Raw genomic sequence first — 57671 nt, forward strand, 5'->3', positions numbered from 1 at the left:
GGCAACATCTTCTATTTCCGCCCCGGCCACGAGACCTATCCGACCTATCACGACGCCACCGTCCAGAAGGTGCTGATCAACGGCGTCAAGTGGGCGTATAACCCGCAAGCTGCGTTAACTGGTATTACCGACGCTCCAAATGTGCCTGTAGAAAAGGCGCTGGAGCCGATCGTCGAACGCGGCCCGAAATTGCACCAGGCCGGCGAAGCCGGTTACCGCTGAGGAGCATCCATGCGACTACTCGTTCTTGGCACCGGCGTGATGGCGAAAAACCAGCTCACCCACTTCAGCAAAATCGACGGCGTGACTGTTGTCGGCGCCGTCGATACCGATCCCGACCGGCTTTCCGCCTTCGCCGACAAGTTCGGCATCGAAAGGCGGTTTCTGTCGCTGGACGAGGCGATCGACTGGGGCGAATTCGATGCGGCGACGAACATTACGCCCGATCGCATCCATCACCCAACCACGCTGGCGCTGATCGCTTCCGGCAAACATGTGTTCTGCGAGAAACCGCTGGCGGAAAACTATCCGAAGGCGCTGGAGATGACGGAAGCGGCCGAAAAAGCCGGCGTCATCAACATGGTCAACCTCACCTATCGCAATGTCGCGCCGCTGCAGCGCGCCCGTGAGATGGTGCTCGCCGGCGAACTCGGCACGATCAAGCATGTCGAGGCCTCCTACCTGCAGAGCTGGCTCGTCTCGCGTGCCTGGGGCGACTGGCGCACGGAATCGACCTGGCTGTGGCGGCTTTCCACCGGCCACGGCTCGAATGGCGTGCTCGGCGATGTCGGCATCCACATCCTCGATTTCGCCGCCTATGGCGCCGCGACCGACATCGACCATGTCTTTGCGCGGCTGAAGACCTTCAACAAGGCGCCCGGCGGCCAGATCGGCGAATATATGCTCGACGCCAATGACAGCTTCACCATGTCGGTCGATTTCGCCAACGGCGCGCTCGGCGTCATCCATGCCAGCCGCTGGGCGACGGGCCATCTGAACGAGCTGAAGCTGCGCATCTATGGCGAAAAGGGCAGCCTCGAGGTCATTCATCGCCCCGGCGGTTCCGAATTGCGCGGCTGCCTCGGCGAGGATGCCGAGACCGCCACCTGGAGGGAGATCGAGGTGACGCCGGTGCCGACCAACTACCAGCGGTTCGCCGAGGCGGTGGCAAGCGGCATCCAGCCGGATCCCAATTTCCGCCACGCCGCCAACCTGCAGAAGGTACTCGACCTCGCCATGGTGACCGAGCGTGAGCGACGCGAGCTGAAGGTCTGATGCTGCTGGAGAAAGAGCCGGAGGGGCAGGGACAAGCCGTATGAAAAGCCTTCTCACAAGCTGGCCGCTTTGGGCGCTTCTTTCTGCCGGCTTTGCGGCGCTCACCGCGATTTTCGCCAAGGTCGGCGTCGAGAACGTGAATTCCGACTCCTTCATTCGCACCATCGTCATCCTGCTGGCGGCGGGCGTGATGATCTATGTGACCGGCAATTGGCAGGAGCCATCCTCGGTGTCGAGCAGGAGCTGGTTCTTCCTGGTGCTTTCGGGCCTTGCCACCGGCGCATCCTGGATTTGCTATTTCCGGGCTCTGAAGCTCGGCGATGCTGCCCGTGTTGCGCCGATCGACAAGCTGTCCGTCGTCTTCGTGTCCGTCTTTGCGGTGCTTTTCCTCGGAGAACGCCTGACGCTGCCGAACTGGCTCGGCGTCATCATGATTGCCGGAGGCGCCGTGCTCGTCGCCTATCGGGCCTGAACCTGGGAGAGGGCATAAAGCTGTAAGGTTCCGTTCTGACGATGACTTTTCTTCGCAGCTGGTCGAGCCACTTCGATCTGATCAATTTTCGCGTTATGCTTCCGCATGGGCAGCTCGACGCTTTCCTTCGCTCCGTTCCTTTACGATCCCCGGACAGGAAGCCTGTGGCGGGAGGGCAAGCCTGTTGCGACAGGGCCGCGGCCGGCCGCCTTGCTTGGTCTGCTGCTGGAAGCCGAGGGACGGGTCGTTACCAAAGCGGATCTGATGGAGCGGGCTTGGCCGGGGCTTGCCGTCGAGGAAGGCAACCTCACCGTCCAGATCGCCGCTCTCCGGAGGCTTCTCGGTGTAAGGGCCGATGGGACGGACTGGATCGTCACCGTTCCCAGGGTCGGCTATCGTCTGCCGCGGCAGGACGAGGCCGCATCGGCGCAGCCGCCGACCGTGGCGGTTCTTCCCTTCGTCAATCTCGGCGGCGATGCCGATCAGGATTACTTCGCCGATGGCGTGGTGACTGACATTATCACCGCGCTGGCGCGCTTCCGTTCCTTTTCGGTCGTCTCGCGCAACTCTGCGTTCGTCTACAAGGGCCGCAGCATCGACATCAGGGAGGTCGCAGCTCAGCTCGGGGTGCGCTACGTGCTCGAAGGCAGCATCCGGCGCGAAGGTTCGCAGGTGCGCATCAACGTGCAGCTGGTCGACGGCGTGACGGCGGCCAATCTCTGGGCCGATCATTTCGAAGACGGCATCGGCGGCATGTTCGCCTTTCAGGATCATATCACCGAGCGGGTCGCCTCGACCGTCGAACCGACGATCGAAGTCGCCGAAATCCAGAGATCGCGGCGCGACCGGCCGAACAGCCTGGCGGTTTACGACCTCTATCTGCGTGCGCTCGCCGCGATCATCGATGAGTCGATGGAAAATAATGCCGTCGCCTATGGTCTGCTGCAGCAGGCGCTGGCGATCGAGCCGGAAAATCCGATGATCCTGTCGCATGCCGCCTGGGCGCTTGAACATCGCATCGCCATGGGCTGGCCGTGGCTTGGAAGGGACGATGTAGCAGAATGCGTTAGTCTCGCGCGGCGCGGTCTCCAGCACTGCGGCGGCGATCCCCGGGTCATGGCCCATTGCGGCATGGCATTGGTGCAGGCCGGCAAGGATTATGAAGGCGGCATGGCCGTACTGGAGGCGGCCGCGGCCGCCAATCCCAACGATCTTTTCGTCGCGGCCTGCTCCGGCACCGCCGCCCTGCATTGCGGCGATATCGATCGGGCGCTCGAGCGCCTCCATCGCGCCTTGAGGCTGGGGCCGCGCGACCCGGATGCGCGGTTTTCGCTGACCGCCATCGCCATGGCCGAGCTCACCCGCGGCAATTACGAGGCGGCAATTTCCTATGCATCGCGTTCGCTGGCGCTCAATGCCCATTTCGATCCGACCTATTGGATGCTGATCGCCGCGCATGCGCATCTCGGCCATATCAACGAGGCGCGGCAGTTCCTGCATGCACTTGAAGCGATCGCGCCCGACGTTACGCTGGAGAGTATTCTGGCGGGGCAGCCGGCCAAAGACCCGCGACGCTTTGCGCCTGTTCTGGACGGTCTGGCGCGTGCCGGGATGCGGGCGCGCGCATAGGTTTTTGGAAGTTTTAGCAGCTTTTAGCAGAGCCTTTAAGGACGCAGCCGCGTTGCATGCACCACTCTCGTCCATCGAGATGGATGAAGGATCGGCACATGCTTTCAACCCTGACTATTCTATCGCTGAAACAGGGCAAGCTGTACGGCGAACAGATCCCGATAGAGGCGCTGCCGCCAGGATTCAGGCTGCCGCGGCTCGTTGTAGTCCTGTTGCTGCCTTTCGGCCACTGGCGCAAACGTACAAAAGGCGGCCCCGCCGAAGCGGGGCCGGAGGTTGCCGAGCCGCAGGGGCGGCATCGGCCGCTTGATTACTCGATGACCTGCACGACGCGGTGCGTGCGGGGTTCGACGATCACGCGCTGATTGTTGATGACCGTGTAGGCGTATTTCGGGTTATCGGGCACCGGAGTGACGACGACATCGGCCGGGAGCGGCTTGCCGACGATGATCGGCTCCTCAACCACCACGCGGGCAGTCGGGGCAGGCTGCTGCTGGACGTAGGTGACGACCTCGCGCGGCGGCGGATCGACGACAGCGCCGGCGACACCGCCGGCTATGCCGCCAACGGCAGCACCCACGGGGCCGCCGACAATCGCGCCGGTGATGGCGCCGCCGGCCGCACCGGTGACAGCGCCGTCAGCAAGAGCGTTGGTAGCGAAAGACGAAAGCGCAAGGGCGCCGGAGACAAGTAGAATCTTGTACATTTTGCTTCTCCTTTGCTGGGGTTGCGTCTGGGTAACGACGCCGCCTGGCCGATGTTCCGGCAGGAGATTCACGCTTTGGAAGCCCGGTTCACATTCTGTGAGGTGGCTGAAATCGCCTCATTCCAGCCGCCGGCGAAAGAGCCACGCGGCGGCGCTGAGCGTGACGGCGGCGATCAGCGCCAGCGGGATCGTCTGGTTTATCACCTCGCTCAAGGGGATATCCTTGAGGAAGACGCCTTTGACGATCACCAGGAAATAGCGCAGCGGATTGATGAAGGTTATCGGCTGCAGCCAGCCCGGCATGTTCTCGATCGGGGTTGCGAAGCCGGAAAGCAGCATGGCCGGCACCATGAACAGAAAGGCGCCGAGAATTGCCTGCTGCTGCGTCATCGACAGTGCCGAAATGAAGAGGCCGAGGCCGGCGACCGAGCCGAGATAGAAGATCGCGCTGCCGTAAAGCAGCAAGAGCGAACCGCGCAGCGGCACCTCGAACAGGAAGACGGCGGCGAGGATATAGACGGTGATGTGGAACAGGCCGATCATCATCGGCGGGATCAGCTTGCCGATCAGGATCTCGTGCATGCGCAGCGGCGAAACCATCAGCTGGTCGAAGGTGCCGAGCTCGCGCTCGCGGGCGATCGACAGGGCCGTGACGATCAGACCGATCAGCAGCGCGATGCTGGCGATCAGGTTCGGCACCATGAACCATTGGAAGGTGAGGTTCGGGTTGAACCAGTTGCGGGGCACCGTCGACACCATCTCAGTGCCGGCGCGCTTGCCCGCCGGCGTCTCGGCGGCGAGGGTCGCGCCGATCTGCGCGAGGTAGCCCGCGACGATCTGCGAGGCATTGGAGCGGCGGCCGTCGAGCACGACCTGCAGATCGGCGGGTGTTCCCGCCTCGATATTGCGCGAAAAATCCGGGCCGATCTCGACGGCGGCGATCACCGTCTGGTTATCGATCGCCACCCGGACTTCGCCCTGATCGGCGGCGAATTCGATGTTGCGAAAGGTCGGCGACCCGTCGATGCGCTCGATCAGTTCCTGGCCCCAATGGCCGCTGTCGCGGTTGAGGATCATGAGGTCGACATTGCGCACTTCCAGCGTGGCGGCATAGGAAAAGACGAGAAGCTGGACAATCGGCGGGCCAATGAGGATGGCGCGGCCCTTGGGATCGCGCAGCACGGCGAGCAGTTCCTTGACGATGAGGGCGTAAAGCCTTGTCCATCCCATCTCAGCCGATCCTCTTTCGGGTGCTACGCGCGGCGAGCATGAACATGATGGCGCCGATCGTCAGCATGACGGAGATTGCCTTGGTGAACATCGGCCAGATGTCGCCGGCAAGGAACACGGTCTGCAGGCTGGGGATAAGGTAGCGCGCCGGCACGATGAAGGTGATCCACTGGATGATCTCAGGCATGGAGTTGATCTCGAACAGGAAGCCCGACAGCAGGAAGGCAGGCAGGAAGGCTGATATCAGCGCCAGCTGCGAGGCGAGGAACTGGTTCTTAGTGGCCGTCGAGATCAGCAAGCCCTGCCCGAGCGCCGGTATCAGAAAGGCGGCCGAAAGGGCGTAAAGGGCCGCGACCGAACCGCGGAACGGCACACCGAAGAGAAAGACCGCAAGCAGCACGCAGAGCGTCATCGAGGTGAGGCCGAGCAGGAAATAGGGCAGGATCTTGCCGGCGAGCAGCTCGACGGCGGTTACCGGCGTCGCCATCATCGCCTCCATCGTGCCGCGCTCCCATTCGCGGGCGACGACCAGCGAGGTCAGAAGCGTGCCGACCAGCGTCATGACGATGGCGATCGAGCCCGGCACGAGGAAATTGCGGCTGGTCAGCTCCGGATTGAACCAGAAGCGCTGCTCGACCGCGATGGTGGCTTCGGAGGTGGCGACGTCCGCCTGGCGCTGCTGCTCCCAGTTGGCAACGGCACCCTGCGCATAATTCTGCACGAAATTGGCCGTGTTCGGATCGGAACCGTCGACGATCACCTGGATGGAGGGGTGGTTGCCGGCGGTATAGCGTGTGGTGAAATCGGCCGGAATGACGACGATGCCGCGGACCTTGCCGATCACGAGATCTTCCTCGAACAGGCGCCGGTCTCGGCCGATCGCCACATCGAAATAACGCGAGGCGCGGAAGCTGGCCGCAAGATCCTGCGTCAGCGGCGTCATCTCCTCGGTCGCCAGGCCGATGCGGGTGCGGCTGGTATCGAGCGAGACGCCGTAGCCGAAGAGAAAGAGCAGGATCAGCGGCAGCACGAAGGCGATGAGGATGCTGCTCGGGTCGCGGATCGCCTGAAAGCTTTCCTTGCGCACGAGGGCAAAAAGACGCCGAAGCCGGCCGGAGGAAGGGCTCATGCCGCGTCCTCCGCTTGCGACTGCTGCACCAGAGCGATGAAGGCATCCTCCATCGTCGGGTCCGGCTGCTCGCTGGTCGCGACGCGAGCCTTCAACTCGTCGGGCGAGCCGAGCGCGATTGAACGGCCGCGATAGATCAGCGAGATGCGGTCGCAATATTCGGCCTCATCCATGAAATGGGTGGTGACGAGGACGGTGACGCCTTTTTCGACGAGCGCATTGATATGGGTCCAGAATTCGCGCCGTGTGATCGGATCGACGCCGGAGGTCGGCTCGTCCAGGAAGAGGGCGCGCGGCTCGTGCATGACGGCGCAGGCGAGCGCTAGGCGCTGCTTGAGGCCGAGCGGCAGGTCCTTGGCGGCCTCGCGGGCATGGCGGCCGAAATCGAAAATATCAGCCATCAGCGCGATGCGTTCGCGTCTGCGCTGGCCGCGAAGGCCGTAGACGCCGGCGAAGAATTCGAGGTTCTGCATGACGGTGAGATCGCCATAGAGCGAGAACTTCTGCGCCATGTAGCCGAGTTGGTTGCGGGCCTCCGCGGCATCACGGCGAAGATCGAAACCGGCGACGCGGCCTTCGCCGCCGGTCGGTTTCAACAGGCCGCAGAGCATCTTGAAGGTGGTGGATTTGCCGGCGCCGTTCGGGCCGAGCAGGCCGAAGATCTCGCCGCGGCGGATATCGAAGCTGATGTCGTCGGCGGCGGTGAAATCACCGAAGCGTTTGGTGAGGCTCCTGGCCTCGATCACCGGGCGGTCGCCCTCGACCTTCAGCGGTTCTTGCGCCTCGGCAAGCCGGGAGCGGCCTCCGGGACCGCCGCCCAGCATGTCGACGAAGGCATCCTCGAAGCGGGGCGGGGCAGGGGCAAGCGATGCGCCGTCACCGGCCTTGCCGATATCGGGCCTCTTGTCCTTGGCTGCCACCAGGCGGATCGCCTCGCCCTGGATCACGCCGTCGATGACGCCATCAGCCTGTAATAGTTCGGCAAGCACCTGCCGCCGGCGTCCCGTGACGCCGGAAACCCTGAAGACCCGGTCGCCGACGCGTTCGGTCAGGTCCAGAGGTTTTCCCGAGAAGAGCAGCTTTCCCTGGTTCAGGAGCAGCACATGGTCGCAGGCCTCCGCCTCATCAAGGTAGGCGGTCGACCAGAGCACGCCGATGCCTTCCTTCGTCAGGTTCTCGACCATCTTCCAGAGGTCGCGGCGCGAGATCGGGTCGACGCCCACGCCTGGCTCGTCGAGCAGCAGCAGGCGCGGCTTTTTCAGCAGCGCGCAGGCAAGGCCGAGCTTCTGCTTCATGCCGCCGGAAAGCTTGCCGGCGAGCCGGCCGGTGAAGCGCTTGAGGTCGGTGAACGTCAGCAGCTCGTCGAAGACGCCGGCGCGTTCGCTCCTCGGCAAGCCGCGCAGATCGGCGTAGAGATTGAGGTTTTCCAGCACCGAGAGGTCCTCATAGAGGCCGAAGCGCTGCGGCATGTAGCCGATCGCCGCTTGGATACCGGCGGCATTCTTCCTGGTGTCGAAGCCGAGAACTTCCACGCTGCCTGTGTCCGGCAGCATCAGGCCGGTCATCAGGCGGATCAATGTCGTCTTGCCGGCACCATCGGGGCCGACGAGGCCGGTGATCGCACCGCCGCCGATCACACCGGAGATGGCGTCGAGGGCCGGAGGCGCATCGCCGAACCGCTTGGTGACGCCATCGATCCGGACGAATGGCCTGTCGTCGTCCCTGGGCCCTGCGGCGGTCATTGTCCGCGCGCCGCAGGCTGGGAAAGCCGCACCGTGACCGGCATGCCCTGGCGCAGATCCGGGCCAGGCTTGTCGATGACGATCCTCAGGCGATAGACAAGATCGGTCCTGAGCTCCGGCGTCTCCACCGATTTCGGGGTGAATTCGGCAACCGGCGAGATGAAGCCGATCGTTCCCTCATAGGGCTTTTCCGGCGCCGTATCGGAGGCGACGGAAACCTTCATGCCGGGATGGATGCGGCCGAGATCGGGCTCGGCGACGTAGCTGCGCACCCAGACGGGCTCGGTCAGGGAGAGCACGAAGACGGTATCGGCCGGCGATACGATCGCGCCGTTCTCGCGCACCCGGGAGAGGATGATGCCATCGTTCGGCGCACGCAGCTCGGTATCTGCGAGCGAGGTGCGGGCCGAGGCGAGGGTTGCCTCGGCGGCCTTCAGCTGGGCGTCGGCGGCGGCGATATCCTCGACGCGCGAGCCTTCCTCAAGCAGTTTCAGCGCCTCATTGGCGGACTGGGAGCGGGCGGCGGCCATTGCCTTTGCAGCGGTCGCCTGATCGAGGCTCGCCTCGGAAATCGTGCCCTGCGGGCGAAGCTGGCGGGCGCGTTCATAGGCGAGGTTGGCGTTTTCAAGATCGGCGAGGCTCTCGTCATAGGCGGCACGCGCCTGGGCGATTTCGGTCGGCCGCGGGCCGGCCTTCAGCTTGTCGAGCGTTGCGCGAAGGGCTGCGGCATTGGCCTCGCCCGAGCGGACGGCGAACTCATAGGGCGCGGCGTCGAGCTTCGCCAGGACCGCATCCCTCTTGACGACATCGCCCTCGTCGACGCGGAGCTCGGAGAGGCGGCCGCTGACGCGAAAGCCGAGCGAGACCTGGCGGATATCGACATTGCCGTAAAGGACGAATTCGCGGCGGGCTTCGGGCAGCCAGCCGAGCTTCTCGGGTACACCGTACCACCATGCGGCAGCGCCGCCGGCGACGAGGATAAGGATGGCGAGGGGAAGGATGCGTTTCATGCTGCACCGCCTTTCGGCTGACCTATGACTTCGGCCAGTTCGGCGGCCAGGCGCCGCAAGATCTCCACCTGCTCGGGGCCGAAGGTCTCCCATTCCATCTGCGCGAGCACGGAAGCATGGGCGAAGCGGAAGATGAGGATACTGCCGACGAGATTGAAGGTGCGCAGGCGCACATGTTCGGACGCCGGATCCTCGCGCAGAATGGCGCCGACGAGCCGGCGACCCATCTCGATCATCGGCCTCATCATGCCCTGATAGACCCGCCTGAAAGCCTCGGTCGGCTCCATCTGCTCGCGGATCAGAAAGCGGGCCCAGGGTTCGGATTCCTTTGCGACGAAGAGCGTCACCATGGTCTGGAGAACTTCGGTGAGGAAGGCGCGCGCCTGGGCTTCGCCGAGCGGTTCGCCGGCCGCGTCGAGCGCCATCAGATGCGCACCGATGCGTGCCCGCATGCCGCTGACATGGGCGTCGATCCGCGTCATCAGATATTCGGCGGTGGCGATGTAGAGGCCTTCCTTGCTGCCGAAATAATAGGGGATTGCCTGCAGGTTGACGCCGGCCGCTTCTGTCAGCTGGCGGGTCGAAGCACCATCGAAGCCGTAGCGCCCGAATACGTCGAGAGCGGCCGTTAGCATCTTCTGGCGCGCGATCTCGGCGCGGGCGGAGGTTGGTGGGTTTTGGGTATCGTTGTTCTGGGTCATGACGAATTTATAGCACCAACGTAAAAATCAGTCAATCGAATGATATATATCGGGATGCGTTTTGACGGGAGAGGGAACGGATCCTGGGAGGCGGTGGTAAAGGACGGGGAGGTTGCGGGGCAGACCGAGCTTTCCTGCTCGAGCCAGTCGAGATTTTCAGATCGGCAAAGATGTGCCGGCAGGGAAAAGCAATGAAGCCCGTGCAAACGGACCTCTCAGGGAGCTTGGGGTGGCTGCTAACAGTAGCGCTGTGGCATCGCTAATTTCGACACTAGTATGTCTGGGGTCGTCCGCCGCGGAATGACTATCCCGCCGTTTTTCTCGTTATACGCTCATTTTTTGACACAAAACTGCCTTGCTCCTTCCGTATCGCCAAATGCGATGCGTATCCAAATCTATATTATCGCGCTCCTGCTGAGCGCCATTATGTGGTCGATCTCGTTCGACGCGGCGCGAGAGTCCTATCATGCTGCCCAGAGTGCGGGATTGATGCCCAATTTGCACATCAACAAGAAGCTGGATCGCATTCTGTAGACTGCGGGCCAGCGTTCACATCATTGGCATTGCGTGTTGGTCGCGGCGTATCGGCCGGCGGAGGCGCTCGCCATGGGTGCGGGGCGCTGTGCGGTCCTCAAATCCTGGAAAGCCGGAGAAAGTCAAATTTCGTAAAATTTGACCGATCAGCTTAAAAGCACTGCAAATCCTGGCGTGTAGAGTGGTCTCATGAAAGCGGCCGAGGCGTGGACAGACGCGTCGATCGTTTGGAACCGAACGGAGCGAAAGCCCGCCGATCCACAAATGGGGACTCGACATGCATAGAACACTTGCCGCCATCGCCTTGACTTTGACCGTCAATGCCGCTGCCGGGCCGGCCTTCGCCGTCGGCCCCGCCAGCCTCGCACGCGACCTGATGTACACCTCCGCCATCGGCTACGCGCCCGAGGTTCCGCGGACGACGCGCGCCGGATTCGTACGGCCGGGTGTACCCTTCGTTCTGCGCAGTCCGGCGGCGGTCGAAGGCGAAGGTTACCAACTCAAAACCTATGCACAGAACCTGACGGTCGTCGTCGACTATATGGTTTCGAAGGCTTTAGAGGCGGTGCAGGCGGCTGCGCTCCTCCGTTAAAGCGCCTCGCATCCTCCAGAGCGACCTAAGTCAGCCGTCGAGTTGGCCGCGCACATCGAGATACCATTCGACGAAAGCCTTGACGCCGACGTCCAAGGTCGTTGCCGGTTTGTAGCCCGTCAGCGCGACAAGCAGATCGGGGGCGGCGAAGGTGCGCGGCACATCGCCCTTCTGCATCGCCAGCATCTGGCGAATGGCAGGCTGGCCGAGTGCCTTTTCTACCGTCTCGACGAAATCCATCAGGCTGACCGGCTGGCCACCGCCGATATTGACGACGCGGAAGGGCGCCTGGCGCGAAAGCGTTTCGACCGCCGCGTCGTTGAGGCGATTTTCCTCGCGGGGCGCAATTGCCGACAATCTGACGATCGCTTCGACGAGGTCATCGATATAGGTGAAATCACGGCTCATATTGCCTTCGCCGTAGATCTCGATCGGCTGGCCCTCGAGCATGTTCTTGGCGAATTTGAACAGTGCCATATCGGGCCGGCCCCATGGGCCGTAGACGGTGAAGAAGCGGAAGGCCGTCGTCGGAATCTTGTGAAGATGGGCATAGCTGTGCGCCATCAGCTCCATCGATTTTTTCGTCGCGGCGTAAATGGTCAGCGGCTCGTCGGCGCGATCGGTCTCGCGGAAGGGGACGGTCGCGTTGGCGCCATAGATCGATGATGTCGAGGCCAGCATCAGATGGCGGACTTCGACCCGCCGGGCGATTTCCATGATGTTCCACGAGCCTTCGACGTTCGAATGTAGATAGGCTTCGGGATTTTCCAGGCTGTAGCGGACGCCGGCCTGTGCGGCGAGGTGGATCAGGATGTCCGGCTTGGCCGTGAGGACAGCCGCCTCTAGCGCCGGCCGGTCCTCGAGCATTGCGATGACCGGTTTGAAGGCCGGGAACTGGGAGAGGGCCGCATGGCGCATCTCCTTGAGCTTGACGTTGTAATAGGGAGTGAGGCCGTCGAAGCCCGTTACCTTGTGCCCCTCCTGCAGCAGGCGCCTGGCCAGATGAAAACCGATGAAACCGGCCGTCCCTGTAATGAAGTAGCGCATTCCCACCTTTTCTTGGCCCCCTGCCGATGGCAAAGAGCCGATTCCGTATCACGTGACCCCCCTTACAAGATAAGAAGAGGCCGAGTCGATAGGTCTTTGAGGGAGAAGACTGCGGCACCCATGCGGGTTTCACAGGCGTCGGCGCAGTCTACTTGGCGGATGCCATCGATATTGCTCATCTGCCGGGATGAGCGTCCGATTGTCATGCTGCATTGCAACATGCCGGCCTGCATGTTATGCCCGCCCAGTCGTCGGCAAGCGGAATCAGGATCGATGCGAGATGTAATCTATTGGATTCTCTGCGGATTTCTGACCCTTGCCATTGCGATCGTGTCGCTGCGCTATGTCACGAACTTCTGGCTGTTGTCCTTTGTCTACAGCTTTCAGATTCATCTCGGCGTCATCTTTGTTGCCGCCAGTCTCGTCATCCTAGCAGTCAAGAGGCAGATCTACGGCCTGGTTCTTCTGCTCGCCTCGCTTTTTCTCACCGCTCACGGTTTCGCCATGCTGCGCGAATTTGCACAGGATGACCAGCGGTCGGGTGCCGCGCCGCTTTTCCGTCTGATGTCGTTCAACATCGCCATCGACAATTGGAAAAACTCGACGGCCCTTGCCGACATGGTGATCGCTTCGAACGCCGATGTCGTCAATTTGCTGGAAGCCAAGCCGCTGACATTTCATCTGCAGCGATTGTTCAAGGCCTATCCCTACCATATCGGCTGCGACAACGGCAAAGATAGCTGTGATACGCTGGTCCTGTCCAAACGGCCGTTCGTGATGCGGCAGGTCGCAAGTATTGGCAGTCTCAGGAAAGACAGGTTGGTGGTATCAAGCGTCGACTTCGGCGGCCAAGCCATCAATCTCGTGTCGGCGCATCTGTCGAAACCCTATTACGACGACTACCAGATGGGCGAACTGGATGACCTCGGCAAGGCGCTCGGTTCGATTTCCGGCCCTCTGGTGCTGTCCGGCGACTTCAATTCGTCGGCCATCGCGCCCAGCATCCAGGGTCTTCTCCGCGAACAGAAACTGAAGACGCTTGCACCTGAACCGGCAACATGGCCGATCGCAGCAGGTGCCTTCGGGATCGCCATCGACCACATATTCGCGCGGGCGCCGCTTCGGCTGATCTCGCTCAAACGTATCGACGACAATCTCGGCTCAAACCATTCCGGTCTGATCGCCGAATTCGCTCTCGACCATGAAACGTCACCGGTGAGGTGACGCATGCGGCAAGTCAGAATCGCGTTCGGCCGCCTTTCCGGTCGATCATCTGGAAGGTCTTGCCATCGGTTTTCACGCTGACGCAATCCTTCGACTTATTGGGAAACAGAACGCAGACCTGGCCGTTTTCTATCTTGTAGCCATTCTCGTTGCCCTCGCGATATTCGTAGCCGTTGCTGCTTTCTTTCAGCTCCGCCGTGCCGGGCAGGTGCTGGCGAATTTCGGCCTCGCTTGCAACGCGCATATTCGCTGTCTGGGCGAACGCCATGACCGGCAGCATGAGTGAAAGAAATCCGGCGAGGGCGGGCAGGATACGCATCAGGGGATATCTCCGGTCATGTCGGTCGGCGTCCTCATTCTACGAGAATCCCGAGAGAAAATTCAACAGCAATGCTGATCGGGACGGAACCGGCGGCGAGTTGTCTTGAGCCCGCCGGCCGTTCCGAAGCCTGCCTCACGTTCTTCCGAACTCGTCGACGATGCGGATGATGTCATCCTCGCCGAGATAGGAGCCCGTCTGTACCTCGATGAGTTCGAGGAGGATTTTGCCGGGATTGGCGAGACGATGGACTTCGCCGAGCGGAATGTAGACGCTTTCGTTCTCGCGCAGCATGCGCACATTCTCACCAACCGTCACTTCGGCCGTTCCCTTGACGACGACCCAGTGTTCGGAGCGGTGGTGGTGTTTTTGCAGCGAAAGCTTCTTGCCGGGCGTGACGAAGATGCGCTTCACCTGAAAGCGGTCGCCGTTGAAGATGGAGGTATAGCCGCCCCAGGGGCGGTAGGACGTCGGATGCGTTTCGGTGAACTTCGCTGTCGCCGAAGAGGAGGCCAGCATCTTGACCAATTGTCCGACATTCTGGCTGTCCTTGAGCCGTCCGACATAGACCGCGTCCTCGCTGGCGATGACGGCGACATCCTCCATGCCCTGGACGGCAAGATGCACGCCATGGGTCATGACCAGCGAATTGCGGGTATTGACCACGGTCGTATTCGCGGCCGCGACATTGCCGTTATCGTCGCGCTTTCCCGATTTCCACACGGCATCCCAGCTGCCCATATCGGACCATCGGAACGGCGAGGGAACGACGGCTGCCTTCGAAGTCTTTTCCATGATCGCATAATCGATCGATATGTCAGGGCTCTTGGCGAAATGGTCGGCATCGAGTCGGGTGAAGTCGAGGTCGCGGCTTGCCTTGGAAACAGCCTTGCTTGCGGCTTTGAGCACCTCCGGTGCATATTCCTGAAGCTCGGCAAGAAGTTCCGTTACCGGGAACATGAAGATGCCCGAATTCCAGTAAAAGCCGCCGTCGGCGAGCATCCGCTGGGCTTCTTCCAGCGCCGGTTTCTCGACGAAGCGGCTCACCTTGTGAGCGCCGTTCTCCAGCGCGTCGCCGATCTCGATATAGCCGTAACCCGTCGCCGGTTCGGTCGGGTTGATCCCGAAGGTGACAAGCCTGCCGTCGGCAGCCGCCTCGCGGGCGATGCGGATACAGTCGAAATAGCTCTTATCGGCAAGAATCTCGTGATCGGAAGCGAGCATCTGGATGATGGCATTCTTGCCGAAAAGGTCGGCGGCCAGCGTTGCTGCGGCCGCGACCGCCGCGGCAGTATTGCGGGCAACCGGTTCGAGCAGGACGGCGGCGAGCGGACGGGCGAGCTCGCGTGCCTGCTCGGCGACCAGAAAGCGGAAGTCTTCATTTGTGACGATGATCGGGGCTTCATAGAGCTCGGGATCGGAAACGCGTTCGAGCGTATCCTGAAACAGCGTCTTGTCGCCTACGAACTGGATGAATTGTTTCGGCGCGGTGGCGCGGGAAAGCGGCCAGAGGCGCGTGCCTTTGCCGCCGGCCATGATCACGGGAACGATTTTCTGCGTCATAGGCGGGTTCCTTGAAATAAACGGCTTATTCGTTGCATGTTAGCGGGCGGCTGCCCAGCCTCTTATCCTGTCGAGGCCGCTGTGCAGCAGGTCGAGGGCCGCGGATTCACTCCCTGCCTCCACGTAGCAGCGCATTTCGGGAGCATTGCCGGACGGGCGGAAGTGGATGATCCGGCCATCCCTCAATGTCACCCGAAGCCCATCGATGTCGGATTTTGTCGCTACCGCGCCGATCGGCTGCAGGAAAGAGGCAAGATTTTCATCCGAGGCGCGCAGATGTTCCATCAAAGCCGCGCTCGTCTCGACGGGGAAATTCTCCAGACGATCGGCGGCGGCGAACGGCAGCTTGTAAGAGGCGGCAACGGCAGAAAGCGGCTGCCTGCGAGCGGCGGCGAGCGACAGGATTGCGAGCATGGGAATAAAACAGTCACGCGTCGGCAGGGGGCGCAGGTTTTGGCCATTGACGTCGAAGGTGGTTGCGGTCAGTAGGCCGCCATTGGCTTCAAAGCCCATGACATTATCTTCGCCGGCTGCCACCGCCTCTTCCATGCCTGATATGACGAAGGGCGAGCCGACACGCGTGCGCCTGACGGTGAAAGTGCCGGCGGACTCGATGCCGGAATTGGAGGTCACGGGCGTTACCACCGTGCGGGCCCGCAAGAAGTTGGCGGCGACAAGGCCGAGAAGGTCGCCGCGCAGGGGCGCGCCGGTTTCGTCCGCGACCAGGGGGCGGTCGCCGTCGCCGTCGGTCGAAACGATTGCATCGAATTTATGCTCGGAGACCCAGCGCCTCATCAGCGCGATCGTCTCGTCGGAAACGGCTTCCGTGTCGACCGGTATGAAACTCTCCGAACGCCCGAGGGCGGTGATCTCGGCACCGTAGTGGGCGAGAACGTCGATCAGCAGGTCGCGAGCCACCGTACTGTGCTGGTAGACGCCGATCTTCAGCCCGGATAGCGCACCTTGCGGAAGCAGGGCCGTATTGCGTTCGAAAAACAGCTGCCGGCAGATCGCCTCATGATCTTCCATCTTGGCCGGCGCCTCGACGAGTGCTTTGCCGCTTCGTTCGATCTCGGCTGCCTGTGCGGTGATCGCCGCCTCGTCCGATTTGTCGATCTCGCCGTCCGGGCGATAGAATTTGATGCCGTTGCGCTCCGCCGGTATATGCGAGCCCGTGACCATCAGGCAGGCGGCCTTGCTTTCGAGGCCATAAAGCGCGAGGGCCGGCGTCGGCACATTGCCGCAGTCGAAGACACGGAAACCGAGTGCCGTCAGCGCACCGGCACAATTCGCCGAAATTTCAGGGCTTGAATCGCGAAAGTCACGTCCGATCAGAATGATGTCGCCGGCCCGTGCCTTGCCGGTCTCCAGCAGATATTTGCCGAATGCGGTGGCGTAGAGGGCGGAGGCGCGTCCTTTGAGATCGACTGAAAGTCCGCGAAGGCCGCTCGTGCCGAATTTCATATGAAGACAAGCTCCGATTGTCACGTTCAAAGTTCTACTCAGCCCGCCAGCCGGCGTAAATACCGAAGCGGGCTTATAGTTAAACGGGCGGTGAAGAACCTACAAGGTTTGCGCTCACTCGCCGGGTTTCGATGGGCGGAGCCGCCATGAGACCGACAGGCATTGCGGCGTCAGCCTATTTTGTTAGAACCGTATGTCCATTGTTTTGTCCTATGTCGAAGGTTTTGCTGATGAGCGATACATCCGTCAGTCTCGAGGAGAGCTGGAAGTCCGCCCTCGAGGGGGAGTTTTCAAGCCCCTACATGCAGCAGCTCAAATCTTTCCTGGTCGCGCAGAAGCAGGTCGGAAAACAGATATTTCCCAAAGGCAGCGAATATTTCCGAGCTCTTGATCTGACACCGATCGCCAACGTCAAGGCCGTCATCCTCGGTCAGGATCCCTATCACGGGCTAGGGCAGGCGCATGGATTATGTTTCAGCGTCCGGCCCGGCGTGCGCATACCGCCCTCGCTCGTCAATATCTACAAGGAGATGGAGACGGATCTCGGTATAGCGCCGGCGCGCCACGGTTTTCTCGAGCATTGGGCACGGCAGGGCGTGCTGCTGCTGAACAGCGTGCTGACAGTCGAGGAAGGGCAGGCGGCTGCCCATCAGGGCAAGGGTTGGGAGCGCTTCACCGATGCCGTCATCGGCAAGGTCAACGACGAATGCGAAGCCGTCGTCTTCATGCTCTGGGGTTCTTATGCCCAGCGCAAGGCGGCCTTTGTCGATACGGCGCGGCATATGGTGCTCAAGGCGCCGCATCCGTCGCCGCTTTCAGCCCATAATGGCTTTTTCGGCTGCAAGCATTTTTCCAAGGCGAATGCCTTCCTGCAGTCGCGCGGGCGCGCGCCGATCGACTGGCGGCTACCGGTCGATCCTCATTGTTCTTAAAGTGAACGCGCATGGATCAGCGTTCACAAAAAGGAGACAATGCGTTTTGGTCTGCAGGTCTATTCCGGAGGCATGACCGAGCGCATTTATGATCCATCGAAAGCCCGCAAGCGGCGGGCAAAAAAGGGGTCTCACATGCTCGATCAAATCAAGGGTCTGCACCACGTCACGTCGATGGCGGAGGACGCCCGCACCAACAATCAGTTCTTTACCCATGCGCTCGGCCTTCGCCGCGTCAAGAAGACGGTGAATTTCGACGCCCCCGATGTCTATCATCTCTATTATGGTGACGAGACCGGTGCGCCAGGCACGATCATGACCTACTTCCCGTTTCCGAAAATGGCGCAGGGGCGGCCCGGCACCGGTGAGGTCGGTACGACGGTGTTTTCCGTTCCGCAAGGTTCGCTCGGCTTCTGGAGCGATCGCTTTGCCGCGCTCGGTGTCGGCGGCCTGAAGGCTGAGGAGAGCTTCGGCGAAAAGCGTCTGAACTTCTCCGGTCCCGATGGCGACGGCTTCGCGCTCGTCGAGGTCAAGGACGACGGCCGACAGCCTTGGACGCATGGCGGCATCAGTGAGGATCATGCGATCCGCGGCTTCCACTCCGTCGCCATGCGGCTGAGGGATGACGGCGCCACGGCCGAACTGCTGAGGTTCATGGGCTATGAGATCGCCGAGGAAAGGGACGGGGTCAAACGGCTGATCAAGCCTGATGGCAACGGCGCGCATCTGATCGACCTTGAGACCATGCCGAGCATTGCCCGAGCGCTTCCCGGCGCCGGCTCCGTCCACCATGTCGCTTTCGCGGTCGAAAACCGTGAAAACCAGCTCGAAGTGCGCAAGGCGCTGATGGACACCGGCTATCAGGTGACCCCGGTGATCGACCGAGATTATTTCTGGGCGATCTATTTCCGTACGCCGGGTGGCGTTCTGTTCGAGGTCGCGACCAATGAACCCGGCTTCAACCGGGACGAGGATACGGCCCATCTCGGCGAGGCCCTGAAGCTGCCGCAGCAGCACGCCCATCTCCGCGCGCTGCTCGAGCAGCACCTGCAGCCGCTCGAGGCGTAAGGAGAGGCGATATGACCGAAACTGGATATGTGCACCGGCTGCATGCCGGCGCACCCGGCAAACCGCTTCTGATCGTGTTGCACGGCACCGGCGGCGACGAAAACCAGCTCTTTGATTTCGGCCGACAGCTGCTGCCGGAAGCAACGGTTCTTGCTCCTCGCGGCGACGTTTCCGAACATGGTGCTGCGCGGTTCTTCCGGCGCAGCGGTGAGGGGGTCTACGACATGGCCGACCTTTCACGGGCGACGGAGAAGATGGCCGCCTATGTCAAGGCAGCCGCTGACGAGTACCAGGCTTCCCGTATTGTTGGCCTGGGCTTTTCGAACGGCGCCAATATTCTTGCCAATGTGCTGATCGAGAAGGGTATCTTCGACCTGGCGGTGTTGATGCACCCGCTCATTCCGTTTCAACCGGAAGCTCGCTCGACGCTTGCGGGAAGAAAGGTGCTGGTGACGGCCGGACGGCGGGATCCGATCGCTCCGATGGCCGTGACCGAAGCATTGTCGCAGTACTTGAAAGGCCGCGGCGCCGAGGTCGGCACAGTCTGGCATCCCGGTGGCCATGAGATCGCGCCGCTCGAAATCGATGCAATTCGCGATTTCTTCATCAGTTATTGATCGATTGCGCCGCCAACGGCGACAGCCGAATTGCGGGGCCGGCGAAAACCGGTCCCGCATCTCGGCTCAAACGACGATCTGGCATCGACAATAGGGATGCCACCAAAAGTGCTCTAACTCTTTAATTGAGGCCGACCGGGACAAATATCATCCTGTTCTAGGGACGAGGAGGATATTTGCCCCTGATTGCCTTCATATAGAAATTCCCCGGTGACTCCGCCATCGTCAAGCCGACGACGACACCTTTGGGAACCCCTTCATATTCTCTCCTCTGACCGTTGGTCAGATAGACCCGTAGATGCCGGCTGTCTTCGTCGTAAGTAATCGCCTCGATAAGTTTCGAATCAACCGCAGTTTCCACTTTGCACCCCGCAGTTTTGGATCTGAGATTCTGGATCAACAATGTCATTCGCGCTCGCAACGCGCCATCTTTATGCGGTGTCGCAAGGTCGTCAAGAGTGATCTGCTTTAACGTTCATTTTTTCCTGGCACCTCTCGTTTTAGTTGATTAATGCAGCTTTTTCGAAGGCCCCGCCTGTGGAAAATTAACAGTCTCCGGTTCTTCCAAGTGAAGAAATATTGGGTAATGCAGCTAAATTTTGAAGAATCTGGTAAAGAAACACAGGATTAATCAACCGTTAACCAGCCTAAATAAGGGACTTGGAAATATTAATCGAAACATCTTCTCTATTATGGATCAATACGACGTGCTTTGTTCGTGGCAGCCGTTTTGCTATGCCCGTCGAGCGGCGTGAGGAACCCTGACCACGTGCCGTCGACAACCGATCGGCAGGCGAGATTCCTCGCATTCTCGTCGGTCATCACGATGCGAAAATCGTTCAAGCGCTTGACGCCCGGATGGCGACGGCGCAGGAGACGCTTGCGCTTTCCACCGGGCGCGACGAGGATGGACGATGGTCATTGCCCGATGTGCCGGACGCGCAGCCGCGACCAGCCAGGCGAGCCTGGCGCAGGCGGTTCAGCAAAAGGGCGATGGGTCCGTCGTTTTGAATGTGGCAATAGGTTCCAGCTACGATGTCGACGGGGCCGCGTTCAGGCCAACTTCTTATGATCACTAAACTTCGTGCCGTTGCGGCAATGGGTGAGAAATGGATCAGATCCGACAGCCCGCCACACGGCCGGGTTTCACAAATGGGTTACATGTTTAACTATCTCGTCCCGTGGCGACAACAGATACCGATATTGACTGGCAGCCATAAAAAGCGCGCTCGGCTGACATATGCCGAAGGCGATTTCGCCGCGGTCTATGCGATGAGCGATGTCCACGGATGTTATAGCGAACTCGTCGAGGCGCATCGCCGCATCGAAGCGGATGCCGAACGCATTCCGGGGCCGAAACTCATTCTCCTGCTCGGCGATTATGTCGATCGCGGGCCGGATTCGAGCGCAGTGCTGGAATTCCTGAGCAAGCCGCCGCCGCCGGGATTTCAGCGTATCGCCCTGTGCGGCAATCACGATTCGGAGCTGGTGAAGCTCTATCGCAAGCCGACGCGCCTTCTGGAATGGCTTGGTTTTGCCGGGACGGAGACGCTGAATTCATATGGCATCGACATCGAGCATTTGCTGCAATCGGCGGCTGGAAACGAAATGATCGCCCGCGTCATCCACAACATGATACCGGAGCGGCATATCCAATTCCTGGAGTCGCTGCCGATCTTGCTGCAGATGGGAAGGGTCGTCTTTGTCCATGCGGGCGTCAGACCCGGCGTCGATCTCAAGAAACAAAAGGACAGCGACCTTATGTGGATCCGGCAGCCCTTTCTCGACGAAGGGCCGCAGCTTCCTGTGCTGGTGATCCACGGACACACTCCGGCGCGAATCCCGACATTCGGTCCGCAACGCATCGGAATCGACACCGCGGTTTCGGCGACGGGCCGCCTGACAGTGCTGACGATCAAAGGGACGCGCGTCGGAATCCTGTAGAAGAGGAGGGCGAGGTGTCGTCCGATAATCGGCGGTGTCCGACGATGCGCTTTGCTGGTTTACACCCATGTCATTGTCCCGGAGCCGCTGCAGACTTCCGCACGCCATGCATAAAAAACGCCGCGGACTTTATGTTCCGCGGCGTCAGGATGTTGGATCTCTGCAGACCTTATCAGGAGTTGGTCGTTTCCTGGAAGAGATTGGTGCCGATGCCGGTATAGGTGAAACCGTGTTTGTGGATCTCGTCGCTGCGGTAGATATTGCGCAGGTCGACCAGGACCGGAGCCCGCATCGACTGCTTCAGGCGATTGAAATCGAGCGCACGGAATTGGTTCCATTCGGTGACGATGACCAGCGCGTCCGCGCCAGCGGCTGCTTCATAGGGGCCGCTCGCATACTCGATGTTCTCGATGACCTTGCGGGCGTTATCCATGCCTTCGGGATCGTAGCCGACCACCTGGGCTCCATTGTCCTGCAGGGTCTGGATGATGGCGATTGCCGGGCTGTCGCGCATGTCGTCGGTGTTCGGCTTGAAGGTCAGGCCGAGAATCGCGATCTTCTTGCCGCGAATGTCGCCGCCGACCGCCGAAATCACCTTGCGTCCCATCGCCCGCTTGCGGTTGTCGTTGATCGAGATCGTCGTCTCGATGAGACGGACCGGCGCGTCGAAATCCTGCGCGGTCTTGGCCAGAGCCAGCGTGTCCTTGGGGAAGCACGAGCCGCCGTAACCCGGACCGGCGTGCAGGAACTTGGCGCCGATACGGCCGTCGAGACCGATGCCGCGCGAAACGTCCTGGACATTTGCATCAACCCGCTCGCAGAGATCGGCGATCTCGTTGATGAAGGTAATCTTCATCGCGAGGAAGGCGTTGGCAGCATATTTGATCAGTTCGGAGGTGCGGCGGGAGGTGAAGACCAGCGGCGCCTGATTGAGATAAAGCGGACGATAGACTTCGGTCATGGCTTCGCGGGCCCGGTCGTCGTTCAGGCCGACGACGATGCGGTCGGGGCGCTTGAAATCTTCGATCGCCGCGCCCTCGCGGAGGAACTCGGGATTGGAAACAACGGCGACATCGGCTGTTGGATTGGTTTCGCGGATGATGCGCTCGACCTCATCCCCGGTGCCAACCGGCACCGTCGACTTGGTGACGACGACGGTGAAGCCTTCCACATAGGTGGCGATCTCGCGTGCAGCCGCATAGACGTAGGAGAGATCGGCATGGCCGTCGCCCCGGCGGGAGGGCGTGCCGACCGCGATGAACACGACGTCGGCGCCACGAACGCTTTCGCCGACATCCGTCGAAAAGGACAGGCGGCCGGTGCTGGTGTTTTCGGCGACCAGCTGATCGAGACCTGGCTCGTAAATCGGAATGCGGCCTTCGCGAAGGGCCTCGATCTTACTCAGATCCTTGTCGACGCAGATGACGTCGTGGCCGAAATCCGCAAAGCAAACGCCTGAAACGAGGCCGACATAGCCTGATCCAATCATCGTGATGCGCATATTTCCCTCAAATCATTAGAGTAGAACGTCATGCTGCGTCGCAGCATGGGCCCCGTCATACTGAATCTGGCCGAAAAGACAACATCGAAGATCGCCTGGTGGCCCAAATCGGAATTCCAACTCAGGGCGCTGCGACCCGCGCCGGCTGCCCTGTCGACAGCAAAAACATAGGTTTGTGTGGAAGATATGACAAGTCGAGCCGCGCATCGGAGCGGCTCGACTTCAACCCGGAACGGGTGGATTTTATTATTTAGATGTAGGCATTGCGGCGGCTCAGGCACTTCACAGCCTTGCCGGACTTGCTCCAGCCGCGCCCGTTTTTACAGGCGATACCAGACGTAGGGGTCGGTATCCGATTGGATTTTGTCCCAGCGCAAATCGGTATCGCGCCAGTTCTTGATGCTGCTTTTCCTGTTGTCGAGCACCAGGTCGCCCTTGTCGGTTCTGACGACAAGAACGGCGTGCCCTTCGCCGGAGGGCGTGTACGCCGTCGCAATCCGCAAAGCGCGCGACGACCAGCCCATTGCCATCAGCCGGCTGCGCTTGGTCAGCGCAAAATCCTCACAGTCGCCGCTGCGGACATTCACCTTCCAGACATCACCGTTAAGTTCGTTGCGGGGATCGTTCCTGCCGATCATCGTACGGTTGACGGAGTTGTTCACATCCTTCAACTGCAGCATATCCTTGTCCGTCAGCGCGAGGACCGACAAACCATTGTTGTCGCGGCATTCGGCAGGGTTCTGGGCGCAGAACAGCACCTGGGCGAAAGGCGGGATGATCGTTCCTTTTTCAGAGATAAAGCTCACTGCCGAAGTGCTGGTCAGGCCGCGAGCGAAACCTGCGGGGCCGGCGGCAAATGCAGAGCAGGCATTCGCTGCTGTAAAAGCCAGCGCCAGAAGTGTAACGAACGTCTTCTTCATCTCTTAATCCCCGTTCAGGGCAACCGATTGAGATCAGGCTTGCCTTTTTTCTCAGTCAATGGCATGGCGGATTAGTGATCTGCCAAGTATTGGGCACAGAACGTCTGTCCCGTTTCTGCTGCTTGACGGAGCATAATCGGGGCTGGTCGCGATTGGCTTAAGCCTTTCGCGACAATTTTAAACGATGTGGAATTCTGTTGCACTTTAACACGCAAGCGTTTGATATGCAACTTATGTTAGTACGAGTATATTAACCGTAATGGTTGTATCTCTCTCGTTGCGCTGCTGGTGAGCGAACCAAATGTTATCCAAACTCATCAACGCGCAGGTCTTACGGGAGACGATCCTCTTTGCCTTCATTGGCCTGGTAATATTGACGCTCATTCCGTTCGGAAGCGTCACGCCGTTTCCTTTCGCCTTCGCGGCGATCGGGATGTTTGCCCTGGCCATTATTGCGGGACTGCTGTTTGGAGAGCCGAGGCAGGCCGGATGGGTGTTCAGCATCGCGCTGTTTCTGCTGGTCGTGCTGACGGGGTGGACGTTCGTCCAGACAATCGAACTGCCAGCCAATTGGCTGGCAAACCCTGCCTGGAGCGCCGCGCGTGACTTGGCGGGCGTTCAATACGCGGCGATCTCCGTTGAGCCGGCCGACACGCTCGCCTCGATTCTCTGGGTGGCTCTGCCTTTCGTGACCTTCCTGACCGGACTGGTGTTGTGCGACACCGATCAACGGGCGCGGAGAGTTCTGGCCAGCCTGGGGCTCACGGCGGGCGCTATCGCGGTTTTCAGTCTTATGCAATTTTCGATGTTTCCCAACGTCCTGATTGTCATCGAAAAACACGCCTACCTCGACAGCCTGACGGCCGTGTTCGTCAACCGCAATACCGCCGCGACTTTTCTCGGGCTAGGGACGCTGCTCATGCTGACCCTGGTCAGGGACCTTGCCCGCTCCTATTTGAACCATCCGCCCGGCGAGCCCGGCCGAAACGTTCTTCTCTTGAGAGTGTGGATCTACATTCTGCTCTTGTGCGCATGTTTCACCGCGTTGATGCTGAGCCGATCACGCGCTGGGATATTCGCGACCTGTGTTGCCGCTCTCATCTACTTTCCCTGGCTCGTCATCTCCTGGAACAACTCCAGGCGCCATATGAGACCGACGCCAAGATGGCGGTCGATAGTGAAGCTTCTTTCGGCGATGACCTTCGTCCTCCTGTTGCTGAGCATGTTTGCCGGCCAGGCGATTTTGCGCGCGCAACAACGGCGTCTTGAGGATGACGATCGCTTTTGCATCCTGCCGGGCATCTGGCGTGCCATTTCGGATCACTGGCTGACGGGAACGGGTCTTGGCACTTTCCGCACCGTGTTTTCAGCCTATCGCGATCCGGCCTGCGGCATTTTCGGGATCTTCGATCGCGCCCATAATTTCTACCTGGAAGGATTTCTAGGCCTCGGGATTTTATTTCCGATCGCGGCGATCATTGCCTTCGCGGTGCTTGCCAGGGTGTTCTGGCGGGGGATCGCTCAACGGCGCCGCTTGAGACATTATGTTCTTCTTGGACTGGCGGCGACGGTTTTGGTCGCCCTTCATGCCGCGGTGGATTTTTCGCTGCAGATTCCAGGCTTTGCGGTATTTTTTGCCGCTTTCCTCAGTGCCGTTGTCACCATCAGCCTTGGACGTAACGGCGGCGAAGCGGAATGGCAATATGTGCGGCCGGCCAGCGGTCGATGATTGAACAGATGGTTTCGTGAAGGTTTTTCGAAAATGCCGATTGTGGGGTAACGCGCTGTTGACTCTGAAACGCAAGAGATTTTATAGCGGGGGCAGCCTTCAGGGCGTTGCCGGCAAAAGAGAAGCCGGATTGCAGCGTATTCGCTTGGTGAAGGGCTTGGCGTTGCCAGCCTGCCACAGTTAGAGAAATGTTAATCCGCCTACAGTGATTATTGGTCAGGGATTGTCTTGTATTTTGTAAGATTGCGAGGCAGTAGCTTCAGGGGCGTCAACACAGGTTATTCTATGGGTTGTTTTCCTATCGGTAGTACACGCGTCGCCATTGTTGTAGCGCTAACGACTATATTGGCAAGCTGCACGTCGTTGCCAAGATCCGGTCCCGATCACAAAGATGTTGATCGAGGCGCGGCAGTGAAGGTCACAACGAAGGAGCGTCGCGTCGGTATCGACTACGCCTTGGTTGATCTCAGCAAGAACGTCCTGCCATATTTCTCCTCTCCGCAGCCGACCTCCTTCAAGGGATTTGGCGGTGGTCGCGGCGGGGCGCCTGAAATTCCGCTTGGTTATGGCGACGTCGTCCAGGTTGCTATCTTCGAAGCTCAGTCCGGCGGGTTGTTCATTCCGTCGGATGCCGGCAGCCGACCCGGCAATTACATCTCTCTGCCGGAGCAGACCATCGATAGAAACGGAACGATCACGATCCCCTATGCTGGTCGCGTTCCGGCCGCAGGTCGCCTTAAGGAGACCGTGGAGCAGGACGTCGAAGATCGGCTGGCCAGCCGCGCGATCGAGCCGCAGGTGGTTATTACGACAACGACCAGCCGCTCCAGTCAGGTGGCCGTGCTCGGTGACGTTAACAGTCCTCAGCGCGTCACGATCAGCCCGGCCGGTGAGCGCGTTCTCGATGTCATTTCCGCTGCAGGCGGTTTGACGACCAACAATATCGAAACGAATGTGACGCTGCAGCGCCGCGGCAAGACAGCAACCGTCGCTTACAACACGCTGTTGAAAAACCCGGCGGAGAATATCTATGTCGCGCCGGATGATACGATCTCGGTCGATCATGAGCGCCGTACCTATCTTGCGCTCGGCGCCGCCGGCGTCAGCGGCCGCTTCGATTTCGAGGAGTCAGACCTCACCCTTGGAGAGGCTATCGCCAAGGCGGGTGGCCTGCGCGACGACCGCGCGGATCCGGCTCAGATCCTGCTTTATCGCCTTGTCCCCAAGAAGACGGTTGCCGCGATGCATGTCGATACGACCAGGTTTGCGGGCGATACGGTTCCGGTGATCGTTCGCGCCAATCTTCGCGATCCGGCGACCTTGTTTGCTGTTCAGCAATTCAAGATGGAAGACAAGGACGTTATCTATATCTCCAATTCGGACTCTGTTGAATTGGTCAAGTTCCTTGACATCGTAAACTCGGTATCGTCCACCGTCGCCGGCGTGTCGGATGACGTGAACGATACTCGCAACGCAGTGCGCAATCTCGGACGTTGATTGAAATGGGCGGGCCGGCGTCGATCGTTAGTGATCGAGGCTGGCGGCCTATCGGCTAGCGGATTTGATGAAGGAAATTGTGGGTATGGCAAGGTCAGCTGTTTATCGTCGGCTTGCTTATAGCGGAATTATCGTCGCGGCTTTTGCCGGCATGACTTCAAGCGCTCTTGCGGCTGCTTGCCTGGGGCCGGCAAATCTGACGCCGGTCGACATCAGCGGATTTACGGCCAATCCCGCCGTGCTGCTCGACATGTCCGATCCATTGGTTTTGTCATCGCGTGTACGCGCATTGGTCGGAAGCAGCGACGACGCCCTGTCGCCGGTGATCGAGCAGGCCAAGAAGGCCAATGCCGCCCAGATGGCGGCGATCGGCGCCGGCCTTGGACGGGCGGCCAACAGCTGCCAGGTCTCGGACCCGCAATTCAAGCTCGCGATCGAAAAAGCGGTCGCCGAGGCGGCCACTGCCGATCCTAACCTTGCGCCGCTGCTGGCAGCCTTTGCGAAGGTTCTCGCTGAAGGCGGTACAGCGGCACTCGGCCCGGGCGCAAGCGCGGCTGCGGCAGCATCGGGTATCGGCAATGACGGATCGATCGGCCGCACCGGTCCCGGGGCGGATGACGGTACGCCGTTTGAGGGCAGCGCCACAACTGCCGGCACGCTGCAGGTTTCGACTGCGGGGGACGGCGATAGTTCGTCGACCTCAACGACGACACTGATCAGCACGGGCGGGGCAGGGCAGTCGTCAACCGACCCGACGCAATCGACGAGTCAGAGTGTGCCCGTCACACAATAGCTGGATTTGCCTGTAGATCTTAGCGCTTGACGCCTTTGTTGGAGATCGAAATTGCTGTCGCCAGATAAACTTACGCCGCGTATCGACCCCTCCCGCGATACGGGAAACGAAGCTGATTTCATCGATTTCGACAAGCTCATTGCCATTGCTCGCCGGCAGTGGCGGATCGTTGCGGCTTGTGCTTTCGCCTTTGCCATTCTCGGCATCGTCTATGTTCTCACGTCCGTTCCGGTTTACACGGCCGACACGAGCGTGCTGATCGACCGCAGCGACAATCAGGTCATCAATCAGCTCGCCGCGTTCGGCCAGCTGGACGACGACGAAGGCACCGTTCTCAGCCAGGTCGAGCTGTTGAAGTCGGACACGATCGCCTACGCGGTCGTCGACAAGCTGAAATTGGTCGATGACCCGGTATTCAACGCACCGAAGAACTCGCTTTTTTCTGTCGCGACGCTGAAATCCCTGATGAATTTTCGTTCCTGGTTTGCCGATGACGCGGCTGTCGCGCCCGACCCGCAAGCGAAACGGAGAGCGGCCGCAGAAACGGTCGCGGGCAATATCGATGTCGAACGCGTGGGCAAATCCTACGTTCTCGATGTCAGCTACACCTCGCAATCGCCGGACCTAGCGCGTGAAATCGCAGCCGCGATCGCCGACGTTTACATGGTCGACAAGCTCAATTCCAAATATGAGGCGACACGCCGGGCCGGCGAGTGGCTGCAGGAGCGTATCGAAGAGCTTCGGCAACAGGCGCTGGACACCGACCTCGCGGTGCAGAAATTCCGCAGCGAGCATGGGCTTGTCGAGTCAGGATCCGGCACGCTGCTCAGCGAACAGCAGCTCTCCGAGCTCAACAGCCAGTTGATCACCGCCCAGGCCGCGACGGCCCAGGCCGAGGCGAAATACGCCCGCATCAAGTCGATCATCCAGGCCAAGCAGACCGATGCGATCGTGACCGACGTGCTCGACAGCTCGATTTCGAACGATCTTCGCAAGAAATATCTGGAAGCGTCGAAGCTGGAGGCCGAGATCGAGGCACGGCTGGGTCCGGACCACGTCCAGGCCGTCCGGCTGCGCGCCGAAATGGCCGAATATGAACGGCTGATGTTCGACGAACTCAATCGTATCGCCGAGAGCTACCAGAGCGAGCTGCAGGTTGCGCAATCGCGCGAGAAATCGCTGCGCGACAGCGTTGACCAGGCAACGGGCGTGGCCGCAACGGCGGGCGAGACGCAGGTTCAGCTTCGTGAGCTCGAGCGGACGCGCGATACCTATAAGAATCTCTATCAGAACTTCCTGACGCGATATCAGGAGGCAATCCAGCAGCAGAGCTTCCCAATTACCGCCGCACGTATCATCACAATCGCGGAGACGCCGACGAAGCCGAGCGCGCCGAAGAGAAGCCTCGTTGTGGCTTTTGCCATGTTCCTGGGATGTGCATTCGGTAGCGGCATCGGCGCTTTCCGCGAATTCCGCGATCGCTTCTTCCGCACCGGTGACGATGTCAAGGACATGCTCGACGTCGAGTCTCTCGGTGTCATGCCGCTGATCGAGAACAACGTCGAGGATCCGACCCTCGTCGATCCGGGCAATCCGCGCAGCATCGCCAGGGGCGGCAAGACGACGACCTATGTCGAGGAGCATCCGCTTTCGGCATTCGCCGAGACGCTTCGAAGCGCGAAGATCGCCATCGATATCAGCGCGGCCGATCAGCGCTGCAAGGTCATCGGCGTCGTGTCGAGCCTGCCGGGCGAGGGCAAGTCGACGACAGCCATCAACTTTGCCAAGCTCTTGGCAATGCAGGGCGCGCGTTGCCTGCTGATCGACGGCGATATGCGAAATCCCGGAGCGACCCGGGCGATCGGCCGCCATGCCGAAGCCGGCTTGCTTGAAGCAATCGTCGACAACCGCCCGCTCAAGGATCTTATTCTTCTCGATCCCAAAACGAAGCTTGCATTCCTGCCAACGGTGGCGCGATATCGCGTTCCGCACTCTTCGGAGTTGCTGGCCTCGCGTGGCATGGATCAGCTGCTTGAAATGGCGCGCCAGAGCTTCGATTACATTATCGTCGACTTGCCGCCGCTCGCTCCTGTCGTCGACGCGCGCGCCATTAACCCGAAGCTCGATGCCGTCGTATTCGTGATCGAGTGGGGCAAAACCTCGCGCAAGGTGGTTCAATCGACTCTGTTGTCCGAGCCGGATCTCTACACCAAATGCGTCGGCGCGATATTGACCAAGGTCGATCCGTCGCAGATGAAGCTCTACCGGACATTCGGCTCCAGCGAATATTACTATAAGCGTTATTCGCGATACTATACCGAGTGATGCTCGCCGGTCGGCTTCTTTCACCTGCAAGGATCGTTTTCCTTATCGTCACCGCGGTCTTCGCGGTGCTGGCCGGCCGAGAACTGTATGCTTCGATCAGAACCGCCAGCATCTCGATCGTTGCCGAAAGGATCGAGCGCGGCGACACCGTCACGGATGACATCGCGGCCAGATATGCGGCCCGCGCCATCGCCGTGGTTGACGGACATTATTGCCGATCGGACATTGTCGCCGCCGGCGTCACGCTGGTTCTGGCGCAGCTCGATCGGCAGAATGTCAATATCAACTACGACGCCTGGGTTGCCGCGGCCTCGAATGCCCGCCGCTACCTCCGATATGCGCTCTCCTGCATGCCGACCAACAGCAATTTCTGGCTTCGTCTCGCCGCCGTTCAGTCGACAATTGCCGAAGAGCCGCTTGCGATTGCAGAAATGATGAAACGTTCGGTCGCTCTCGCGCCCTATGATGAGTCGATCGTTTTGACCCGGTTTTATTTCTGGAACGATTTCACCGATGCAACACTTTCGGCGGCCAGCAGCGCCGTTGACGGCGATCTGACGACGATGTTGAAACTCGGCGACCGCTGCAGGGTCAATGCCACCATGAAAGCCATCAGCCCGCAGCTCCGTCCGGTCTTCGATCGGATCTGGGCAAGTGTCGGGGAAGGGGCGACGGCGCGGTTTCGGCAGCGCTGCAGCCGGTGATTACGGCTGCAAAGCTTCGACAATTAAAGTCGGCGCCTTGAAGCGGTCTGTGGCCCATGACTGAAGAAGCTGGATGACACGGTATCAGCTTTCGTCGCCATCGAGGCGACAACGTCCGCTGCTTGTGCCGCGGGCGTTGTTTCTTGATGGTTGTCGATGATCAGACTTCGACGCCGCCGGAAACGACGTCGGTGCCGGTAATGTTGAGCGTCAGAATGCCGGCGTCCGTGTGGCCTTGGCCATCGGAGATCTTGTAGTACTGGACGGTTTCGGTGACGTGATCGCCGGGCGCAATATCCTGCGTCAGCTCATAGGTGAACTCGCCATTCGCCTTGACGTGGAACGTGCCATAGGTGCCGAGAATATCGGTAATGGCGCCGCTATTGCCGTTGACGTTCGTGCCGTCGAACTGGCGGAGGAAAAGCTGACCATTGTCGCCCGGAATGTCGTTGGCCAGCGCGTTGCCGCTGATCAGATTGCCTTCGCTGAAGCTATAATGGTCGTCGACCGCGACCGGCTTGACCTGGGTTACGCCCTGAATGTTGAGGGTGAACAGGCCCATATCGGTGTGGCCGGCGCCGTCGGAGATCTTGTAGGAAACCTTCTCCTGAAGCAGCTCGCCGTTGGCGAAGCCGATCTTGGCGGCATCGCTCAGCACATAGGTGTAGCTGCCGTCGGCCTTGACGTAGAAGGTGCCGTAATCACCCTGGATCGTGGTGACCTGGCCGGGCTGTTTGGCGCCGACGCTCTGTTGGTCGAAGGCGCGCAGAAAAAGATTGCCGTCAGATGTATCGTTGCTGAGCAGGTTACCCGAAATAACATCGGTTTCCAGAAATGTTGCAGTATCGTCGGTTGCGTGAATAGCCATGTGCCTCTCTCCTTGAAATTGATCTCCGCCGGTCATCTTTGACTTCAGCGGGTCGCCCGATTAAGTATATCTTAATACAGGGAGTCAAGCGCATGGTTAACAACAAATTGACCTTCATAGGTGTATTTTATCAATAATGACACGCTTATAATGCGCATAACGCCATGAAAGACCTAGATAATGCTGCTTTAACAATAAGTGATTGTCTCGAATTGTCATATTGTGATGGCTCTTTCTTCTCGCTGAAATAACATTTATTCATAATGAAAGATAATTAAAATGGCTGATGCTGTATTCTGTCGTGTAGCTAGCGTGTAATCACTTTGGATTATGAATTGTTTCTGCAAGTTGCGGCGGAGATTCCTGGAGGCAACGCCTATGAAATTACCATCATACAGGGATTTTCCGTGAGCGTTGTCCTCGCGCGGCGTAGGTCAGCCGAAATCCTGCTTGCTCGGGATCCGTAGCTTGGCAACTGCATCCGGCCCAGTAAGCCGGCTCGCCGCCGTGAGGCTGCAACCTTGTCGCGATGAAGTATAATTGGTACACCAAGCTGTTTATATTGATGGCGCAAGAATTATTGCCAGATATCACGCATTTTAGTGTTTCATTTTAGCAGCCGGAGAGAGGACGGCGGTTAGAAGATTTTCCATTACCTTGGGAGATCGCAGCATGACCGTCTATTACGTGAATTCACTAACAGGATCCGACAGTAACAACGGAACCGGTGAGAGTTCAGCCTTCGCGACTTTGGCTGCTGTTGAAGCCCTGAGGTTAAATCCGGGCGATAGCGTGCTGCTTGCCGCCGGAAGCGTGTTTAACGAACAGTTCGACCTGAAATATTCCGGCAGCGTCAGCGCTCCGATCACCATCGGCAGCTATGGCATTGGTGAGGCGCCGGTCATTCGCAGCAGCAATGACGGGATCCACGGCTCCAAGGCGTCGAATATCATCATCGAGAACATCAAGATCGCCGATACCGGCGCCAACGCGATTTATGCCGGCAATGTCTCGAACTGGACCGTGCGCAATGTCGAAGTGTCGAATACCGGCCTTTCCGGAAAGCCGGGGTCGGTCAGCTTCCAGAGCAGCCAGAACATCACCATCGAGAACAGCACATTGATCGGCGTGCATTCCGACGGCATCTGGATGGACAAGGTCAAGGGCGTGACCCTCGTCAACAATACGGTCACCAACAGCCAGGGCAGCGCTGCCGACGCCATCCAGCTCAACGACAGCAGCAATATCCTGGTCAAGGACAACCATCTGGAGCAGACCGAAACCAACAGCGCCAAGGGTGTGCTGGTGCTGATCCGGGCGCAGAACGCCGTGGTCGAGGGCAATACGCTGGTGGGCGGCGGCTTCGGGCTAAGTGCGCAGGCGGGCACGAACATCGCCATCCACGACAATGACATCTCGGGATATGGCGGCTACAGCTGGTCCTACGGCATCGGCCTCGGCGATCAGGGCAACGCGATAAACTACGATATCAGCGGCAATTATCTGCACGGGGGCGTTTACGGCGTGCTGATCAGTGCGATCGGTAATCCCGCCTATATCCGCGAGAATATCGTCATCCATGACAATGTTTTCGACGATCTGTCGTCGTCGGCGCTGAAGGTCGACAAGCCGGCATCGGGCTCCTTCTACGACAATATCATCGACAGCGCCGTGCAGACGCTGACGATACCCGCCACAATCGCCGCCCAGAACACGTTCACCATCGGCGAAAGCAAGACGCTCGAGCAAGCGCAGGCCGAAATCGACAGCGCCGCCGGCAGCACGACCGGCGATACGCAGGTCAGCTCTCCTGCGCCTGTCACGGAACCGCTGGTCGCCACCCCGCCAGCCGCCATCCAAAAGATTGTCGCCGTCCATGACAGCCTGAAGATCACGGAAGATACCGGCAGCGCCTTTCACGGCAACCTGCTTGAGAACGACCGTGCGAGCAACGGCACGATACTGCTTCGCCGGTTCGGCGACAGCGCGGTCGACAAGCACGGGCTGACGCTGACCGGGAAATACGGCGTCATTCACGTGGAGAAGGATGGCGATTACAGTTACACGGTCGATGCCGCCAAACTCGCCGGCCTCAGCGGCAAGGTCAGCGAATCCTTCCTATACAAGATCTCCGATGGCGCCTCCCATATTGACGCCGACAGCTTGAGCGTCTCCATCAATGTCGACACATTCCACAGCAGCCAGAGCTCGCACTTGCTTTCCTGAGGTTGAGGCGGCCCCGGCATGTCCCCGCCGAGGCCGCTCGATTGCCGTCCAAGTTGGGACGGGTTCCGTCTGCCGGACCGATGAGAGCGGCAAAATGTTCCGCCATGGCCAGATAAATCGAACTATAGATTGCATTTATAGTTAACATGGTAGTAGATACCGAAGCTAACGCGCCACGCTTTCGCCGCTTTGGACCCTTATTGGGCGACTTGCGCTTTTCACTTGCTTGCGACGGCATGTTTATCGTACCGTTAAAGTTAGGGCCTCTGAAATTGTTCGTGATAAATTTGTATTTTCGGTCACGTTTCGGTGGGATTCATGTAGTAGTGTAGGAGCGTGCCAACGGGTTCGGCGAGGGTGCCGGGTCCGAGGGCAGCCATGTCAATGATCGGGCCTGAGGGGCCTGCAACTGCAGTGCGGACCGGCGTATTCGCTGCGTCCGCGTGCGGCAGGAGAGGATTGCTTCGTGTTTCAGAGTTCAACAGCTGACGTCAATGAACCGTCCAAAGCCTTGCGGAAATGCAAAAGCGGACTGATCTTCATTGGCATAGCCAGCGCGCTTATCAATATCCTCTACCTTACAAGTTCATTTTTTATGCTTGAGGTGTATGACAGGGTTATTCCCAGCAAAAGCATACCGACGCTCGCCGCGCTGGCGATTCTTGCGTTAACGCTTTACGCCTTTCAGGGAGCCTTTGAGGTTCTCAGGAGCAGAATGCTCGTTCGTGTTGCCGGTGCGCTCGACGAGATGATGAACGGGCGGGTGTTTCGGGCGCTCATCAAGGCGCCGCTGAAGGTCAAGATCGGCGGCGACGGGCTGCAGCCCCTTCGCGATTTCGATCAGATCAGAACCTTCCTGTCCGGCATGGGTCCGACGGCGATGTTCGATCTGCCCTGGCTTCCCTTCTATATCGTCATCTGTTTCCTGTTCCATCCGGCGATCGGATATATCGCCATCGGCGGATCGCTGGTGCTCGCCATCCTGACTTTCCTGACCAACCAGGGTACGCGTACACTCTCTAAGCAGCAGTCGGAAGCCGCCAATATGCGCAACGCTTTTGCGCAGAGCTCGATCCGCAACTCCGAGGTCATCCACGCCATGGGCATGGCAGGTACCATGGCCGAGATCTGGGATCGCAGGAACGGCGAGTACCGGCAAATCACCCGGCAGGCATCGGATGTCGGTAACGGATATGCGACGCTGTCGAAGATTTTCCGTATCGCTCTGCAATCGGGAACGCTGGCGACCGGCGCCATCCTCGTCATTCAGGGGCAGGCCTCTTCGGGCATCATCATCGCCGGCTCGATCCTGACATCCCGGGCTCTGGCGCCCGTGGAAGCGGCGATCGGAAATTGGCGCGGTTTCGTGTCCGCCCAGCAGAGCTGGGGCCGGCTGTCGAATCTGCTGAAGACAATTCCGGAGATCCCGGCTCCGCTGACGCTTGCGGCGCCTTCCAAGCAGGTCACGGTCGAGGGTGTGGCCAGCGGACCGCCGTCCGGCCAGCGGCTGGTCATTTCCGATGTCAGCTTCGGTCTGCGCGCAGGCAGCGCGCTCGGCGTCATCGGCTACAGCGCCTCGGGCAAGTCGTCGCTGGCGCGGGCGATGATGGGCATCTGGCCGACGGTGAGGGGCTCCATTCGCCTGGATGGCGCGGCACTCGACCAGTGGGACGGCGACGCCCTTGGCCGCCATATCGGTTACCTCCCGCAGGACGTGGAGCTTTTCTCCGGCACCGTCGCGCAGAATATCTGCCGCTTCGCCAAGGAGATGTCGCCGGAGGCCGTGGTTGCGGCGGCGAGGGCTGCGCGCGTTCATGATCTCATCCTGCGTCTGCCGAACGGTTACGAGACCGAAATCGGCGAGGGCGGTGCGGCGCTTTCGGCCGGTCAGAGACAGCGTATCGCCCTTGCGAGAGCGCTTTACGGCGAGCCGTTCCTGGTCGTGCTCGACGAGCCGAATTCCAATCTCGATGAGGAAGGCGAGCGGGCGCTGAGCGCTGCGATCATGAGCGTGCGGGCACGCGGCGGCATCGTCGTCGTCATCGCGCATCGCTCCGGCGTTCTCGCCGTATGCGACTTCGTGCTGATGATGCAGGAGGGCAGAATGATCGCATTCGGCCCCAAGGAAGAAGTTCTGGCGCGGGTCAGCCGGCCTGAGGCGACGCGCACTTCGATTTCGGAACGCGTGGCTCAGCTCAAGGTCGTGGTCGAAGGTAATGCGGCCGAATAGGCCGGAAGGACGATGATGAGCAAAATCACCAATGAATCAAAGCGGTCCCTCAACCGTCACGTCGCCGTTGTCGGCGCACTGTCTCTCGCGCTGGTGTGCGGCATAGGCGGTTGGGCGGCGACGACCGAGCTTTCCAGCGCCGTCATCGGCGAAGGCGTGGTCATCGTCGACGGCGACGTCAAGAAGATCCAACACCCGACCGGTGGCATTGTGTCGAAACTCCTGGTCGCCGAAAACGACCATGTGTCGGCTGGACAGGTGTTGATACGGCTCGATGGAACGACGACGAAAGCGCAGCTCTCGATCGTCGAAAGCACGCTGGCGCAGCTTTATGCGCGTCGTGCCCGTCTCAAGGCTGAACGGATCGGCGCCGATTCGTTCAAGGTCGAGGAAAACATCAGCGATCTGATGACATCCAGCGCTGCCGCATCCAACAAGGCGGCGTCCAGAAATGCCGCACAGGACCTTCTCGACGGCGAACAGAAATTGTTTGACAGCCGCAGGTCGGCGCTCGTCGGAATGAAGAGCCAGTTGGCGTCGCGCAAGGATCAGCTGGCCGAGCAGATCAAGGGTCTGGTCGTTCAGATCAACGCCACCAATGATTCCCTCAGCCTGATCGAACAGGAACTGGAAGGCGTCGATGCGCTCTACAAGAAGGGACTGGTCACACTGCAGCGCTTGAACGCGCTCAAGCGTGCACGCGCCGACCTTCAGGGCAATAGCGGCCAGGAAATCGCCGCAAAGGCGGAGGCCGAAGGCAAGGCGATCGAAATCGATCGCCAGTCGATCCAGCTGGACGAGGATCGCCGTTCGGAGATTGCCAAGGAACTGACCGATGTCGAGGCGAAGATCGCCGAAAATGAAGAGCGCCGTGAAACCGCGCTCGATCAGCTCCGCCGTCTCGATATCACCGCGCCATTGAGCGGCAGGGTCCACGAACTTGCCGTTCATACGATCAACGGCGTCATTGAGCCGGGCCAGACGCTGATGCTCGTCGTTCCCGAAAACGACGATCTGACCGTCCAGGCGAAGGTCGCCACCCGCGATATCGACCAGCTCCATGTCGGGCAATCCGTCGATGTGCGTTTCAGCGCCTTTGATCAGCGCACGACGCCGGACGTGCGGGCGGTGATCACCTCGATTGCGCCCGATACCGTCAAGGATGAGCGAACCGGGATCAGCTACTATCCCCTGCGCGTCAAGCCGGAGGCGCAAAGTATCGCGAAGCTGAAGTCGATCAAGCTTTATCCCGGCATGCCGGCCGAGGTCTTTATCAAGATTGCCGATCGTACCGTCATCTCCTATCTCACCAAGCCGCTGACCGATCAGATGCAGCACGTCTTCCGTGAGGAGTGACCGGCGGCTTCTGCGCGCCGTTGCTGCATATCGCAACCTCTCAGGCAAGCTTTGGCCATCCGGCTGGAGGCAAAGCTTGCCTTGCACCGTGCTTGGGGTGACGGATAGCTCCCGCCGCGATAGGGTCTCTTCATGATATGTTTGCGGCTTTGGCGAGCGGTGCCGACGGAGAGGCGACTGGCATGGGCGTGGGTTCTGCTTTTGGCCTGCCTCGTCATGGTTTCATCGACCGGGGAGAGTGATGCCGAGGACCTTCCGCCGGTGAAAATCGTGGCTTTCGGAACATCGCTGACGGCGCGCGGGGGATGGCAGGCCGGACTGGAGGCAAAGCTTGCCGCCTGCCTGCAGAGACCGGTCAGGGTCGACAGCGTCGCCAAGAGCGGCGAGACGTCGGCCTGGGCTTTGAGCCAGCTGGACCGCGTCGTTGCCGAAGAGCCGGATATCATTCTGATCGAGCTCTACGCCAATGACGCAACATTGCACCGGCTCGTGTCGCTGGCGCAAAGCCGGAAGAATATCGGCGACATTCTCGATCAGCTTCATCGGCGCCTGCCGCGCGCGCGGATCATCCTCATGGCGATGAACCCGTTTTCGGGACTGCGGGGACTGATCCGTCCCTTCGTCGGCAGTTATATCTCGGCCCATCAGGCGGAGGCACAGAAGCGCGGTTTGGAGTTCGTCGACAACCGGCCGGGCTGGGAGCGCCTAAGCGCGGACGATCGGGCCGCCGCAATTCCCGACGGCGCGCATCCGCGGCCGGAAACTGCTACGAGGATCATCGTGCCCGCACTCCTCGGACACATTGCCGGCCGCGATTGCGGAGAATGAATCTCCGCCTCCTCAACGGCGTCTGCGGCCGGTCGCGGGCTCAGCCTGCCGCGAGATAACCCTTCAAATAGTTGACCAGCGACGTCCGGCCGACATCGGACGGATCTTCATGAGAGGGACTGCTGAGGTCCTGCAGGAGATAATCTTTCAGTTCGTCATCGTCATGCGCGACATAGATGCCCGGCCGGTCGACGAGCTGGCTGACGGTCGCCAGCTGATGATCGTTTCGGTGTTCACCAAGGGCTGCCTTGCGGGGAACGAGGATAATCGGCTTGCCGAAACGTTTCGCCGTGAGCACGGTGCCGATGCCCGCGTGAGAAACGATGACGCTCGCCTCGCGAAACATCCTGTCGAAGTCGGCAGGTTCGATATTCTTGATCCATTTCATGTTCTCAGGCGTGTAGGTGCCTTTGCCGATCTGCGCCAGAACCGGCCTGGGCAACTCTTTGGCGAAGGCATCGACCGCCTTGACGAGGCGGTCGAACGGCAGCTGGGTTCCGACGGTGACCAGGATCAAAGGACAGCTCCTGCGTAATGCGGGCCGTCCGGCCGCGACAGATGTTGCCATTGCGTGAGCCAGAGCGTGGCAATATGGCCGGCCAGTTTCCCCGAAAGGGACAGTTTCTCGACATTGGCGACGCTATCGATCCAGATCGTGCGCTTGCCTGTCAATTTGCCGGCAAGCAGGCAAAAAAGCCCGGGCGCGGCACCAGTGGAGATGATGACGTCAGGCCTGTGCCTGATGACTATGGCGAAAGCGCTGAAAAAACACCGGATCGACATGGTGATCGAATCGCGGCTGCAATCGGGAAGGACCAGTCCGTCCCGAATGTCGTATTTGGAAAGCAGTCCCGGGATGGTGGTAGCAAAAATGATGTCGCAGCCCTCGAAGGCGCTGCGCATGGTCATCAGCTGTTCCCAATGGCCGCCCCCTGACGACGCAGCGAGAACCTTCAATTTTTTCTCAGCCATAGACAGGCTTCTCCTATGTTTGACCGATGATTAGAGGCAAGACCATTCCACCGAAACCGTGGCTGTAGCACGGCAGTTTAATCGAATTCTAACATCATTGGCCGGCAGGTCGAGCGCATGGGTCGGGAAAATCTCAATTCGGGGCAGTGGCTCACCTGACATACTTATAAACGGATCCCGCCATCGGCACTGCCTGAAGCGCCATCTTGGCCAAAATCGGCAATAATGTTCCTGATATCATCAATATAGCGATCATGAATGCAAACCATGGCCCGTGATAGGGCAGGATCTTCACATAGACACCCTTGGCTATTCCAATGAAGATCGTATTGAGCAGATAGATCACCATCGAATTCTGGCCGAACCAGAGAAGGATCTTGTCGTTTTCGAAAATCGGCAATCTGACCAGAGCATGCAGGAACGGGATCGACGCCGCCCCACATAGAAGAAGCCAATAGGGGAAGCTCCGGCCGATATAAAGCGCGGCCGCGAAAACGATCAGCCAGACGACGATATATTTGGAGAATATATTGAGCGCGTAGGCGGAGTATTTGCAGCTCAGCATGCCGGCGGCGAAGAATACGAAATAGCTTAGAATTCGCGCGACATAAAACCTCTCCGAAGCGGGGATGAAGTAGATCGCCAGCGAGAACAGGAAAAGGATGCCGATCTGCCGGCCGCTCAGCCGCCACAGGATGGGTGTCAGCACCGAATAGACGAAAAGCACCAGAAGGTACCAGATCGAAATGGTCGGGTTGTTCGGGCTGTTCGAAATTACCGCCCATGGCCCCTGCCAGAAGCCGCTGACGCCATCGTCGACGTGAATGAACATCTCGGCGAACTGCTTGCCGAAGACGTTGATCAGGCACATCACGATAAACGGGATCAGCAGCCGGTCAAACCGCTTGGCGAAGAACGCGCCGAAGTTCCGGTCAAGCGCGTTGTGCGCGCCGGTGAAAAAGAACACGAAGCCGCTGAGATACATGAAGAAGGGCATGTGGAACGTGTAGATCGCCGCTTTCGTCGCCTGGTACCATGCCTGTTCGCCAAGCGTGCCCTGCATGACGAGGTGGCCGTAGACGACCAGCAGGATGCCGAGGCCTTTGCCGCGCTCGATATCCAGCAACTTTTCGCGTTCGACGCTGACCGTGGCTCTCTTCGATTCCGGCACGGCCATTGGGGCGCTGGTCATTGCCTACTCTCCTGAAACGGGTTGTGAATGGTCGAAGCTCCGCCGCCCGGCCGATCTTCTCGAGAGAAGCCGCCGCCGACGCGGCGGGACAATGGGTTCCGTCGTCATGGGCAAGACGGAGACGAGGACCGGCCATAGACCGATCGGCGCGAGCATCATTCCCGCTTCGGTCATCGCGCCGATCATGACAAGAAGGATCAGGGCGACCTCTTTTGCCTGGACGGTCTGAAGCTGATGGCTCTTGTAGACCGCGGCAATCTTCTTGAAGATCCGCGTCAACAGGAAAGCGATCCAGCAGAGAAAGCCCGGAATACCGATGTTGAGACAAATCTCGAGGTAGGTGTTGTGCAGCGAGCGGACGGTGTGGCCGAGACGGACATATTCCTCGACAATGTCGGCCTGCCGGAACGTGGCGAAGCCATAGCCGAAGATCGGCCTGTCGTAGATCAGCGGGATCACCTGTTCCCAGATATCGGAGCGGCCCGACAGCGTCAGGTCCTTGCCGAAAGCTTCCGCGACGGCTTGGGCGACGCCGAGATAGGCGATCGATCCGGCGACGCCGATGAGGAGGCAGAGGAAGAGCACGATGAAAGCGCGGGCCATGCTGTGCCTGACGCTTTCCATCATCTTCAGGCCGAAAATCGTCGCGAGACCGATCGCCACCATGACGACGGCCGTCGACGACAAGGAGACCACGACAAGGAGCAGGGTCAGCAGGATGGCGAAGCTTCTCAGCAAGCCGCTGTAGCGCAGCCTGGGGGAGGGCAGGCGATGGGAAATAAGCACGATAAAGCAGATCGCGCAGAACTGTCCCATTGTATTCTTGTGATAAAACAGCCCCTTCACGGCGCCAGCCAGCGAGCCGCCCATGATCCCGAAACGCGGGAAGGCGGCCGTATAGAGGACATTTGCGAAGGCGGAGAAAACGGCAAAATTGGCAAGGAGACGTAGGGTTTCCTCGTTGCCGTAGCGCAGTCGAAAGAGCAGGGGACCGAGCGCCAGCAGACCGACGGCCGCGGCGCCGCGAACGGAGGCGCCGAAATCGAGCGAACCGGCGAATGACACTACGATCGCAAAGATCACGGCACAGACAAGGGGTGAAATGCCGCGGAAAAAGGCGAGGAAGCGGTTCGGTTCAAGAAGACAATAAAGGCCGATCAACGGGATCAGCGAATAAAGCATCAGCTTCTGAGGAAGCGGATCAACAGACACGCCTTCGTCGAAATTCGCAGGATAACCATACCACATGCCGGTGGCCCGGAGCAGTGCGAGGTAGAATATGCCCGTCAGGAGCAGACGGACGAGCGTCTCCTTTTTTATGCCGTGGCGCGGCCGTGCGCGGGTGGCCGGCCGCAGGCCGATATCTCCGTCTCGAACATAGGTAGGGCTGACACTCATCCGAGGACGCTCCTGCAAACAGTATCAGAGGGCGGCATTGGGCTTATATTCCTGGTATGCATGTCCGAGGATGCCGTTGACCATGCCGGCGCCGCGCAGCACGTGGGTGAGCGCCCGCATGCCCCAATAGGGTGAAATCGCGATTGCCGGCAGCATGGCCAACCCGAGTATCACTCTCGAGGCGCCATAGGCGGCGCGATAGAGCCGGCGCTTGAGATTGCCGTGCAGGACCTCACTGACGGCGAAAGTGTTGCCGAGCCGGTATTGCCGCTGCAATACCCACTTCCAGGTCATACGGCTGGCAGGAACGATATCATAGACGAGCGCCTTGTCAGCCCAGAAAACCTGCATACCGCGGCGAATGGCCTGATTGAAGAAGAGATAATCGGTGCCCCCGGTGAAGCGCATCTTCTCTTCGAAACGCAGATTCCACGAGCGGATCAGCGGATAATCGAACATGACGTTGTTCGAGGCCGCATAGGAAATGCGTTGACCGTCCTTGTTCTTCTTGCGCTCGAAAACCTTCGCCTTGATGAAATATTCCGGCGGGTTGTCGGGATAGACAGGCTGGACGGGGCCGTAGACGCAGTCGGCGCGGTTTTTCTCCCGGGTCTCAAGCATTGCATCGAGCCAGCCATCGACCGGCCATTCGTCATCATCGAGAAAGCAGAAGAGGTCGGTGCCGGCAGGAGCTGAATCCATGGCGCGGTTGCGCGCAAAGGGTATGCCCTGGTTCGGCTCGACGACATAGATCAGATCATAGGCGCCCGTCTGGTCAAAGCCTTCGACCGTGGCTCTTGCACTGCCGGCCGCATCATTGTCGACGATTACCATGGTCAAATGATAGGGGCGAGCCGGATGCCTGGTCTGGCGTGTCATCACATCTAGCAGCTTGGCGATCCCGTCCAGCCGCCGGTAGGTCAGCACACCGACGGCGATGTTCAACGCCGACATGCCTGGCTGATCGGCTTTAGCCGATGAATGCGGGAAGGTGTCTTGCCGGTTCATGACTGTCCTCCGCGCAACATATTTCCCAGTCGCTTGCGCACGGCCATCAAGGCCACTTCGGTTGCGGCATCCTGACCGAAGGGACCGCCGGCGACGGTGTTTCGGGCTTCGCTGCGGAGCTTGAGCAGCGATGTCGTTTGCGCAATACCGCCGGCCACCAGACTCTTGCCGAGCGCCTGCAGCCCGTCATAACGGCGCGCCAGTTCCAGCCCGGTGGCGATCATGATCCGCGGGCGAAGCGTCTTTGCCCTGCTCGTGCCCGTGTAGCGGTTCGACGCATGAATGCGTTGGAATGTCAGCGGCGTCTCGACGATGGCGCCGCGGCCGAGATATGCTGCCGCGAACTTGATATAATTGTCGCTGAGAACGACATCCGTCGCCACGGACATCGGCAATATCTGAGACAGCAGGGCGCGGCGGAAACTCAAGCCGGATGTCGGCACCGGAAGCGAAGGAAAACCGCCTTTGCGCAACGTCTCCCGCTTGTCGAACAGCGTCACCTGCAGCTCCACGGGAGGCTGGTCGTCTTCTTTGGTCGTCACACGGTCGAAGCACCAGTCGATCTCGTTGCGGTCATAGATTTCGGCAATGCGCGCCAGTTTGCCGGGAAGGAATGCGTCGTCGGCGTCGAGGAGAAAGAGGATATCCCCGCTCGCCGCGTCAAAACCGGCATTGAAGCTCGAGGCCTGGCCGCCGTTTTCCTTCAGCACGGACCGAATGCGCGCGCCGTAGGAAGCGAGGATCTCCCTGGAATCATCCGTGGAGCCGTCGTCGACCACGATGACCTCGAAGTCCGGATAGTTCTGCGACAGAACGCTGTCGATGCATGGGCGCAGGAATTGCCCATAATTGAAATTGTTGATCAGCACCGAGAGTTTCAAATTACCGTCTCCGACAGCGCCGCGTCTTTTGAAACGCGCAAAGGACGCTGTAATGCTTTGAGGTGCCGCATGACTTATCCTCTAATTGTTTCTGATTTAAGGAAGCATGCAGCTGGCCAATCGATTACCGCGCCAGGGTCCCAGGCGCGTATCGGCGAATTCCGGCGCGGTAGCCGCGCATATAGTAATATTTCCAGATCGCCCAAAAACGCGTCTTCGATCGCGGCAGGAGATAAAGCAGGGCTGCACGGAAGGCCCATTGCGCGCTTTCGATCCAGGTTCGAAGCGGAACTCCGCTTAATCTGACACCTCCGGGCACCTCGTCGGGAAAGAGCGCCGGCATGCCGTAGCCAAGCCGCTCACCTCTTTTCTGCACCCAATCCTCAGTGACGCTGGATGCCGGTATCCAGTGATGAACCACGGCTTCGGCGCATCTATAGGATTTGACGCCATTTGCCGCGAGGCGAATGATGATTTCGGCATCCTCGCCCATGGCAAAAATCTTTCCCGGAAGAGGACCGATATCTTCGCGATAGCGCACGCTCGTTCCAAGCAGCTCCCGCCGGATGATCGTATTCGGACCCCAGACTTTTGTCGGATCACACGGTCCGCTTTGTGTTTCATCGACAATCGCAAAGGTGGATCCCATCGGAATCCATTCGATAAAAGGGTCTTTAGGCTCTTTTTCCCAATCGGGGACGATTCTGCCGCCGAAGACGCCATAACCCGGATGGGCGAGGGCGCAATCGACGATCGCCTTCAGCCAGTTGGGTTCGGCGCGAACATCGTCATCCGTAAAGACGATGAGATCGCCCTTCACCCGGTCCAGAGCCAGGTTCAGCGCCCCCGACTTACCCGGCGTGGGGTGCTGCAGGATGATGATGGGCAGCTTGTCGCTATAAGATTTCAAAAGATCAAACGTGTCGTCATTGCTGTTGTTGTCAACGGCAATTAGTTCCCATTGATCATGAGGAAGCTCCTGCCTCAATAAGGAATCCAAAGTGTGGCGCAACCGGCGGCTGGCGCCGTTGTAGGATGAAAAGAGTACGCTGACGAAGAGATCCGACATCATTTACCAATCCTTGTGGTGAGGTCGAAAGAGAAAAGCCGCATGTTTTGCCCGCCGAAACGCTCTGCTGCCCACATCAAAGCGGCAATCTTTGAGGTATTTTCCGATAGCGTTGGTATATTTTCGTAAGAACCTTCGCGATCTCGGCTTCAATGCCGATCTCTGAACGACCCCCAACTACCCATAGCAATACGTGAACGCCGCAATAGACAATTCCACCAACAGAAATCATCCACGCCAACGCATAGGCCGCATCAAGGTGACTGGAAATCGGTGCGGAGTTCGCGCCCAATCCCAGAACGACCGCTGTCATCGCAAGGCCACTGACCCACGAACGCCAGGTGACGCTAAGTTGATCCCACAATGTCAATCCGGTGAGTTTCTTAACTACATAGATATTGACGATGGAAACAACGACCCCACCAGATATTGCTCTGGATATGAGCAAGCCGGGCAGCCCATAGAAATATAAGCCGATAAACACAATTGGCACTCTGAACATCAGGAGAAGGAGCGTCCTGTTGAAGAGCATCTTTGTCTCGCCAAGGGCGGAAGCGAGCGCATTTGCCGGGCCAAAGACAATCTGCCAGCCCAAGATCGGAGCGATAACCTGAATTACGAGTACCGCTACGGGCCAATGCGGTCCCAGAGCAAGATACACAAAGGGCTCGGCAACCAAAGCTTGGCCAGCGCCGACAGCCATGCCGATCGCGAAAAGTGAGGACTGGCTCCGTTGAAACGCGCTCTGAACGCGTTGCTTGTCATCGGATATTTTCGCAAAACTCGGGAATAGAACGCGCTGTAGGGGCAAAATTGCTGATTGAGTTATCAAGCCTGCAGTATTGTTTCCAACGTTATAGGCGCCAAAGGTGGCGATTCCGAGCCACCCGCCGGCCAGGAAGTTATCAAATCGGTTGCCTACAGCTGAGACGGCTTGGTTCAGCGTCAGCCATATGGAAAAGTGTAGAAGCTTGGATAGCGATCGGAAGGAAATTTTTGGGACGTAAGGTGACGCCATAAACGTCATGGCCGTTCCGACAACGCTCGCTGCTACCGCTCCCGCGACGATTGCCCAGTAGCTATCGGTTAGATAGGCCCATGCGACGGATACGATGAATTGTATCGTGAAATTGAGCCCCTCTTGGAAGGCGACTGTCCCGAAGCTCAATTCTTTAGAGTAAATGATGTACTTCGGGCTTCCGAGGCCCGTTAGCAACGGTCGAACTGCCAAACCCGCACATACACCGATTAGCCGCTCATCACCGTAAGCTTCGGCCATTATGTAGCCGCTTACCACCATAACAGCTGCAAGCAAGACGCCTCTGATCGCCCCTAAGGTAAAGGCTGTGTGGAAATCATCGTCCGTGATTTCCTTTTGATGAATTAGTGCGCTGCCGAGGGATAATTCCGTTATTGCAAGCAGAATCGTTAAAAGGCTCGTTCCCAATGCAACCAGCCCGAAGTCCTCCGGGGATAGAAGGCGAGCAAGGACGACGGTCGTCGCGAGGAAAACAGTGCGATTATAAATCACACCAAAGAGCAAGATCGCCGACGCATTTAGCGCTTTTGCCCCGATTTTTTCGTTCTTCTGGCCAGCCAAGTTTGCATTCTCCAATTGAACAACGAGCCCTTGCTCAAGACACAAATTTTTCGACTGTCCTGATCGCCTCTTGCATCCTTAGAAGCTTCTCGTCGAACAAAGCCTGTCCACTTAAGTATTGAGGAGATTTCATAGCCTGTCCCAACGCCCGCCTCGCGTTAGCTTTGCATAAGGGTTTAGTAATCCGAGCAAATTTTGAAACTGCCTTTCTAGTATGCTGTATGCTCTTCGTAAGATGGTGTAGTTGTTCATAGCTCGGCGAAAATCGGCGGCTTAGGTAATCTAAGTACATTTTCCTATCTTGCCCCGGCCGAATTGTATCTGTGCCGTGGATGCCGAATTTCTTCATGTTCCCGCGAAGGCCTTGGTAGTAAATAAAATCATCTGCGCTTATCGACGGCAGTGATATCGGTCTGTAATCAAGGCCCATTGAATACGTCCAGTCTTTCCATTTGAATTCATCAATGTGAGGATGAATCGTAACGGGAATCCACGGGATTCTCATTGTGTCTGCGACGATAGCGCCATGCATGGCTTCAGTTATGACCAGCTTTGCCTCGCCGAACTTCCTCAAAATCTCGAGTGTATCTGTTTGGGGGCTGACATATTCCATGCCCAGTTCCGTCGCGATCGGTTCCCACGAACCTCTTTGAAGTGACGATCTATGCGGCATGAATATGATTTTTTCAGGCTTGTCCTGTTTTGTGTAGAGATTCTGGGTCAGGGCCAGCAGGATTGCCCCGTCAGTGACCGAGAGATTCGGCTGACCCAAGACCGCAGCCGATAGGGGGCCTCTGACCGCCGCCAGGCACCAGGCGGACATATCGGACGGGGGCGTTCCGTAAGATACTCCGGTACCTAAAACCGCTATTTTCCTGTCGCCGCCGACAAACTTCTCCAGGCGCTCTGAGGTGAGAATGCTTCCAATGCCAACGACGGTTAGATCTGGTGATTCCAAGACATTTTTCGGCAAAACCTCCTTCCAGATATAAGCATTCAGATCGTCTCCAAAATTGAACTTCGGATCTTTGAAATAGAATACGTCCATGGAGAGGGTCCTATGCGTTCTTGAATTTGTTTGCGATTTTCTTGGTGATCGCGCGGGTTAGAATTCTCAGGGGAATATCCGCGTTCGAAAAATCGCCAAATATAGCGCGAACTAGAGTGACATGGTTTCCTGATACCATATGGTGGTGACATGCTCGCTCTGTGGATAAGCGGAGGAGTGCCTTTTTCCTCGCTAAAAGAAGGTGCCTTGCCGATTTGTCGGTTGCGACCCTTTGGTCTTTCATCAGGCGGGCTGTCGCTTCAACCTGATCCCGATAGTCGACTACCGTGCGGCTCCATCCTGAGGATCTGGTCGTATAGATATAGCCAGGTTCCCTCAAAAGCAGCATGCGGCCCGTGTGCAGAAGAATGTTGACGTAAATAAGAAAATCTTCTCCGTGCCGCCGCTCTGTTGGGTAAGCTATATCGTGTTCGATGAGGAATGAACGCCGATAGAGTGGTTTCAAAAGCCCATAGTCAGCTTCTGTTGCGTAAGGGCGCGCTTGACGTAGGAAAGCATGAAGATCGACCAGTTCCTCTTTTGGAGTCGTGGACAGGGCGGGCTTCCCCATCTCTCCGGATTGGGCATCAAAATAAAGGAAGTTGTCGGCTGCGAAATCCACAGAGTGCCTTTCGGCAGCTTCAACCAGTCGGCTTATCCGTCCAGGCGCATAAGCATCATCGGCATCAAGAACCGCTATCCATTTTCCGCTAGCAGCTCTAATAGCCTCGTTGCGGGCGGCCGAGGGGCCGCTGTTTTTTTGGAGACGAGTAATCCTAATGCGGTTGTCAGAAGCCATCATTTGGCGGACAACGTCGACTGTATCATCGGTGGAACAATCGTCCGCAACAATGACTTCAAGGGCGGGGTGATCCTGAGTCAAAGCTGACATAATCGCACGCCGAATAAAGCTGGCGCAATTGAAGGCAGCTATGATGACAGAAACTTCTACACAATCATCTGACGTCGTCATTCTTGCACCGTCAGTCGGTCCATGGAACGAGACCCCGGTTGCTCAGTGATGCGGTTGAATGATTGAAGCAGTGCGCGTGTCTGCTTTTCTTCGTTGAATTCTTCTTCGACAATCCGACGCCCCTGCAATCCCATCGCTTGGATTAGGTGAGGACTGATGATCAATTGCTCCATCGCGCGCGATAGAGCCTCCGTGTCGCTTTCTGGTACGAGCAGACCTGATTGCTTGTGACTGACTAGTTCTGGAATACCGCTGTGTTGGGTACTGATAACGGCAATTCCCATTGCCATAGCTTCCATGATTGACACGGGTATGCCTTCCATATCCCCATCGGCAGCCGTAACGCTTGGCAGTACAAAGATATGTGCTTGACCTAAAAGTCGTCTGATCTCTTGGTGAGCCATGCCGCCGTGAAAATGAATCCGGTCTGCACACCCCAAATCCTGAGCGAGGTTGCGCATGTCGTCGAGCAGCGGTCCGCTGCCAATGACGTCGAGCGATAGATCCAGATCTGGCCGTCGAGACACAAGCTGAGAAAAAGCCTCAATAGTGAAACGATGTCCTTTCTTCTCTGTCATTCGCCCGATTGTTATAAGGCGTATTTTCTCACCCGGGACGATGCTTCTGGCCTTGCAGCCAAACGCCTCGCAATCGATCCCAAGGCGGATCGTCTTCACTTTCTCCGGGGGGGCGCCAAGGTCGATCAAGCGGCTGCGCCACAGATCGCTGATCGGAATCAAGAGGTCAGATTGTTCAAAAAGCTCGCGATAGACCCGCGGGGATCGACCGTCCATATATTGTGTGAGGTCATACCCATGAAAAACAGTCGTTATTGGAGCGTCAATGAGCCCGAGCCTTTTCAGATGCGCGACGACGCGTCCCGCCGGTCCGAAGTGGCAATGGATGACTTTCGCCGTTGCGCCGTCTGATCGAAGTTTGGCGGCGATACTGAATTTCAATGAGATCGGCAAATTGATCTCACCGTCACGAGAAGTGAGGAGGCGCCAAAGCGCGCGTATTTTTCCGCGTGAGAGAAGCTCAGCCGCCCCCTTTGCCATGATTGCTATCCGGACTGAGCGTCTCTTAACCGCTGTCACATATCGAATGCGATCGGCAAATCCATAATTTTCTGGCAAAGTCGATATATTGTCGATCGGTCGGCTCAAAGCGACAACGTCAATATCGGCGCCTAGATTCCCGAGAGCTTTCATCTCGTTAAAGACGAAGGTTTGTGTCAGCTCGGGAAAAGACAGAGAGAAGTACGTAACTTTCAAGTTATTCCTCGTCTATGATATTGGTTCTGCGGCGTGGTTGTGAGCCAGGCCCTTCAGCCTAGTTGTCGGCTTCGACGTGGCTAGCGGTACTAAAGCCATCCTCTTCAAAATGCTTAGCCACCGGCGCGAACCCCCAGTTCAGACGCATGGGCGCGAGCACCGCGCTGCTTTATAAATTGATGTAAGATGCCTTGTCGTAGGGACTGTTTCCAAAGCAACCTGAAGCGTGTTTCACCAGAAGGCAGTCTGCGAAACAGCGAACAGACAGGTGCCATTGCGAGCCAGAGAAGGGCAGTGCTTGCTGGAACGCCAGCGATTTTTCGTTTTCTATCGAAGAGCGCCGAGCGGAGCACCACCATACCCATTCCATAGCGCTCGGCGCGCGCTATTGCCCAGTCTTCCTCGACATAGGTTGACTTAATGATGTGACGGACTTTTGGGCGGCGGGAATGGTAGGCTTTTGCCCCGGCGCCCTCCAGCCGCATTGCGAAGGCGGTATCCTGCCCCATTGGATACTGTTTAACCGATGCATTTGGCCCTAGATTATCGTGCACCACATAGCCTGATCCGATAATGGCGCGGCGGAACGCTGAATTTGGACCAAAAATATATCCGGCTAAGGTGGGGCCTTCCTCGAGGCTCTCGTTCAGGGCATAGAGGATGGCTGCGCGATTATCCTTCAGAAGCCACGGAAATCTTGGCGGGCTTTCCCACTCGGGTAAAATAAGTCCTCCGAATATGCTGAATTCCGGCTGTTCTTCAGAGAGGCGGATGAATTGGTCGAGCCAATCCGGATCCGGAATGACGTCGTCGTCCGTTAAAACGACGAGGTCGCCCTCCAAGTGGCGAAACCCCAGCGCCAACGCGCTTTCCTTCCCCTGCTTCTGCTCAAAATACACCTCGAGCGGGAGACGGTCCTTGTAAGAGTCCAGAATCTTGGCCGTATCGTCCGTGCTGTTGTTGTCGACCGCGACGATCTTCCAACGACCTGGCGGAAGTGTACAGGCGCAGAGTGCATCCAGCATGCGCGGAAGCGTCCTTGCACCATTGTAGGTAGAAAACAACACGGTGATTTTAATACCTGTCATATCATTCCTCGGAGACACTGCGCCTAATCTGGAAAGCTTCAATTATTCGCCTGCTGCCTTAAATGCATCCGATGACTCATTCGTCGCCATGCGGCCGTAACGCGAAATGATCTTGATGTCGCTGCGGATTATCTTTGCCGGGTTGCCGGCGACGAGCGAGCGCGGCGGCACGCTCTTGGTCACCACCGAGCCCGAGCCGATGACGCACTCATCGCCGATTTCGACGCCGGGCAGAATGATGCTGCGGGCGCCGATGAAGCAGCGTTTGCCGATCCTCGTGTGCAGATAGAGGCCGCGCGTGAGGTCGTGGGTCAGGATCGCGGCTTCGAAGGCGACATAGGTCTCAGCGCCGATATGCAAGCCTTTCGGGTTGGTCTTATCGAAGCGCACGCTTAAGGAAAAGCTTGCCGTCGGATCGATGTCCATTCCCCAGAATTTCGTATAGTAGAGCCACTTGGCCCTGACGATTCCGTTCCGCAGCGGCCGAAATACGTTCAGTCCCCACTTCGGCTTCTTTCCTATCTGCACCATCAAGTCCGACCCCGGCTGGAAAATTCGTCTAGCACGGAACTGTAATAGTCCTCGAGCATCCCCGTTTGTCGACGTATGTCGAAGCGCTCGGCCACCAGAAGCGGTGCCCGCGCGCTGAAGGTTGTCCACAGGGCCTGGTCGTTGAGCAGCTTTCCAACCGCTTCCGCCATTCCCGCGACATCCCGCTCCTCCACGAGATAGCCAGTTTTCCCCTCCTCGATCGCTTCGCCCACGCCTCCCGAGCGAAATGCGACGACCGGAGTGCCGACGGCCTCGGCCTCAAGATTGGCGAGGCCGAACGCTTCTGCGTGACCATTGTCGAGGGTCACGCTGCCGTGGAGATAAAGCTCTGCACTGGCCAGCAGATCCCTTATCTCAGTCTGCGACAGATTTTCATGGATCGTGACGCTTGGCAAGGAACGACGCGCTAGCGCCTCGATTTCCTCTTTCAGCGGTCCCTGACCCACCATGACGAATTCGACCGGCGTGCCGGTCGCCGCCACACGCGACAGCGCGTCGATCATGAAGCGGTGGCCCTTATAGTCGACGAAACGGGCGATGGAAACCACCAGTCCCTTTTTTCGGGGGCGAGGTTCCATTTTGAAGAGATCGAGATCGATGCCGATGTGGTGGCGATAGACGCGGTCGGCACGGAAACCGAGCGCCAGCAGCCGGTCGCGGATGAAATCGGAAACGGCGATGTTCCAGCTGTTCCAACCGGCCATCTCGCTCCGGCCCTTGGCGAAGAAGCGCACCTGATTGAAGCCGCCCGGTTTTTTCGGATCGCCGCGATAGGTGGCGTCGAAGCCGTGAAACGTTGTGACGAGCGGCTTGCCGGCGGCCCGCGCCAAGGGACCGATGACGTAGCCGTTCTTGCCGAAATGCGCGTGAACCAGATCGGCCCGGCCGATCGCGGGAAAGAGCGAAGGCAGGCCGACCTGTGGAATTTTCAACAGCAGTTCACCGGCCCGCGCGATCGGGGACCGGCGGATGTCGTGAACCTTAACAGTGGATTTTTTTGTGTGGGCCGAGGAAATTCGCGTACCGGCAAGAATTTCCGCCTCGAACGAACGAAACGCTACCGCTTGATTGAGGACAAATGCCTGGCTGGCAGGCAGAAATTTTTCCACATAAATAACTGCCTTTTTCATGAATCTGTCGACGTCTCCGTTGTCTTGCGCATCACATCGCCTCTATTGCCCGCCGGATGCCATCAGCTGAACTGCGCGGCGCGTTGTTTTCATCGTAGAGATTAATGCGCTTTGTGCAGGCTGCATCGGCATCGGTCTCCGTTTCATCGGGCTCGCCGTATTTTTCCGACATGCCCCATACGGTGACGCCTTTCAAGTCGCCGCGTTCGGCCGCCACGGTGATCACGTCACGAAAAATATCGGCGTAGGCGGCCGGCGTGAAGCCTTGGTCGTGCTTCAGGAAGTGGCAGGAAGCATCGAGTTCGGTGATATAGACACCGATACCCATATCCTTCAGAGCCGCGCAAAAACGCCCCATTCCCTCCGGATCGATCCGGTCGAGACCCGGGCGGAAATGCGCCTGCAGCCCAACCGCGTTGATCGGAGTCTTGCTGGCGACGAGCTTCTCGACGATTTTGAGAATGTGCACGCGCTTTTGTTCGAAAATGTCGGATTTTTTCTCAAGATGCGTTTCGTTGAGTACCAGCGTCGCAGCCGGATCGGCCTCATGCGCCATATCGAAACTCATGCGAATGTAATCGTCGCCGAGAAGGCGTCGGAAAACACAATTTCTGAGGTCGGGCGCATCATATTCCAACGGCTCGTTCACCACATCCCAGGCATCGACGGAGCCCTTATAGCGAGCGACAACCTGTTTTATATGACGGTTCATGACCGTCCGGAGGGCTCGCGCGTCGGAGATCTCAGACACCCAATCCGGGGCGCGATACCAGATCAGCGTATGCCCATAAACCCTCATGTTGTTTTTTCGTGCGAATGCAACCATCCTGTCGGCGCCACCGAAGGAAAAAACGCCGGGACTTTTTTCCGTCGCTTTCCACTTCAATTCGTTGCGCGGCGTTATGGAATTGACATTTTCGACATAGAGCTCACAGGCGGCTGGATCGCCAATATTTTGCAGGTCGATTGCCGATCCGAACCGTAACGATTTGCTGTCGGCAAGGGCGCGCAGCCCTGGTTCCGCCGGCGCCTTGGCCAGGACCGCGCCCGCCTGAACAAAAGACAGCGCGAGCGGAAGCGAAGCGAGGAAACGTCTTCTGTTCATTCTAATCCTCGCTGTGGGCTTTTCTCATGTCCGGGACCGAACTTGCGGCAGCCGGGTCGGTTTGCGGCGGTTCCGTACCGAGTTGCGTTTGCTTTGGCGGAGTGATGCAACCTCTTACTTTCCCTGGAGCGAATACTGTATCCGCTAGGCTTTTCAGTCTGTGCCAAGAGATAGATCTTCCCGGAGGACGCTCGTGATGGAAGATTGGTTCAGCTGCGTAATGAGCGTTTTTCATTTGGCATTTCAAAATGCCGTTTTTTTATGGCGACCCTTCGAAACGATTTCTCTCGTCTCGATGACCTACAGTGCGCAGCCTTGGTTTTTTACGGCAGCGAACGACCGGGCGGGGACAGTTTTGAAAAGAGCTTTACCAAATTCTGGCCCGGCGTCACGACGATGCAGGTCGCATGCCTGACAGACAGGTCATGCGGGCGGCCTCGACCAGCGTCCGCGGCTGCTCATTCCCGTTTTATTGCGCTGATGCCGGCGCCGATTGCGCGGGGTCGGTCTCAGCCGTCGGCTCCGGCGATGGAAGCCAGGTTCTGTCGGAAAAATAATTTCTCGTTCTCTTTTGGGGTTCCGAGGCCGCATCCAGCGAGAGCGTAAAATTGTAGCGTTCCGGGTTGAGCACTTCGCGGCTGAAGGTGATGCTGGCGCCGAAACCGTCTTCCTTGATGTCCCTCAGATTCTTGATTGCGTTGAGCGCCTCATGAAAATCCAGCCATTGCGGCTGGCTGAGCATGACCTCGAAAATCCGCAGGATACTCGGGTCGAGCTGGCCGTTCTGGTCGGTCTCTGGATTGACGATCTTCACGCGCATGTTGTTGATCGTGCCCGCGGCATCGCCGCGAACAATGACGAAGATGGAACTGGGAAGTTGATCATTTTCACGTTTGCCGCTGTGTTCGAAAAAGCATTCGAAGGTAGCGGCGTTGAAGCTCGCTGCCGCCCAATCGCTGGTTTGGATGCCGGCGTTACGCAGGGCGGCGCACATTGCCGCTCCTGAGATGCGCCACGTCCGCAGAAAGGTTGATGCGGTCTGCGCCATAGGCGGTTCGAGGGCATGTAAGGGAAGCCTGACTGAGGCCGGTGGTGCCGGGCGGGGAAGCGCCTTCGGTGGCGGCGGCTTGACCTCATATGAAAAGAGATCGAGGCCGAAATAGCGATCGATCGTCCTCAAGTGCTTCATGTCGTTGGAAAGAAGCACGGTTCCGATGATGAGCGACAGGGAAATCGTCAGCAGCAACCAGAAGACCACGGGAATCCGCGGTTTTCCCACCGGCTGTTTCGCATATACGGGCGACGGATTGTCGGGCAAGCTTATCTTCTCCGAATACGCGAGAAGGGTTTCGATCGGGCTGTCTTGATACAGCAGTATACATCCATCCGTTAAATATCTTGGCTTGCTGTTCGGCATTCTGCCGCGTCGGGCGTGTCATCGGCAAGAAGCGCGCGCTTCAGATCTGCCGGAAGCGGCTTGAATTTCCCGATCTTGATACTCTCAAATGCACCGGCCGCTATGGCCGCAGCCAAGATCGCGGATGATCCGCGGCCGTGACAGGCAAAACGGTCAATGCAGTCTCCTATGCTTCTCGGCCTCTTCCGGTTTTTCTTGCTTATGTCGACGAGATTTCAGAGTGACCGGTTCAGATCCAATCTCAGTGCGTGCAGCCATCTGTTGCTGCTGCCATCTTTGTTTCATCTTTCGCGCAAAGGTTAAGATTTTTGTTTAAAAACTACAGGTTATATTCTTGATCGACATCCAGTTTTGCCGGGTTTTACCCAATTTTCGACGTATTCTTCTATAGGGTCTGCCGCGAACTTGCAGAAAGGAGAGGATATGTCCGTCGAACTGGACGCGACCACCTATATCCACGCTAAACCGACAACCGCGCATTCCTACATCCTGCCAACTGTGCTTGGGGTGCTGGAAGGCCATTTTGCCGGCTCGGCGAAGGCCGATGTCTTCGATCTGGGATGCGGCACGGGCGGGGCGGCCGCGGCTCTTGCGAAAGAGGGATATTGCGTCGTCGGCGTCGATCCTTCAAGCGATGGCATCGCCAAAGCCAATGTCAAATATCCCGGGCTGCCGCTGAATGTCGGTTCGGCCTATGACGAGCTTTCCGGGGAATACGGCACCTTCGACGCTGTGATCAGCCTGGAGGTGGTCGAGCATGTCTATGATCCCAAGGCCTTCACCTCGACAATGTATGATCTGGTCAAGCCTGGCGGCATCGCCGTGGTATCGACGCCCTATCATGGCTATCTGAAGAATGTCGCCCTGGCAGCGCTTGGGAAAATGGATGATCACTTCATGCCGCTGAAGGATCATGGACATATCAAGTTCTGGTCGAGAAACACCCTGAGCACGCTGCTGCTTGATGCCGGATTCCACAGTATTCGTTTCGAATATGTCGGAAGGATACCTGCTCTTGCCAAGTCGATGATCGCCGTGGCTGAAAAGCCTCTTTAGGAAGACAGGGCGGCAGGCAGATTTTGACGATCCGCCTTCGCTCTGACTTGCGCGATAATGTACTCCTTATATAGCTGTCATTGTACGCGCCTGCGGTAATCCACAGGTTGTTTGTACTGTGTGCAGCGCTGAAAAAAATCCTTACAAAATATTTACTTTTAGTTGCATTCTTGCGCAAATTCTCCATTATACAGCGGGCGTGCTGATAAAGCGGGAGACTTGTTTTCATGAAGGCCAAATCGCCGAATTCGATCGACGTCTATGTTGGCAACCGCGTGAGAGTTCGGCGAAAGACGCTCGGGATGACCCAGCATGGTTTGGCTGAACTTCTGGGCATAACCTTTCAACAGATTCAGAAATACGAAAAAGGAACCAATCGTATCGGCGCCAGCCGTCTTCAGCGCATTTCCGAGATCCTTCGCGTGCCCGTCGGCTTTTTCTTCGAGAACGGCGGTGCCGGACCGATCGAAGGTGAGACGAGCGAGTTGAACAAATTCCTGTCGTCGAAGGAAGGACTGGCGCTCAACAAGGCGTTTATCGCCATTGAGGATCCGAATATCAGGCAAAAACTGGTGGCACTGGCCAAAAGCCTGGCGGTTACGGGCTTGCCCGACATGGACAACGAGCTGCAGGATCCGGTGGCGCACAACTGAGGATGGATCGTGCTTCATCTGCAGACATTTGGCGATCTGCGGTTGACCGAGACGAATGGCGAGCTGGTTCGCTATCCGATCAAAGGTCTGTTGATGATGGCCCATCTCTATGCCGGAGCGAGCCATGAGCTCAGCCGCTATGAACTGGCACAGTTTCTCTGGAGCGACGTCGAGCCGGAATTGGCGCGGCTCAATCTGCGCAAAATGCTGTCGCGCATCCGCGAAATGGACGGTGGCCGCGCCGAAATAGCCTTCGATTTCACCGCCACGACGGTTCGCCTCAACACGCAGGTGGTTTGCAGCGATCTGGATGTCTTTCGGGCGGGCGGTACGCCGCTGGATCGGCTGCAGGCGATCGCCGAATTGACCCAGCGCTGTTTCATCGGAAATATCAAGCCTGCGACAAAGCCGATCGATGCGTGGATCAGGGCGCAGCGAGACGCCCAGGCGCTGCAATTGCGGCAGGCATTGCTGGAGGCGCTGCCCGAAGTGCAGAAGCCCGGCGCGGCGCGCATCGTTTCGAGCGCCGCCCTGCAAGTCCTCGAGCGGGATCCGAATGACGAGCAGGTGAGGGCGCTGCTGCACCAGATATCCCGCGGCTCATCGTTTTCCGAGAGATCGGCAAATGACGACGGCCATCCAAGGGTGGAGGTGAAGCGCTCCGAGCCTGGCAGCCAGCCGGCCAACATCGAAAGCATATCGGCGGCGCCGCTGATCCTGCCTCGTCTGGTGTTGCTTCCCCCGACAGCCAAGCATGCCGATGCCGGACTTGCCCTTGCCAACGCCCTGATCGAAGACGTCACCATAGAATTGTGCGCACTTCGAAACATTTCCATCGTCGCGCCGCATACGGCCGGCCAGATCCGCCGCGACTCCGAGAAGGCTGCGGTGGTCGCACGGCACTCGATCACCTATCTTCTGGACACTCGCCTCTCCGAAGAGGGGTTGTTCGCGCAGCTGATCTATTTTCCTACGGATGAGATTATCTGGGCCAACCGCTTTGCGATGACGCGTGCTACATTGCCGCGCCACAGGCGGGTGATCGCCCAGCAGTTGACCGAGTCGGTGGCCCGAGAGCTG

General features: G+C 58.6%; 53 protein-coding genes (2 of these 53 only partly in view). 23 read left to right on the forward strand and 30 right to left on the reverse strand.

What is annotated here, in order from left to right; all coding sequences use genetic code 11:
- The 5 genes from C4N04_RS17320 to C4N04_RS17340 form a co-directional block, all read left to right on the forward strand.
- On the forward strand, window positions 1–222 hold the 3' end of the coding sequence (locus C4N04_RS17320; protein ID WP_106796600.1) for a ThuA domain-containing protein. 564 nt of this gene lie to the left of the window's left edge; 222 of the gene's 786 nt are visible here — the last part of the coding sequence; the start codon falls outside the window, past its left edge; the stop codon is at window positions 220–222.
- A 9-nt stretch (window positions 223–231) separates the two neighbouring features.
- Window positions 232–1275: a Gfo/Idh/MocA family oxidoreductase gene (locus C4N04_RS17325; RefSeq protein ID WP_038690767.1), complete on the forward strand. Its 1044-nt coding sequence runs from the start codon at window positions 232–234 to the stop codon at window positions 1273–1275.
- Window positions 1276–1315: 40 nt separating this feature from the next.
- The gene (locus tag C4N04_RS17330) at window positions 1316–1747 is read left to right on the forward strand and encodes an EamA family transporter (protein ID WP_077990089.1); all 432 of its coding nucleotides are present in this window, start codon (window positions 1316–1318) and stop codon (window positions 1745–1747) included.
- A 105-nt stretch (window positions 1748–1852) separates the two neighbouring features.
- Window positions 1853–3376: a tetratricopeptide repeat protein gene (locus C4N04_RS17335; protein ID WP_077990090.1), complete on the forward strand. Its 1524-nt coding sequence runs from the start codon at window positions 1853–1855 to the stop codon at window positions 3374–3376.
- A 98-nt stretch (window positions 3377–3474) separates the two neighbouring features.
- Window positions 3475–3741 carry a hypothetical protein gene (locus tag C4N04_RS17340; RefSeq protein ID WP_245425597.1) on the forward strand — a complete coding sequence of 89 codons (267 nt, stop codon included), beginning with the start codon at window positions 3475–3477 and terminating at the stop codon, window positions 3739–3741.
- Here the strand turns inward: C4N04_RS17340 and C4N04_RS17345 are convergent.
- The 6 genes from C4N04_RS17345 to C4N04_RS17370 form a co-directional block, all read right to left on the reverse strand.
- The gene (locus tag C4N04_RS17345; protein ID WP_106796601.1) at window positions 3687–4082 is read right to left on the reverse strand and encodes a DUF1236 domain-containing protein; all 396 of its coding nucleotides are present in this window, start codon (window positions 4080–4082) and stop codon (window positions 3687–3689) included. The two genes, C4N04_RS17340 and C4N04_RS17345, sit on opposite strands and share 55 nt — an antisense overlap.
- A 117-nt stretch (window positions 4083–4199) precedes the next feature.
- Entirely contained in the window at window positions 4200–5312 is a 1113-nt protein-coding gene (locus tag C4N04_RS17350) for an ABC transporter permease (RefSeq protein ID WP_077990091.1), read from the reverse strand.
- A 1-nt stretch (window position 5313) separates the two neighbouring features.
- Window positions 5314–6441: an ABC transporter permease gene (locus C4N04_RS17355; protein WP_096762234.1), complete on the reverse strand. Its 1128-nt coding sequence runs from the start codon at window positions 6439–6441 to the stop codon at window positions 5314–5316.
- Window positions 6438–8183: an ATP-binding cassette domain-containing protein gene (locus C4N04_RS17360; protein WP_106796602.1), complete on the reverse strand. Its 1746-nt coding sequence runs from the start codon at window positions 8181–8183 to the stop codon at window positions 6438–6440. Before C4N04_RS17360 ends, C4N04_RS17355 begins: the two co-directional genes overlap by 4 nt.
- Complete coding sequence (gene hlyD / locus C4N04_RS17365; protein WP_077990094.1) at window positions 8180–9193, reverse strand: secretion protein HlyD; 1014 nt, start codon at window positions 9191–9193, stop codon at window positions 8180–8182. The genes C4N04_RS17360 and hlyD overlap by 4 nt, the downstream gene beginning before the upstream one ends.
- A complete protein-coding gene (locus C4N04_RS17370; protein ID WP_077990095.1) occupies window positions 9190–9894 on the reverse strand; it encodes a CerR family C-terminal domain-containing protein in 705 nt (234 codons plus the stop codon). Before C4N04_RS17370 ends, hlyD begins: the two co-directional genes overlap by 4 nt.
- Before the next feature lie 811 nt (window positions 9895–10705).
- Between C4N04_RS17370 and C4N04_RS17375 the strand changes: the two genes are divergently transcribed.
- Window positions 10706–11020 carry a hypothetical protein gene (locus C4N04_RS17375; protein ID WP_106796603.1) on the forward strand — a complete coding sequence of 105 codons (315 nt, stop codon included), beginning with the start codon at window positions 10706–10708 and terminating at the stop codon, window positions 11018–11020.
- 30 nt (window positions 11021–11050) lie between these two features.
- On the opposite strand, the gene C4N04_RS17380 is transcribed toward C4N04_RS17375, so the two are convergent.
- Window positions 11051–12067 carry an NAD-dependent epimerase/dehydratase family protein gene (locus C4N04_RS17380; RefSeq protein ID WP_106796604.1) on the reverse strand — a complete coding sequence of 339 codons (1017 nt, stop codon included), beginning with the start codon at window positions 12065–12067 and terminating at the stop codon, window positions 11051–11053.
- 273 nt (window positions 12068–12340) lie between these two features.
- Between C4N04_RS17380 and C4N04_RS17385 the strand changes: the two genes are divergently transcribed.
- Complete coding sequence (locus tag C4N04_RS17385; RefSeq protein ID WP_106796605.1) at window positions 12341–13291, forward strand: endonuclease/exonuclease/phosphatase family protein; 951 nt, start codon at window positions 12341–12343, stop codon at window positions 13289–13291.
- Window positions 13292–13304: 13 nt separating this feature from the next.
- Here C4N04_RS17385 and C4N04_RS17390 read toward each other — a convergent pair whose 3' ends face one another.
- The 3 genes from C4N04_RS17390 to C4N04_RS31860 form a co-directional block, all read right to left on the reverse strand.
- Window positions 13305–13610 carry a hypothetical protein gene (locus C4N04_RS17390; RefSeq protein ID WP_077989903.1) on the reverse strand — a complete coding sequence of 102 codons (306 nt, stop codon included), beginning with the start codon at window positions 13608–13610 and terminating at the stop codon, window positions 13305–13307.
- Between the two features lie 135 nt (window positions 13611–13745).
- Entirely contained in the window at window positions 13746–15173 is a 1428-nt protein-coding gene (locus C4N04_RS31855) for a mannose-1-phosphate guanylyltransferase/mannose-6-phosphate isomerase (RefSeq protein WP_010059780.1), read from the reverse strand.
- A 39-nt stretch (window positions 15174–15212) separates the two neighbouring features.
- Window positions 15213–16637, reverse strand: a complete 1425-nt coding sequence (locus tag C4N04_RS31860) for a phosphomannomutase (RefSeq protein ID WP_179363794.1) — start codon at window positions 16635–16637, stop codon at window positions 15213–15215.
- Between the two features lie 230 nt (window positions 16638–16867).
- Here C4N04_RS31860 and ung point away from each other — a divergent pair, with 230 nt between their 5' ends.
- From ung to C4N04_RS17410, 3 genes are all read left to right on the forward strand, one after another.
- Window positions 16868–17569, forward strand: coding sequence for a uracil-DNA glycosylase (gene ung, locus C4N04_RS17400; protein ID WP_106796606.1), 702 nt, complete (start codon window positions 16868–16870; stop codon window positions 17567–17569).
- A gap of 135 nt (window positions 17570–17704) precedes the next feature.
- The gene (locus C4N04_RS17405) at window positions 17705–18637 is read left to right on the forward strand and encodes a VOC family protein (RefSeq protein WP_009991866.1); all 933 of its coding nucleotides are present in this window, start codon (window positions 17705–17707) and stop codon (window positions 18635–18637) included.
- 11 nt (window positions 18638–18648) lie between these two features.
- Complete coding sequence (locus C4N04_RS17410) at window positions 18649–19254, forward strand: alpha/beta hydrolase (RefSeq protein ID WP_009991865.1); 606 nt, start codon at window positions 18649–18651, stop codon at window positions 19252–19254.
- A gap of 157 nt (window positions 19255–19411) precedes the next feature.
- Here C4N04_RS17410 and C4N04_RS17415 read toward each other — a convergent pair whose 3' ends face one another.
- Window positions 19412–19654 (reverse strand): KTSC domain-containing protein, encoded by a 243-nt coding sequence (locus C4N04_RS17415; protein WP_086156341.1) that lies wholly within the window; start codon window positions 19652–19654, stop codon window positions 19412–19414.
- Between the two features lie 752 nt (window positions 19655–20406).
- Between C4N04_RS17415 and C4N04_RS17425 the strand changes: the two genes are divergently transcribed.
- Window positions 20407–21198, forward strand: coding sequence for a metallophosphoesterase (locus C4N04_RS17425; protein WP_077989905.1), 792 nt, complete (start codon window positions 20407–20409; stop codon window positions 21196–21198).
- Window positions 21199–21370: 172 nt separating this feature from the next.
- Here C4N04_RS17425 and C4N04_RS17430 read toward each other — a convergent pair whose 3' ends face one another.
- Window positions 21371–22699, reverse strand: a complete 1329-nt coding sequence (locus tag C4N04_RS17430) for a UDP-glucose/GDP-mannose dehydrogenase family protein (RefSeq protein ID WP_039621541.1) — start codon at window positions 22697–22699, stop codon at window positions 21371–21373.
- A 320-nt stretch (window positions 22700–23019) separates the two neighbouring features.
- Complete coding sequence (locus C4N04_RS17435; RefSeq protein ID WP_009982573.1) at window positions 23020–23619, reverse strand: transglutaminase-like cysteine peptidase; 600 nt, start codon at window positions 23617–23619, stop codon at window positions 23020–23022.
- 301 nt (window positions 23620–23920) lie between these two features.
- Here C4N04_RS17435 and C4N04_RS17440 point away from each other — a divergent pair, with 301 nt between their 5' ends.
- From C4N04_RS17440 to C4N04_RS17460, 5 genes are all read left to right on the forward strand, one after another.
- Window positions 23921–25348, forward strand: a complete 1428-nt coding sequence (locus C4N04_RS17440; protein WP_096762241.1) for an O-antigen ligase family protein — start codon at window positions 23921–23923, stop codon at window positions 25346–25348.
- A 285-nt stretch (window positions 25349–25633) separates the two neighbouring features.
- Window positions 25634–26845, forward strand: a complete 1212-nt coding sequence (locus C4N04_RS17445) for a polysaccharide biosynthesis/export family protein (RefSeq protein WP_038690743.1) — start codon at window positions 25634–25636, stop codon at window positions 26843–26845.
- Between the two features lie 85 nt (window positions 26846–26930).
- Complete coding sequence (locus C4N04_RS17450) at window positions 26931–27638, forward strand: sugar transporter (protein WP_096762242.1); 708 nt, start codon at window positions 26931–26933, stop codon at window positions 27636–27638.
- 51 nt (window positions 27639–27689) lie between these two features.
- A complete protein-coding gene (locus tag C4N04_RS17455) occupies window positions 27690–29963 on the forward strand; it encodes a polysaccharide biosynthesis tyrosine autokinase (protein ID WP_077989908.1) in 2274 nt (757 codons plus the stop codon).
- Window positions 29963–30667, forward strand: a complete 705-nt coding sequence (locus C4N04_RS17460; protein WP_096762244.1) for a hypothetical protein — start codon at window positions 29963–29965, stop codon at window positions 30665–30667. Before C4N04_RS17455 ends, C4N04_RS17460 begins: the two co-directional genes overlap by 1 nt.
- A gap of 160 nt (window positions 30668–30827) precedes the next feature.
- Here C4N04_RS17460 and C4N04_RS17465 read toward each other — a convergent pair whose 3' ends face one another.
- The gene (locus tag C4N04_RS17465; protein WP_106796607.1) at window positions 30828–31535 is read right to left on the reverse strand and encodes an Ig-like domain-containing protein; all 708 of its coding nucleotides are present in this window, start codon (window positions 31533–31535) and stop codon (window positions 30828–30830) included.
- Between the two features lie 672 nt (window positions 31536–32207).
- Between C4N04_RS17465 and C4N04_RS17470 the strand changes: the two genes are divergently transcribed.
- From C4N04_RS17470 to C4N04_RS17485, 4 genes are all read left to right on the forward strand, one after another.
- Window positions 32208–33761, forward strand: a complete 1554-nt coding sequence (locus C4N04_RS17470; protein WP_106796608.1) for a right-handed parallel beta-helix repeat-containing protein — start codon at window positions 32208–32210, stop codon at window positions 33759–33761.
- 466 nt (window positions 33762–34227) lie between these two features.
- Window positions 34228–35991 (forward strand): type I secretion system permease/ATPase, encoded by a 1764-nt coding sequence (locus C4N04_RS17475; protein ID WP_077989912.1) that lies wholly within the window; start codon window positions 34228–34230, stop codon window positions 35989–35991.
- 15 nt (window positions 35992–36006) lie between these two features.
- Window positions 36007–37347, forward strand: coding sequence for an HlyD family type I secretion periplasmic adaptor subunit (locus C4N04_RS17480; protein ID WP_077990034.1), 1341 nt, complete (start codon window positions 36007–36009; stop codon window positions 37345–37347).
- A 132-nt stretch (window positions 37348–37479) separates the two neighbouring features.
- Window positions 37480–38175, forward strand: coding sequence for an SGNH/GDSL hydrolase family protein (locus tag C4N04_RS17485; protein ID WP_106796609.1), 696 nt, complete (start codon window positions 37480–37482; stop codon window positions 38173–38175).
- A gap of 40 nt (window positions 38176–38215) precedes the next feature.
- On the opposite strand, the gene C4N04_RS17490 is transcribed toward C4N04_RS17485, so the two are convergent.
- The 16 genes from C4N04_RS17490 to C4N04_RS17565 all read right to left on the reverse strand — a co-directional run bounded on the left by C4N04_RS17490 (window position 38216) and on the right by C4N04_RS17565 (window position 54783).
- Window positions 38216–38692: a glycosyltransferase gene (locus C4N04_RS17490; protein ID WP_009994997.1), complete on the reverse strand. Its 477-nt coding sequence runs from the start codon at window positions 38690–38692 to the stop codon at window positions 38216–38218.
- Window positions 38689–39147, reverse strand: coding sequence for a polysaccharide biosynthesis glucuronosyltransferase (locus C4N04_RS17495; RefSeq protein WP_009994998.1), 459 nt, complete (start codon window positions 39145–39147; stop codon window positions 38689–38691). Before C4N04_RS17495 ends, C4N04_RS17490 begins: the two co-directional genes overlap by 4 nt.
- 151 nt (window positions 39148–39298) lie before the next feature.
- The gene (locus tag C4N04_RS17500; RefSeq protein ID WP_077989913.1) at window positions 39299–40339 is read right to left on the reverse strand and encodes an acyltransferase; all 1041 of its coding nucleotides are present in this window, start codon (window positions 40337–40339) and stop codon (window positions 39299–39301) included.
- A gap of 3 nt (window positions 40340–40342) precedes the next feature.
- Window positions 40343–41737: an O-antigen ligase family protein gene (locus C4N04_RS17505; RefSeq protein WP_096768908.1), complete on the reverse strand. Its 1395-nt coding sequence runs from the start codon at window positions 41735–41737 to the stop codon at window positions 40343–40345.
- A 24-nt stretch (window positions 41738–41761) separates the two neighbouring features.
- Complete coding sequence (locus C4N04_RS17510) at window positions 41762–42745, reverse strand: glycosyltransferase family A protein (protein WP_106796610.1); 984 nt, start codon at window positions 42743–42745, stop codon at window positions 41762–41764.
- Complete coding sequence (locus C4N04_RS17515; RefSeq protein ID WP_009996567.1) at window positions 42742–43626, reverse strand: glycosyltransferase family 2 protein; 885 nt, start codon at window positions 43624–43626, stop codon at window positions 42742–42744. The genes C4N04_RS17510 and C4N04_RS17515 overlap by 4 nt, the downstream gene beginning before the upstream one ends.
- A 124-nt stretch (window positions 43627–43750) precedes the next feature.
- Window positions 43751–44695 carry a glycosyltransferase family 2 protein gene (locus C4N04_RS17520; protein ID WP_106796623.1) on the reverse strand — a complete coding sequence of 315 codons (945 nt, stop codon included), beginning with the start codon at window positions 44693–44695 and terminating at the stop codon, window positions 43751–43753.
- A 76-nt stretch (window positions 44696–44771) separates the two neighbouring features.
- A complete protein-coding gene (locus tag C4N04_RS17525) occupies window positions 44772–46295 on the reverse strand; it encodes a lipopolysaccharide biosynthesis protein (RefSeq protein ID WP_225881412.1) in 1524 nt (507 codons plus the stop codon).
- A gap of 34 nt (window positions 46296–46329) precedes the next feature.
- Window positions 46330–47343 (reverse strand): polysaccharide pyruvyl transferase family protein, encoded by a 1014-nt coding sequence (locus C4N04_RS17530; RefSeq protein ID WP_009996572.1) that lies wholly within the window; start codon window positions 47341–47343, stop codon window positions 46330–46332.
- A gap of 10 nt (window positions 47344–47353) precedes the next feature.
- Window positions 47354–48316, reverse strand: coding sequence for a glycosyltransferase family 2 protein (locus C4N04_RS17535; RefSeq protein WP_009996573.1), 963 nt, complete (start codon window positions 48314–48316; stop codon window positions 47354–47356).
- Window positions 48313–49590: a glycosyltransferase gene (locus C4N04_RS17540; RefSeq protein WP_077989917.1), complete on the reverse strand. Its 1278-nt coding sequence runs from the start codon at window positions 49588–49590 to the stop codon at window positions 48313–48315. Before C4N04_RS17540 ends, C4N04_RS17535 begins: the two co-directional genes overlap by 4 nt.
- Window positions 49591–49703: 113 nt before the next feature.
- Window positions 49704–50678: a glycosyltransferase gene (locus tag C4N04_RS17545; RefSeq protein WP_077989918.1), complete on the reverse strand. Its 975-nt coding sequence runs from the start codon at window positions 50676–50678 to the stop codon at window positions 49704–49706.
- Window positions 50679–50720: 42 nt separating this feature from the next.
- Window positions 50721–51209: an acyltransferase gene (locus C4N04_RS17550; RefSeq protein WP_106796611.1), complete on the reverse strand. Its 489-nt coding sequence runs from the start codon at window positions 51207–51209 to the stop codon at window positions 50721–50723.
- Window positions 51209–52360 (reverse strand): glycosyltransferase, encoded by a 1152-nt coding sequence (locus C4N04_RS17555; RefSeq protein WP_039621504.1) that lies wholly within the window; start codon window positions 52358–52360, stop codon window positions 51209–51211. Before C4N04_RS17555 ends, C4N04_RS17550 begins: the two co-directional genes overlap by 1 nt.
- Before the next feature lie 31 nt (window positions 52361–52391).
- Window positions 52392–53465 (reverse strand): endo-1,4-beta-xylanase, encoded by a 1074-nt coding sequence (locus C4N04_RS17560; RefSeq protein ID WP_106796612.1) that lies wholly within the window; start codon window positions 53463–53465, stop codon window positions 52392–52394.
- A gap of 469 nt (window positions 53466–53934) precedes the next feature.
- On the reverse strand, window positions 53935–54783 hold the full coding sequence (locus C4N04_RS17565) for a DUF6030 family protein (RefSeq protein ID WP_106796613.1): 849 nt from the start codon (window positions 54781–54783) through the stop codon (window positions 53935–53937).
- Window positions 54784–55305: 522 nt separating this feature from the next.
- Between C4N04_RS17565 and C4N04_RS17570 the strand changes: the two genes are divergently transcribed.
- The 3 genes from C4N04_RS17570 to C4N04_RS17580 all read left to right on the forward strand — a co-directional run.
- Complete coding sequence (locus C4N04_RS17570; RefSeq protein ID WP_077989920.1) at window positions 55306–55938, forward strand: class I SAM-dependent methyltransferase; 633 nt, start codon at window positions 55306–55308, stop codon at window positions 55936–55938.
- A 227-nt stretch (window positions 55939–56165) separates the two neighbouring features.
- Complete coding sequence (locus C4N04_RS17575; protein WP_106796614.1) at window positions 56166–56591, forward strand: helix-turn-helix transcriptional regulator; 426 nt, start codon at window positions 56166–56168, stop codon at window positions 56589–56591.
- Between the two features lie 9 nt (window positions 56592–56600).
- A protein-coding gene (locus C4N04_RS17580; RefSeq protein WP_106796615.1) for a peptide antibiotic resistance protein crosses the window boundary here: on the forward strand, window positions 56601–57671 show its 5' portion. The gene runs 774 nt beyond the window's last position; the window shows 1071 of its 1845 coding nt (coding positions 1–1071); the start codon lies at window positions 56601–56603; the stop codon falls past the right edge of the window.

Source organism: Rhizobium sp. H4 (assembly GCF_003013335.1).
Classification (GTDB): Bacteria; Pseudomonadota; Alphaproteobacteria; order Rhizobiales; family Rhizobiaceae; genus Rhizobium; species Rhizobium sophoriradicis.

Bases quoted from the DNA above. Each gene is read 5' to 3' on its own strand.
- C4N04_RS17430 (WP_039621541.1), bottom strand. From the start codon at position 22,699: ATGCGCATCACGATGATTGGATCAGGCTATGTCGGCCTCGTTTCAGGC.
- C4N04_RS17555 (WP_039621504.1), bottom strand. From the start codon at position 52,360: ATGAAAAAGGCAGTTATTTATGTGGAAAAATTTCTGCCTGCCAGCCAG.
- C4N04_RS17385 (WP_106796605.1), top strand. From the start codon at position 12,341: ATGCGAGATGTAATCTATTGGATTCTCTGCGGATTTCTGACCCTTGCC.
- C4N04_RS17335 (WP_077990090.1), top strand. From the start codon at position 1,853: ATGGGCAGCTCGACGCTTTCCTTCGCTCCGTTCCTTTACGATCCCCGG.
- C4N04_RS17550 (WP_106796611.1), bottom strand. From the start codon at position 51,209: ATGGTGCAGATAGGAAAGAAGCCGAAGTGGGGACTGAACGTATTTCGG.
- C4N04_RS17480 (WP_077990034.1), top strand. From the start codon at position 36,007: ATGAGCAAAATCACCAATGAATCAAAGCGGTCCCTCAACCGTCACGTC.
- C4N04_RS17445 (WP_038690743.1), top strand. From the start codon at position 25,634: ATGGGTTGTTTTCCTATCGGTAGTACACGCGTCGCCATTGTTGTAGCG.
- C4N04_RS17450 (WP_096762242.1), top strand. From the start codon at position 26,931: ATGGCAAGGTCAGCTGTTTATCGTCGGCTTGCTTATAGCGGAATTATC.
- ung (WP_106796606.1), top strand. From the start codon at position 16,868: ATGAGCGATACATCCGTCAGTCTCGAGGAGAGCTGGAAGTCCGCCCTC.
- C4N04_RS17535 (WP_009996573.1), bottom strand. From the start codon at position 48,316: ATGACGACGTCAGATGATTGTGTAGAAGTTTCTGTCATCATAGCTGCC.
- C4N04_RS17505 (WP_096768908.1), bottom strand. From the start codon at position 41,737: ATGAGTGTCAGCCCTACCTATGTTCGAGACGGAGATATCGGCCTGCGG.
- C4N04_RS17360 (WP_106796602.1), bottom strand. From the start codon at position 8,183: ATGACCGCCGCAGGGCCCAGGGACGACGACAGGCCATTCGTCCGGATC.
- C4N04_RS17530 (WP_009996572.1), bottom strand. From the start codon at position 47,343: ATGGACGTATTCTATTTCAAAGATCCGAAGTTCAATTTTGGAGACGAT.
- C4N04_RS17330 (WP_077990089.1), top strand. From the start codon at position 1,316: ATGAAAAGCCTTCTCACAAGCTGGCCGCTTTGGGCGCTTCTTTCTGCC.
- C4N04_RS17440 (WP_096762241.1), top strand. From the start codon at position 23,921: ATGTTATCCAAACTCATCAACGCGCAGGTCTTACGGGAGACGATCCTC.
- C4N04_RS17345 (WP_106796601.1), bottom strand. From the start codon at position 4,082: ATGTACAAGATTCTACTTGTCTCCGGCGCCCTTGCGCTTTCGTCTTTC.
- C4N04_RS31855 (WP_010059780.1), bottom strand. From the start codon at position 15,173: ATGACGCAGAAAATCGTTCCCGTGATCATGGCCGGCGGCAAAGGCACG.
- C4N04_RS17405 (WP_009991866.1), top strand. From the start codon at position 17,705: ATGCTCGATCAAATCAAGGGTCTGCACCACGTCACGTCGATGGCGGAG.
- C4N04_RS17520 (WP_106796623.1), bottom strand. From the start codon at position 44,695: ATGTCGGATCTCTTCGTCAGCGTACTCTTTTCATCCTACAACGGCGCC.
- C4N04_RS17500 (WP_077989913.1), bottom strand. From the start codon at position 40,339: ATGACCAGCGCCCCAATGGCCGTGCCGGAATCGAAGAGAGCCACGGTC.
- C4N04_RS17485 (WP_106796609.1), top strand. From the start codon at position 37,480: ATGATATGTTTGCGGCTTTGGCGAGCGGTGCCGACGGAGAGGCGACTG.
- C4N04_RS17325 (WP_038690767.1), top strand. From the start codon at position 232: ATGCGACTACTCGTTCTTGGCACCGGCGTGATGGCGAAAAACCAGCTC.
- hlyD (WP_077990094.1), bottom strand. From the start codon at position 9,193: ATGAAACGCATCCTTCCCCTCGCCATCCTTATCCTCGTCGCCGGCGGC.
- C4N04_RS17355 (WP_096762234.1), bottom strand. From the start codon at position 6,441: ATGAGCCCTTCCTCCGGCCGGCTTCGGCGTCTTTTTGCCCTCGTGCGC.
- C4N04_RS17380 (WP_106796604.1), bottom strand. From the start codon at position 12,067: ATGCGCTACTTCATTACAGGGACGGCCGGTTTCATCGGTTTTCATCTG.
- C4N04_RS31860 (WP_179363794.1), bottom strand. From the start codon at position 16,637: ATGAAATTCGGCACGAGCGGCCTTCGCGGACTTTCAGTCGATCTCAAA.
- C4N04_RS17460 (WP_096762244.1), top strand. From the start codon at position 29,963: ATGCTCGCCGGTCGGCTTCTTTCACCTGCAAGGATCGTTTTCCTTATC.
- C4N04_RS17340 (WP_245425597.1), top strand. From the start codon at position 3,475: ATGCTTTCAACCCTGACTATTCTATCGCTGAAACAGGGCAAGCTGTAC.
- C4N04_RS17575 (WP_106796614.1), top strand. From the start codon at position 56,166: ATGAAGGCCAAATCGCCGAATTCGATCGACGTCTATGTTGGCAACCGC.
- C4N04_RS17375 (WP_106796603.1), top strand. From the start codon at position 10,706: ATGCATAGAACACTTGCCGCCATCGCCTTGACTTTGACCGTCAATGCC.
- C4N04_RS17425 (WP_077989905.1), top strand. From the start codon at position 20,407: ATGGGTTACATGTTTAACTATCTCGTCCCGTGGCGACAACAGATACCG.
- C4N04_RS17560 (WP_106796612.1), bottom strand. From the start codon at position 53,465: ATGAACAGAAGACGTTTCCTCGCTTCGCTTCCGCTCGCGCTGTCTTTT.
- C4N04_RS17410 (WP_009991865.1), top strand. From the start codon at position 18,649: ATGACCGAAACTGGATATGTGCACCGGCTGCATGCCGGCGCACCCGGC.
- C4N04_RS17370 (WP_077990095.1), bottom strand. From the start codon at position 9,894: ATGACCCAGAACAACGATACCCAAAACCCACCAACCTCCGCCCGCGCC.
- C4N04_RS17390 (WP_077989903.1), bottom strand. From the start codon at position 13,610: ATGCGTATCCTGCCCGCCCTCGCCGGATTTCTTTCACTCATGCTGCCG.
- C4N04_RS17465 (WP_106796607.1), bottom strand. From the start codon at position 31,535: ATGGCTATTCACGCAACCGACGATACTGCAACATTTCTGGAAACCGAT.
- C4N04_RS17495 (WP_009994998.1), bottom strand. From the start codon at position 39,147: ATGGCTGAGAAAAAATTGAAGGTTCTCGCTGCGTCGTCAGGGGGCGGC.
- C4N04_RS17350 (WP_077990091.1), bottom strand. From the start codon at position 5,312: ATGGGATGGACAAGGCTTTACGCCCTCATCGTCAAGGAACTGCTCGCC.
- C4N04_RS17570 (WP_077989920.1), top strand. From the start codon at position 55,306: ATGTCCGTCGAACTGGACGCGACCACCTATATCCACGCTAAACCGACA.
- C4N04_RS17545 (WP_077989918.1), bottom strand. From the start codon at position 50,678: ATGACAGGTATTAAAATCACCGTGTTGTTTTCTACCTACAATGGTGCA.
- C4N04_RS17435 (WP_009982573.1), bottom strand. From the start codon at position 23,619: ATGAAGAAGACGTTCGTTACACTTCTGGCGCTGGCTTTTACAGCAGCG.
- C4N04_RS17470 (WP_106796608.1), top strand. From the start codon at position 32,208: ATGACCGTCTATTACGTGAATTCACTAACAGGATCCGACAGTAACAAC.
- C4N04_RS17510 (WP_106796610.1), bottom strand. From the start codon at position 42,745: ATGAACCGGCAAGACACCTTCCCGCATTCATCGGCTAAAGCCGATCAG.